Source organism: Mucilaginibacter sp. (assembly GCF_025359345.1).
GTDB lineage: Bacteria > Bacteroidota > Bacteroidia > Sphingobacteriales > Sphingobacteriaceae > Mucilaginibacter.
Map to the genome: position 1 here is coordinate 346,029 of NZ_JANYGQ010000022.1, position 41,519 is coordinate 387,547.

The following is a 41,519-nucleotide window of genomic DNA, read 5'->3' on the forward strand; positions in this document are numbered from 1 at the left end:
CGGGCAACTATCGGCAGCATTACCGGCAGTAAATTTCAGGGTGATGCGTTTTTTAGAAGATGCCGCTACCCCGCAGCAAAAAGCAGCCGGCTGGGATGTCGCCGATTATTTATAATGATGGGTCTGCATCGCGTGTATCGGTGTAATGAGCAAGGTGGTGATACAGTACAGTGCGTTCTACTCCCCCTGCGCGTCATTGCGAGGAACGAAGCAACCTCTGCACATGCAAATCAATGAAGTAAAATATTTATGGTGACCAAGCAGCCGGCTTATAGGTTCACACAAACAATCACGGTCCGTGATTGTCCTCCGTAGAGGTTGCTTCGTTCCTCGCAATGACGTGAAGGTGAGTACTTTCACCTCCCCTACATCCTCGTCAAACTAAAATCACCAGTCAAAGTGTAAGGTGTCTGTACGCCGGCATTATCCACATTGACTCCAGAGCCTGAAAAGGTTCCTCGCACCAGGAAGCCTTTAAGTGGCATAGCCGTTATGGTGATATTACCGCCGCTCAATATAAATGCAGGCACTTCGGGATAATTTGATATCATGATAGACAGGTGGGCAGAGTTATCGTCAAAAGTAAACGCCCGCTGTTCGGCAGCAGTGATTACGCCGCTTGCAGAGATGCGGTCGTCGCCTTTGTCGTTATCTGCGGCATAAAAAATAGTTAGTTTGCCATTGTTGTCAACCGGGTACAGCATGCCATCGTGGTTTTTATATTGGGTGGAGAAAAACTCTTTACGCCCCTTATATTCCACAACAACGTGAAACGTAGCGCCCGATACGATAGGGGCAGATTTCTTGCCGGCCCTTCGTTGAGCGACGGCGGCAACGGTAAATAACATCAACAGGATGGTAATAACTTTAGTTCTCATAATGCAGGCAGGTGATTTAAGTGTAAATGCATAGACAATGTTATGCCATTTGCATGCACTATTTACCTCCCTTTTTAGTCAGGTTTTTTGTATCACCCTGTTGCGCAATGTGTTGTTTGATTGGCGAACGGAACAGTGCGGTGCCTCCTCTCCAAGCGTCATTGCGAGGAACGAAGCAATCGCGAACTGTGCAAGACCACTTTGCGGGTTCTACACCATTCTATCCACTCTGCAAAGTTCGCGGTTGCCGCGCTATCGCTCGCAATGACAAAGTTTGTTATAGCCTAACATCTAATCAACTAATCTCCAACCTCTAATCTCTAACCAACTACTTCACCTTCCACTCATGTATCCCCGCCGAATTATCAACCGGCAGCACCACTTCCATTTTTAAAGCGGTAGTTTCCACCGGCTCAAAGGTTAAAGTGTTGTAGGCATCCTTGGCGATGGTGTAGGGCGTGGTTTCTTTTACTGGCAGCCACTCTTCGCCTTTTTTGTAGTACAGCTTGTAGGCTTTGGGGATAGCGCAGCCGCCGAAGGGTTTGTCATCGTACCAGTAAACTTGTGATTCGGAAACGGTATGCGACTTGTCGAAATCGTATTGCACGTATTCGGTGCTGTTTTGTTTGGGCCACCAGTGCAGGTAGGGCATGCTGTGGTCGTTCGAGTTTTGGGGGTCGTACTGGTCGTTAAGAGCTTTGAGCATGCGGCTGCTTTTTATCGAACCACTTAGCTTGCTGGTGCTGGCAATGGTTGGCGCCGGCTTCGGCATCGAGGCTGATGCCTCGTAAGGTATCCAAACGGTCATTTCACTTGGGCCACGGTTTGCCCAGGCATAGTACGGTATGGCGGTAACCGGCTGGTCGCTTTCAATCAGCTTGTCGGTATTGAGCTGGCGTTTGGTGCTTTTGCCTTCGGCGGTAATTACCTCAATGCCGTTCAGCATATCGGCTTTATAGCTGGCATTGGTAACCGCCATTTTATCAACGGTGATGTTTTGCACCGTGCTGTCGCGGTTGTCAGGACCTTCCAGGCAATAAACTATCGGGCCGCGTTGCAGGGCGAAACGGTTAACATCGGCCTTAACCAGTTTGTTGGCAATAACCTTTTCGGTTTCCATAGGCAGGTTCATGGTCACTACGTCGCCTTTCTTCCAATGGCGGGTTATTACGGCGTAGCCTTTTTCGGTAGTATAGGCAAGCGCTTTGCCATTTACGGTGATGGTAACCGGCTGCTGATTTTGGTTCATGTAAGTGTACAAACCGCCGGGGATAGGCTTGTTTAACGCCCAGCCGGGTATGCGCACACGCAGGTTAAAGGTCGTCGCTTTGGCCGGATTTACGGCTATGGCTACCTTGCCCTTCCATGGGTATTCTGTTGTTTGTACAATGTTTATTTTGCCGGCAGTAAGCGTAATATCGCTGCTGTTGCTCATAAACAGGTTTACGTAGAGGTCGTTTTTATCGTGCGCGTAAACATAGCCCGGAACCGATGGCAAAAAGCGCGTCATGTTGCTGATGCAGCAGGCGCAGCTAAACCAGGCGCTGCGCTGGTTGGTCCCCATTGACGACAGCACGTTGGGATAAAAGAACCGGTTACCGCTTAACGATACGCCCGAAAGCAGGCCGTTGTACAGCGTCCGCTCCAAAATATCAACATACTTGGCATCGCCATGCAGCAAAAACATGCGGCTGTTCCAGTACACGTTGGCAATGGCAGCACAAGTCTCCGCATAAGCCGACATGTTGGGCAAATCGTAAGCATCGCCAAAAGCCTCGCCGTTGCCGGTTGCGCCAATACCGCCGGTAATGTATATTTTCTTGTCAACGGCATCTTTCCAGATATCATCAATGGCATGCAGGTAATGCTGGTTTCCGGTTAACGCGGCTACATCCGCCATACCGGTATACATGTAGGCAGCACGAACGGCATGTCCCTCGGCTTCGTGCTGGTCGGTTACTTTTTTATCAGCCTGGTTGTAGCTTTCGCCTTTAGGGCCACGCACATCCAAAAAGAACTTAGCCAGGTCAAGGTATTTTTTGTTGCCGGTTACGCGGTACAGCTTGGTAAGGCCTGTCTCCACAATCTGGTGACCGGGGTATTCTTCAATCTTGCCCCAGCCAAACACGCGGGTAAGTAAGTCGGCATTTTTTAGGGCGATGTTAAGCAGCGTGCGTTTGCCGGTTGCCTGGTAATGTGCCACGGCAGCTTCGTACAGGTGACCAGCATTGTACAGCTCGTGGCTCAATACTTCTTCGTTCTGCCAGCGCTTCTCGCCTATCCACTCGTGCGGTTTTTTGGCATTGACGGTGCGGAAGGTATACAGGTAACCATCAGGCTCCTGTGCAGCGCCGATGATCTTGATGAGGGTATCAACATACATGTCGAGCTTTGGGTTCTTCTGTACCTGCATGGCGTACGATGCGCCTTCTATCACTTTGTAGATGTCGGTATCGTCAAAAGGATATTCGCTCATTTTGTCGCCTGGCTCCAGCTTGGCGGCGCGTAAAAAGTTATCAACCCGGCCGTTCAGTTTGCATTGCTCCAGCACGTAAGGGATGGTAACATTGGCGTTAACCTCCATTTTAGGCTGCCAGAATTTATCGTTTACATGCACCTTTGTAAAAGGCACGGGCTGTATAGGATAATCCTTCTGCTGTGCCGACAGGCTGCCCGCGCATACCATCGACCCCAAAAAACCTATTGCAACTATTTTATTAAAGCTGATTTTACTGCACATGCGCCGTTGAATTTATGTTGATGTAAGATACGTTAAAATTAGGCACCACACCGAAGGTTTACTAACGATAAATTAACAGATATTAACGGGATATTAACAGGGGTTGGTATAAAAGATAGATGGACGAGGTAATTTTGTGGAAGTGATGGGTATCAGAAGTTGATTTTTGTTTTTCGATATCGTTTATTGGAACTAACGCCAATTGTTTGTAAATTTGAATATGACAGTAACGGTAAACTTACAGACTGAAGAACAGGAAAAGGTTTTAATTGAGTTTTTGGAAAAGATGCATTTTGATTACCAAAGCGACCACACCAATTTTACCCTTACCGAAGCGCAGATGCAGGAAGTTATTAAACGTGATAATGACTTTATTAACGGCAAAACCACCGCCCGCGACTGGAACGATATAAAGCGCGATTTAAAAAGTGTATACTGTTAAGCAAAAATATCTATGAATGCAATTCACCCGCAATACATAACCGATATAGATGGAAAAAAGGTTTCTGTAATACTCCCACTCGCCGAGTTTGAGCAGATAATGGAAGAGTTGGATGAGCTGGAAGATATCCGCCTTTATGACGAAGCAAAAGCTGATAAAGAGCCGGCCATGTCGTTTGACGATTTTGTAAAGCAGCGTTTCTCAAAATAATGTCCGTCTATAAAATTACCATTTCGCGCCCTGCACAAAAACAACTTCAAAAGTTACCCGATAATATTGCCAGGCAATTGACGATCGCGATTTATAAACTTGCCGAAAACCCACGTCCTGTAGGTTAAAAAAAATTAAAAGGCAGGGACGGTTATCGTATAAAATCAGGCACTTACCGAATTATTTATGAAATATTTGATGAGGTTTTATTAATCGAAGTTGTAGCGCTGGGACATCGCAAAGATATTTATAACTAGCATTCAAATCCGTTTATCAGAGTAAATCTAGCCTATATTTACTCTTCATTGTTCGCGGGGGTACCGACACTAATGCAGGACGATATAAAATCACCAAAAAGCCTTAAAATAACATCTAAAGCACTTTTTCTTTAAACGAAAAGCCTATATTTACAATTAGTTAAATTGATGGCTATGAATACATTTCATCCACAGTACCTAAACGATTCACAAGGCAACACAATCTCGGTGGTAATCCCTCTCGCCGAGTATGAGCAGATAGTGAAACAACTGGACGAACTTGAGGGCATAAGGCTTCACGTAAACACCCACACCGGGAAGCGTCCGTCGATACCATTGGATGAGTTTGTACGGCAACGTATGGCCTTCAGCAAACCCATTCCGCCAGCTCATAACGGTGAACCTATCGGGTCTCCGCTGTTATAAAATAAAAAAGCCGGATGCCTTTAATAAGAAGCACCCGGCCCTAAACTCCCAAATCAACTATTAATGTAATGCCGTTTTACTGTATAAGTGATACTCACCAGGTGCCAGCGTCATGCTGTAACCCGGGGTAGTAACATTAATGGTTGTGCCTGTAAAGTTATCAACCCATGTACCTGTAGCCGGGAACGTTATGGTTGCGGTTTGCGGCACCACGGCAAAATTACCAACCACCTCAATACTGTTTGATGCATCAGTCATCTGGATGGTTTTAACTGCATCGCCCAGGCTATAAGTATAGGTTGTGCTGGTAAATACCGGGTTGGCTATTTTCCACTTTATCATTTGCGAATACACTTTAAATAAATGCCTGCGGTTGGCATCGTTCATAAACTCCCAGTGCGGTGGTTTATCGCTCAGCCTGTCAGGATTAATGCTTACATCGTAACCGCGCTCACCAAATTGCCAAAGCATTTTAGGCCCCGGCGATGAGAACATAAAGGCAGCGCCCATTTCGTCGCGCTTTAAGCCTGTGGCTAAATCTTTAACACTATAGCTGCCGCTTACATTACCATAGGCGCCGTTTTTAAATTGCAGGCGTTCCTCGTCATGGCTTTCAAAGTAGCTAACCAATGCGTAAGGATTTGTAAAGCTAAACCTGTCGTAAAACAAGCCCGAGATATCCCACGAACCGCCTGCATCGTTATAGCTCATTAAAGCCTGCTCGGCGTTGAAGCTCTGGTTATTCCAGGTCATCATGCCTTCGTTAGCCAGTTCATTTTCTTCCTGGTTGCTTGCAAAATCTTCTAATATCACATACAATTTAGGGTCGACACTCTTAATGTAGTTGTTATAATCCTTCCAGATGGCAACACGGCTGGCATCATAATTACCCCAGGCGGCCACGTCATTTCCGCTGTTGACTTGGGTAAACCCTTTAGCCAAATCGAAGCGGAACCCGTCGATGTGGTATTCCGTCATCCAAAACTTCACTACGTTTTTCACAAAGTATTTTGTTGCCGGGCTCTCATGGTTAAACTGGTACCCCACGTTAAACGGGTGTGTGGGGTTGGTATTGTACCATGGGTTATTAGCAGGCACCCCACCACTCGAATACAGCTGCACCATTGGCGACGAACCAAACGAGTGGTTTAATACGATATCCTGTATTACGGCAATGCCTTTAGCGTGGCAGGCATCAATCAGCGCCTTTAAATCATTCTTGGTACCGTAGTATTTATCGGGTGCAAAGTAATAGTTAGGGTTATATCCCCACGAGTCGTTGCCTTCAAACTCGTTTACCGGCATTAGCTCAAGTGCGTTAACACCAAGGCGTGCTATGTAATTCAGGGTATCTTTTATGGTTTTATAGCTGTGGGTTTGCACAAAATCGCGCACCAGCATTTCGTATATCACCAGGTTTTTAGGGTCGGGCCGGGTAAAGGTGGTGGTTGTCCAGCTATAAGCCGGCTGGTTTGCCTGCATTACGCTTACTATGCCGGTAGTTTTGCCGGTTGGGTAAGCCTTCAGGCTTGGGTAGGTACTTGCGTCGATATATTTATCATTATCGGGGTCAAGTACCTTTTCGCAATACGGGTCGCCTATTTTAAACGAGCCGTCAACATAGTATTGGTAGGCGTATTCAGTACTTGGGTCGATGTTGTCAATTTGAATCCACCAGCGGGTGCCGTCGGTAGAGTTGGTCATGTTATATTGCTTATCGGTCGACCAGCCGTTAAAGTCACCGGTAACGGTAACGGTTTTCTTGCCGGGGGCATACAAATTAAAAATAACGGACTTGCCATCGTTAATAAACGTGGTGCCGTCTTTAGCTCCTGCCGGTACATCTTTAGCTGCAGGGTTAGGATCGGGAACGTTCCCGGAACCTCCGCCAGAAGAAGGCGTTTTACTGCATGAAGTAACACCGATCAACAAAATGCCGACAAGCAAAAAGTACAAGTTCCTGAATTTCATATCTCTTTCGCGTTAAAATTGGTGCATAAAGGTAAGGCGATTTTTTGGAATTATTATTTTTTTGTTGGAAATGTGTAGAGGTTGTAGTTGTTGACGTAATTGTAACGTTTAATACATTTACAACTTTTACAACTTTTTAACTCCTCACATGCTTCTTCACTATCTCAACCAGTACATCCATATCAAAGGGCTTTTGAAGGTACGAATCGGCAAGGCCTTCTTCTGCAATTTGTTTAATGTTGCTTACTGCAGAGATAATTATTACCGGGATGTGCTGTGTTTTGGGGTTGGTTTTTAGTTGCTTGCTTAGCTGCTGGCCATTGGCATCGCTTTTCCATTCGGTAAGCCAATTGTCCATAAGGATTAGGTGCGGGTTATGCTCGGTTACATTTTTCAGGATTTTCGAATCGCCCGATGACAGAACATCGTATCCTTCTTCTTCCAGTATGTAAACAATTGTATCCCGTATATCTTTATCATCTTCAATAACCAATATTTTTTTGGCCATAGCGTTGTAAGCTCCTTTGTTACTATACAACAACTGAGGGTATGGGTTTTGTTTTAGGTTGATGCTTTTTATTTTTCAAAAAAGTGGCTTTAAACACGTCCGAAGGATATTATAGTTGGTTTTACATCTCATTTTTATTATTTTCGTGTATAATATTACGTCATGACACATCTGACAATTGATAAAAAAAAATATGTGCTTTTGTCTGAGGAAAGCTATCAGGAGCTGCAAAAAACTGCAGCCTTGAAATGGAAGCCAGAAAAAACATTAACCGTTGAGGAAGCAAGGGCTTATAGCAAAGAGCTAATAAGAAAATGGGCCTCAGAAAAATAACCATCAGGCAGTCAGCGGTTGAAAGTATTACTGCAATATCCAAAAGAATTTACTGGTAGCGTCAATTGCGAAAAAAATTCGATTTTGTATCACCCGTATCACTGTATCAGTCCCCACAGTGAAACAGAACAGCTTTACGCTTCGTTCGGCAGGTTATAGCATATCCGGCAACGCGGTTCATAGCTTTCCTTTTCGCCTAACAGGATGCGGCTTTCACTCGGCACCAGCCGGTACGAATACATGGCGGGGTTGCCGCATCTTACACAAACGGCATGCAGCTTGGTTACCGATTCGGCCATGGCCATAATAGCCGGCATGGGGCCAAAAGGGCGGCCCTTAAAATCCATATCTAACCCGGCCACAATTACACGGATCCCCCTGTTGGCTAGTACATTGCACACGTCGGGTAGTTCAGCATCAAAAAACTGGGCCTCGTCAATGCCTATCACATGCACATCGCTGCCCAATAATAATATAGATGAAGCATTCTCGACAGGCGTAGATGGAATTGAATTTGCATTATGCGATACCAGCGCATTTTCGTCATAACGGGTATCCGACTTGGGACTAAATATTTCAACCTTCAGCCTGGCTATCCGGGCGCGGTTAAGGCGGCGTATTAACTCTTCGGTTTTACCCGAAAACATAGAACCACATACTACCTCTATACTGCCACCCAGTTCATTTCTCCGCTTAAAAACATCTTCTGTAAACAAAACCGCTAAATTTTATAAGTTAGTCCGAAAGTCGGAAAAGTCCGGAAGTCCGAAAGAAAAGACAGCTTTTAGTCGCCAAATATTAGCGTCACTTCAAAGGCAGTTAACTAGTCTTTAACCCCTAATCACTAATCTCCAACCGCAAATATCAGAATTTAATCTTATTTTTGATTGGCATTTTCCCAACATCCATAATGAAGCAAAAGGAAGTATTTAAAAAGATAGGTGGCATTATACAAGAGCTAAGTGAGCAATACGACTACCTTCAAACGACAGTTGATAATTTAAACGACCTGGAACTTGAGCTGTTTGTTGCCAACGCTCATTTTTTAACCGACCACATAGAGATACTGTGTAAGCTTAACCTGCAAAACAGGCCCAGGCGCCCACTAATGGAAAAGCCGGAACCCGCTAACTACCAGCAAAAGTTTTTTGAGCCGGTGGTACAGCAAATGAAACCCGGGCCTGGTGTGAAGGATATTAAAGCGGTAAAAACCACACCAAAACTGATTGAAGTTGCCCCGGTAAACAAAGAACCGGAACCCGAAAAACAGGAGGAAGAAACAGTTGAACAACCGGTAGAAGTTGTTGTAGAAGTTCCGGCGGAGAAACCGGCAAAAAAAGAAAAACAGCCCGAGCCAGAAGAACAGGCCAGCACACCTGTATTTGATTTTACCTCACAGGCTCCCGAAGATTCCTATTCATTTATTCGCGAGGAACCCGAAACTATAAGGCACGAATTGATATTGGACGAAGCCGACACCTGGGACGAGGAGGTTGAACCCCTGGTTGAAGAATTAAAGACCGAAGATGAAAAGGTTGAGGAAATTGAAACGCCGCCAATAGCCGAAGAAGCGGTTGAAGAACCTATCGCAGAGGTAGTGACTAATGGGCCTGAAGAGGTGCCTGTAGCCGAAATTGAGGAAGAAAAACCTGAAGAAGCCCCCATTGTGGAACTGGCCGTTGAGAAACTTGATGACAAGGTACCTGCAAAGGACGAAGACGAAGTGATTACGCGCAATCAGAAAATATCAGCCCAGATGGGTGATAAAGCGGTTTCGAAAACCGACCAGGCAAGTATAAAGCCAATAAGCGATATTAAGCTGGCCATTACCCTAAATGATAAGCTGATGTACGTAAAAGACTTGTTTAACGGCTATAACCTGGCCTACAGCGAGGCTATTGAAATATTAAACCGCTTTAACACTTTCGAGGAAGCCCAACGCTTTTTGAAAACCAACTACGTAACCAAAAACAACTGGGAAGGCAAAGCAGCCACCACGGAGAAGTTTTATGCGTTACTGAGGAGGAGGTATGCTTAGTTTGAAACAGTTGCAGTTATTAAGTAGCAGTAAGTTACTGGTTGGCTAACTGTTTTTACTTGATTTTTTCATTATTTATGCCTGATAAAATAACACCTGGTCTCGGTAAATATATCGATCCATTAGTTGATTTTGCTTTTAAAAAGATATTTGGAAGCGAGCCCAACAAGGATTTGTTAATTGCATTTTTAAACGAAGTATTTCGGGGGCGTAAGCATATCATTGATCTGGCGTACGATAAAAATGAGCATCATGGTGATATAAAGGAAGAGGGTGCAGCTATTTTCGACTTACTTTGTACCGGCGACGACGGCGAAAAGTTTTTGATAGAAGTGCAGCGTGGCAGGCAGGGTTATTTTAAAGAACGGTCGTTATTTTATACTTCGAGGCTCATCAGTGACCAAGCCCCAAAAGGCAGGCGAACCGAATGGGCCTATAAATTGAGTGGAGTTTATCTTGTTGCTTTGCTGGAAGACTTCACATTACAAACAGAGAAAAGTACCGAATATCTGCATCATATTTGTTTATGCAATATTGAAACCGGTGAAGTTTTTTATGACAAGTTAGGTTACACTTACATAGAATTACGTAAATTTGTTAAAACAGAAGGTGATTTAGAGACTGATTTAGATAAGTGGCTTTATGTTTTAAAAAATATGAGCCATATGGATAAGATACCGGGATATCTGCGGAAGCCGATATTTGAAAAATTGTTTAATATCGCTGAATATACTAATTTGACTAAGGAGGAAAAAACTATGTATGATAGTAGTTTAAAGTACAAATGGGATAATAAAAATGTACTTGATTATGCTTTGAAGGAAGGATTCGAAAAAGGTATTGAAAAAGGTATTGAAAAAGGTATTGAAAAAGGGAAATTGGAAGAAGCCAAAGAAATTGCACGCGAAATGAAAAAAGATGGTCTGCCAATTGCCCAAATTTCAAAATTCACCAAATTATCTATTGAAGAAATAGAAAAATTGTAAACACCCTATCAGTTCTTTTTTAACTAATCGCCAGATACAACTCGCAGACTGCCTAAACAATCCCCATTCTATTCGAATCCAGTTTAAGCAGCACAAAAAGCAGTAGCGTAAAGCTTATCAGCGATGAACCGCCATAGCTGATAAAAGGCAGCGGGATACCTATTACGGGTACAATCCCTATCGTCATACCCACATTTATCATTACGTGGAAAAATATAATCGAGGCTACGCCATAGCCGTATATTCGTGAAAATGGCGATCGCTGTCGCTCCGCAAGCATAATTATGCGGAGCACTAAAAACAGGTACAGGCCGATTACGGTTACCGATCCGGCAAAGCCCCACTCCTCACCCACGGTACAGAAAATAAAATCGGTACTTTGTTCGGGCACAAACGAGTACTTGGTTTGGGTACCATGCAAATAGCCCTTGCCCCAAAGCTTGCCGGAACCTATTGCAATTTTTGATTGGTTTACGTTATAGCCTTTGCCTTTTAAATCGCTTTTTATACCCAATACAATATCAATACGCACTTTTTGGTGTGGCTTAAGCACACTGTTGTAAATAAACTTAACGCTTAAAACAAACACAACACAAATGGCCAGGCCGGCCAGCAAAGTTGTTACCAACCGTTTATTACGCCTGAACAGCAGGATAATTAGTGCCACAATCGCAATAATTACGCCGATGACCGCCAGCGGGCTAAACAATATTGCCGATACAAATAGTGCTATAAATAAAAACCCGATGATCAGAAAGTATGGCGACAGGCCTTCGCGGTACAACACAAAAACCAGCGAAATGAATACCAGTGTCGAGCCCATATCAGGCTGCAACAATATCAAAAACATGGGCACGCCAATAATAGCCAGTGCAATGGCAAACGACTTTATTTCGGAGACCTTTATGTTTGGGCCGCTTAAATAACGGGCTAAAATCAGGCAGGTCGAAAACTTGGCAAACTCCGCCGGTTGCAGCCTGAAACCGCCGCCAAGGTTTATCCAGGCCTGGTTGCCGCCCACCCTATGCCCAATAACCAATACCAGCATCAGCAACAGCAAGGTGCCTACATAAAAAATGGGAGCCAAAGCAGTAATAAACCTGCTCTCGAGCAGTAAGATAATACCACCTACTATTACCGATACAATAATAAAAGTAAATTGCTTGCCATAATTAGTGGCACCATCAATAATGCTTGGATGCCGCTCATCAAAAACAGCCGAGTGGATATTGAACCAGCCGATTACACAAAGCGCAAAGTAGATAAACACCGTTACCCAGTCCACGTTAAAAAAGAAACTGCGCTGGTTGTTCATCTCTTTTTAGTTTTTAATTGTGTTGCCTGGGATTTATTTTCCTTGCCCGATGCTGTTTTAAGGCCCTGAGTTTTTTGCAGGGAATCTTTTTTTTGTTTTTTAGCCGTATCGGCCGGCACTGGCTTTCTCCTGAACTTGTTGTAATACAAAGCAGAATCGGGCAAGCGGTTGGCATTGGCAAAATGCTCGACGGTAATACCCGATTCACGCTGGGAGATTGTGCCTCTTAAATACTTTTCTACAATAAAGCTGGCAATCGGCGCTGCCCAATGCGCACCCTCTCCAGAGTTTTCAACTATCACAGCTATGGCTATCTTGGGATTCTCGCGCGGAGCAAAAGCCACAAATACGGAGTGCGACTCGCCGCCGGTATTTTGTGCCGTACCTGTTTTTCCGCACATAATAATACCCGGTATTTTCGATCGAATAGCCGTGCCTCTTTCAACCACTGCCTCCATCCCATTTATTACCGGTTGAAAATATTGAGAGTCAATCCCCACGTAATTTCTTACGGTGTATTCCTTTTTGATAACATTATGAGTGCCGATTGCTTTTATCAAATGTGGTTTGTAATAAAATCCTTCGTTAGCAATGGTGCATTCGAGATTGGCCATTTGCAGCGGCGTTGCCAATAGCTCGCCCTGGCCAAAAGCCACGTTGATAACCGTACTTGAACGCCAACCGCCTTTGTGGTAAATATTATCGTAGTATAATGAGGTAGGCACATTGCCCCGGCTTTCGCTGGGCATATCAAGATCGAGCCGGGTACCTAAACCAAATTTTTTAACATTGTCACGCCATTTATTAAATTCTTCTTCGGTGGCCTTACCGCCGTACCGGTTTATTATTTTTTCGAACACCATCATAAAGTACCCGTTGCACGATTCAGCTACTGCACTGCTTAGGTTTACCAAACCATGCGATTCGCCGTTATTGCATTTTACCCTCCGGTTACCGGCCTGGTAGTAGCCAGGGCAGTAATAAGTAGTTTGCGGTGTAATAATGCCTTCCTGCAAGCCAATAAGCGCGCTCAACGGTTTAAACGACGATCCGGGGGGATACTTGGCCTGTATCGGCCTTATAAAAAAGGGATTGTAAACATCGTTATACATTTTGGCAGCGTTGTTGCCCCGCTCGCGGCCTACCATTAAATTAGGATCGTAAGTGGGGCCGCTTACATAACAAAGTATTTCACCGGTCGACGGCTCAATCGCCACGATGCTGCCCACCTTATTTTGCATCAATTTCTCACCCAGCTTTTGAATATTGATATCGAGAGATGATGTCAAACGTTCCCCTGCTACTGCTGCCGTATCGAACAAGCCATTTGCATATTTCCCTTTCGGACGACCGCGTGAATCGACCATTTGGTTGAGCACGCCCCGCTGACCGCGAAGCACAGTTTCGTATGATTTCTCTACTCCGGTTATACCAATAAAATCGCCCTGGTGGTAATAGCCGTTTGAGCGTTTGATATCCGGTTCTTTTACCTCGCCAATAAAACCCAGGAAATGAGCAGCTACCGAGTCGGGATAGGTGCGCAGGTACCTGGTTATGGAGCTAAAGCCAGGAAACTCAGATAATCTTTCCTGCACCGCAGCATATACTTCGGGGGTAAGTTGCTTCTCAAAAACAGATGCCGTTGTTTGACCAAATTTACAGGCCTTTATCCAGCGTTTATCAAATTCGGCCTTGTCAATCCCCAACAGTTTACAAAGGGCAAGGGTATCAAAGGGTTTCACTTTACGCGGTTCAACAACAATATCGTAAAAAGGCTCGTTTAATACCAGCACTTTGCCATTACGATCGAGGATGGGGCCACGGGCAGGGTATTGGATAGTTTGCCTTAAAACATTTTTACCGGCGTATATGGCGTACCGGTCATCAATCACCTGCATATAAAACAGCCTGGCAAGCAGTATGATGACGATGGTTATGAAAATTCCGGCAATAACGTAGCGCCGCTCAAAAAAACTATTCATTTACGCTCTTTCCTCTTGAAAAATAACAGCCCCGAAATTAACATTAAAAACACGGTAAATAATGAACTCAATAAAACACGGCTTATTGTAAATTCCAATTGCGAAAGGCTGAAAGCTTCAAGGTTGAAGAGAAAGAAATGATGAACAAGGGTTAAAACGGACGCATAGGTAATAAACCATCGGAGCCCCATAATTCCCAGGGTAGGCTCGGGCTCATTATCAAAGCCATCTTTTTGAACAGTAACGCTGATAAATATAATACGCACAAATGCCAATATCACACAGGCAGCTGCATGCAGGCCGGGCGTATCGTAAAAAGCATCAATGGTAAGGCCTAATATAAATGCCAGTGCGAAGAGCAATATGTTTGGTGTTTCAAACGGCAGCAGTAAAATAAAAAGGACATAAAAATATGGGGTCGAAAAGTTATACAGGTTTATATTCTTCAATAAAAAAACCTGTATAAAAACCAGTACCAAAAACCTGATAATGTTGATTATGATGTTCCTACTCATCCTTTTTTTGCTGGGCCTCCAATCCCTCCTGCTCAGTAGCAAATTTGTTATTTATAACATCAACATATTGCAGCTTGCTAAAGTCGACAGCCAGGGTAACTTCCATGTTAAGTGCGTAGCCGCCTGCCTTTGTATGCAGATTACTTATCTTCCCGATGGGTATACCAGTTGGAAAAAGCGAATATCCCGATGTTACCACCTCCTCGCCTACCTTCGGCACAGCGTTGTTGGATACATCCTTTAAAATGCCCTTACGGGGATTTAAATCATCGCCCCACTCAATGGTGCCGATCTCTTTATTGTTCGCCAGCATAGCACTAAACTGCGAATCTTTATGCAGCAGCGACTGTATTACCGAGAAGTGCTCCGAAACAATAATAACTTTACCTACAATGCCCAAATTGCACATCACCCCCATGCCTTTCGCAATACCTTGCTGGCTGCCTTTATTAATGGTAAGGTAGTTATTGGCATGGTTTGTCGAATTATTTATCACCCTTGCAACTATGTATTCGTACTGCCGTTTATAAATAGTGTCGGTTACCTTGTGTTTATTCACCGTATCCACATAAAACGACGACTTGAGCTGGTTTCGCAGCCCGGAGTTTTCGCGGGCAAGCTCATCATTTTCTTCCTTTAACTTCAGGTAGCTGTTAAACTCACTCATTTTGGCATAAAAGCCACCGGTAACCTCGTTGGACGAGTTAATAAAGCTGGCTTTCTGAAAAGAATTGTATTTGATATAAATTATCAGCGAAGCAACCTCGAAAATTATAAACAAAAAGAATGCGTTATACTTAGTGATAAATATCAGGAGATTACGCATGGTGGTGAGTGGTGACTGGAGAGTAGTGAGTGGTGAATAGTGAATCAGTCTTAAAAACCACTCACCGTTCACGACTCACCGCTAACCAAATTATTGCATTAGAAATTTAAAATTACCGATATTTTTAAGCGCTGTTCCGGTTCCGCGTACTACGGCGCGCAACGGGTCTTCGGCTACGTGCACCGGCAGTTTGGTTTTGGCGGCTATACGTTTGTCAAGTCCGCGCAGCAATGCACCGCCACCTGTTAAGTATATACCGGTTTGATAAATATCTGCCGAAAGCTCGGGCGGCGTAATTTCAAGCGCTTTTAAAATCGCTTCTTCAATCTTCGAAATCGACTTATCCAAACAATGCGCAATCTCAGAGTATGAAACCATTATCTGTTTTGGCACACCGGTCATTAAATCGCGGCCCTGTACAGCAAAGTCGGTTGGTGGGTCAGCAAGCTCTGGCAATGCAGCGCCAACTTCGATTTTTATCTTTTCTGCCGTACGGTCACCAATCATGATGTTGTGCTGACGGCGGATGTATTGAACAATATCAGAATCGAAGTTATCACCCGCTACACGGATAGATTGATCGCAAACAATACCCGATAACGCGATTACTGCGATCTCGGTAGTACCACCACCGATGTCTATAATCATGTTACCCATTGGTTCCTCCACGTCGATACCGATACCTACGGCTGCAGCCATTGGCTCGTGTATAAGGTAAACTTCCTTGGCACCGGCAATTTCTGCCGAGTCGCGTACGGCACGTTTTTCAACCTCCGTAATACCGGATGGGATACAGATAACCATACGCAACGACGGAAAAAACCATCCTTTGCCCTGGTTAATCATTTTTATCATGCCGCGTATCATGTGCTCGGCAGCGTTAAAGTCGGCAATTACACCATCTTTAAGCGGACGAACCGTGCGGATATTATCGTGAGTTTTGCCTTCCATTTGCATGGCCTGCCTGCCAATGGCAATAACTTTATTGGTGGTGCGGTCAAAAGCTACTATCGACGGTTCGTCGACAACAACTTTATCGTTATGTATAATGAGGGTATTTGCTGTACCTAAATCGATGGCGATTTCCTGTGTAAAAAAATTAAATAAACCCATTTAGTTTTATTTCAAAAATATGCTGCAAAATTAGTAATAAGAGCACGAATTTCACGAATGTAAACTAATTAAAACGAATTAAATGCACGTGCCCTTAACTAACGTCAATAATCCGTTCATCGTGTTTTTAATTCGCGTAATTCGAATAAATTCGTGCTATTCGTGTTTAAAAATTAGTGTTTAAAATGGCGTACGCCGGTAGTAACCATCGAAATGTTTTTTTGATTGCACATTTCAACAGAAAGCTTATCATTTATTGAGCCACCCGGTTGTAAAACAGCGGTAATCCCTGCCTCAGCGGCCAGTTCAACGCAATCAGGAAAAGGGAAAAAAGCATCAGATGCCATTACCGCCCCGTTCAAATCAAACCCAAAGCTGTTCGCTTTAATAACCGCCTGCTTTAATGAGTCGACCCTTGATGTTTGCCCTACCCCGCTTGCCATTAGCTGGCCGTTTTTTGCAAACACAATAGTGTTTGACTTGGTATGTTTAACAACCTTGTTGGCAAAAAACAAATCCCTTTGTTCGTGGTCAGTCGGCTTCCTGTCGGTAACCGGTGTCATTTGCTCCGGGCCTTCAATTACAGCGTCCTTATCCTGCTCAATAATCCCGTTCAACAGTGTTTTAAATTGCTTTACCGGCAATTCAACTACCTGGCGAATCAGTATTATACGGTTCTTTTTCTCTTTTAGTATAGCAACAGCTTCATCAGTAAAAGCCGGAGCTATCAGTACCTCGTAAAATATTTTACTTATTTCAGTAGCGGTTTCCGCATCAATTTCGTCGTTGGCAATTATTACACCACCAAATGCTGATACCGGATCACAGGCTAAGGCATCAATCCAGGCTTCTTTTATAAAATTGCGCGATGCTATACCGCATGCATTGGTATGTTTTAAGATGGCTATGGTTGGCTCAGTAAACTCGTCAATTAAATTTACCGCTGCATCAACGTCGACAAGGTTGTTGTATGATAATTCTTTACCGTGCAGTTTGGTAAACATACGGTCAAGCTCACCATAAAACACGCCGCCCTGGTGTGGGTTTTCGCCATAACGCAAAACCTGGCTGGTTTGTATACTTTCTTTAAATACCGGCAGGGGCTCTTCGCGGTTAAAGTATTTATAAATAGCGGTATCGTAATTTGACGAAATATTGAACGCCTTGTGGGCAAACGAACGACGCTGGTCGATGGTGGTTGTTCCCCCCTGCGTTTTCAATAAATCTTCCAATACTGAGTAATCTTTTTTCGACGCAACGATCACCACATCTTTAAAGTTTTTAGCTGCTGCACGGATCAATGAAATGCCGCCAATATCGATTTTTTCGATAATCTCGTCCTCTTCAGCGTTCGACATTACGGTTTCCTCAAAAGGATATAAATCAACAATCACCAAATCAATTTCCGGTATTTCATACTGCGCCAGATGTTGCTCGTCGGGTGCAAAATTTCTTCGGGCTAAAATGCCGCCGAAAATCTTGGGGTGCAGTGTTTTAACGCGACCACCAAGTATAGATGGGTATGATGTAAGGTCTTCGACCGGTATTACGTTTACGCCTAAATTGCGGATAAAAGTTTCTGTTCCGCCGGTTGAATATATGTTGACGCCGAGGCGGTTTAACTCGTGGATTATCGGCTCTAAATTGTCTTTATAATAAACTGATATTAAAGCATTTTTTATTTGCACTGACTCGCTCATTTACAGGATGTTTTTTGAGCCGCAAAGGTAGGGATTAGTGATTAGAGATCGGGGGTAAAATGGTAGTTTTTTTTATTTTTTTCAACGATGAAAAAACTCGTGGTTATCCTTGAGTTTTTCCCGTTTATCGTCTCCCAAATTAATGGGGCAATGTTGTAGCATTCAATCCTGCTTTATATGTTATTAAAAGCACAGGCGGATAAAGTTTGTTTATATTTGGCCAAACCTTACTCATTAAACAAGTATGAAATCTGCCCTATTTGCATTTTGTTTCGCTTTAGTTTCATTGTTGGCAAAGGCTCAATCTGCCGACTCATTGGTTACCAAGCCGGCGCCACCAATAATTTTCCAACAAAGCATTGGCAAACAAGTACCCAAAGACTTTTATAAAGGCAAAATTTTAGTACTTGATTTTTGGGCAACCTGGTGTGCCCCCTGCATTGCCAACTTTCCTCATTTTAACAAGTTGGCAGATACTTATCAGCGTAAGGAAGTCGTTTTTGCAATTATTACCGATGAGCCGTTAAAAACAGCACAACGATTTTTCGACCGTACAAAAAAACAAGTTCACGGTTTAAATTTAATGGATACAAGCAAAACCACCATGACCACATTTAAGGTAGATTTCATACCATATAGTGTTGTTATTGATAAAAATAATGTGGTTAAGTGGGCAGGCCCCGGACAGGATTTGACCGACGATATCCTTACAAAAATCATAAACAATCAGCCACTTACAGTACATGTTAACGATGTGGCCAAACCATCGACTGTTATAAAGAAAAAAGCTAAAGTAAAAACCATATTCTCTTTTACAGCTACACTTGCCGATACAAGTGTTAAAAGCTTTCCCGGCGGAGGCTCATCAAACTATGATGGTGATTATATAAGCGTTTCAAAAACCAACGATAAATTGGGAGATGTGTTGGAGGATATTACGGGTTTTGGCAAAAGGGCAAGGATAGTGGCGAACGATACAGCCAAACTCAATCAGCTTATAAACCTAAATTTCTACAGCCGGTTTGATACAACACAGTTTAGAAAATACAGTAACACCCTATTATTAAATAAGCCCCGCAGAAATCTCATTGTCTCCTTACTGGGCGATGCATTTAAATTCAATGTAAAAATTAACAAGGTAACAAAAACGTATTATGAACTTACAATAACCGATACTTCGAAACTCCGCAGCTTTTTATCATTACAGAATGGTCACAGTAGTTTTGACGCGGATACCTTCCCCAGGTTTGAGATCGTTGGCTATTCGCTTAAAAATATAGCTAAAGAGCTTGAAGGCAGTGCTCACTTTATAGTCGCAACTCAAATTAAAGATAGCAACAGGTACGATTTATCGCTTGATTTGAGCAACATGAAAACAATTCAACAAACCCTGAATTTTCATGGATTGGGTTTAAAAGAAGTAACCGGCGAAGTTGAAATGCTAGGCATTGATTTTTATTGATGAATGGTACCGCCGCAAAAGCCTAATCTCTATTGTCAAGTTAACTAATCAACTAACCTCAACTCTTCATTTTCTTCAGCAAACTCTCAATCACCCTTGGGAAATGTTGGTGCTCGAGTTGCTGGCCCTTAAATTTAATAACCTCCAGGTTATCACCTGGCTCAACTTTAAAGCGCGATTGGTGGATTATTTCACCTTCATCAAATTGGTCACTCACAAAATGGATGGTGATGCCCGATTCGTCATCGCCTTCGGCAAGTACTGCTTTGTGCACGTGATCGCCATACATACCCTTGCCGCCGTGTTTTGGTAGCAGTGCAGGATGCAGGTTAATTATTTTATTAGGAAAAGCATTCAATAATGACACCGGTACCAGCCAAAGGAAGCCTGCCAGCACAATTAAATCAACCTGCAGGTTTTTTAGCAGCCTGATAACGTCGTCGGTATCATAAAACTCGTGCCTGGTAAAAATATGTGAGGGAATTTCAAAATTATCGGCCCTTTGCAAAACGTAGGCCTGCGGATTGTTAGTTAATATCAAAACTACTTCGGCCTCCGGATTACGCTTAAAATGCTCCATTATTTTTTGAGCATTTGAACCCGATCCTGAAGCAAAAATTGCAATTCTTCTTTTCATCAAAACTTATCCTAATTAATTGTAATGGGTTCTATATGTACATAAACACCAACAATTGATTTTTGAAGGTAACATTTTGGTTACATACAGCAGTTACAATATGTCAAATATATGGTTTTCCTTGCAATAATTGTTTCCTAAACAGTATTTAGGCCGTTTTTTAATTATTAATTACGCAGGATTTCCTTACATGAAAACAAGCGGTGATTATTAGTTGGTACTAACACTAGTTTGCCGTACAAACCCGTATACTACAATTCTGCGGTGCTGTGTTAGTGAGTAGTTGGGTGCGATATCGCCAGTGTTTAAAACCATTGAATACTGCCCGAGGGTTTGAATCTGGGTATTAATAAAGGGCTGCGAACTCCCGCTTTTGGAAGTATCCTTCAAAGTTACATCTGCATTCAAAAAAAGCTGGTTTTGTGTAAGCGACCAATTGCCTTTTACAGTTTGAGTCATGCAGTTGAAGTTGGTATACGTACAGGTTTTATCAAGATTAAATGTAAAGTATTGCGAACAGGTATCGTTCATGGTAGTGTCTTTAACACCCTGGTTGCCAACAAACTCTTTTACTTCTATCGAGGCCAGTTTCCAGGTACCGCCGGTAAATAAAGTTGCGATGGGGGTTTGCCCTGTTTTTTTACAGGAGTTAATAATCAATCCCAGTATAATTAAAGCAGCTAAAAACGGATATCTTTTCTTCATCAGGCGTATATCGGCAAAAATAAAAATTTGGCCGCAGATTATTTGGATTAAACAGATTTAGTAGATTATTATTGTTGGGAAGTCCGAATGTCGGGGAAGTCCGGAAGACCGAAAGAAAAGTTTGTTAGTTTTATTTGTCTTTCCCAAATTAGCGAATTCTAACCCAATCAACTTAATCAAACCCAATCAAACCAAATCTAACTCAATCAACTCAAAAATGCGCATTCCATTTGAAACCCTGCAAGCCGAATTTAAACGGGTATTGCTTTCATTAGATTTTCCCGAAGAGAAGGCAAACCTTTGTGCCACCATTTTTGCGGAGAACAGTCGGGATGGTGTATACACGCATGGCTTAAACCGTTTCCCTGTTTTTGTTGAGTTTGTAAAAGAGGGATTGGTTATACCCGATGCGGAACCGACGCAAGACGCTGCATTTGGCTCGCTGGAGCAATGGAATGGTAATCTGGGGCCCGGAATTTTGAACGCACGTTTTTGCATGGACAGGGCCATGGAATTGGCTAATATAAACGGCATCGGGTGCGTAGCGCTGAAAAACACCAACCACTGGATGCGCGCCGGGGCTTACGGCTGGCAAGCTGCTGAAGCCGGACTGATCGGTATTTGCTTCACCAATACCATCGCCAACCTGCCGCCCTGGGGTGGCGTTGACCCGCGACTTGGTAACAATCCTTTGGTAATAGCAATACCTCGCAAAGGCGGGCATGTAGTGCTTGATATGGCTATTTCCCAATATTCGGTGGGTAAACTAAACCAATATAAAAACAATAATGAAGAGCTGCCCCTGCCCGGTGGATACAATGTTGACGGAAATTTAAGCACCAATGCCGCCGAAATACTGGAATCAAAAAGGCTGCTGCCTGTTGGGTTCTGGAAAGGTTCCGGGTTATCATTAGTGTTGGATTTGCTCGCAACCGTGCTTAGCCAGGGAAAATCGACAGCAAAAATCACTGAAAGCGAAAGTGAGTCGGGCGTATCGCAGGTATTTATCTGCATACAGCCGGAAGACAGTTCATACACCCAACAGGCCGTCGAAGAAATAATTGCCTATACCAAAACCAGCCGACCTGAACATGAGGGTGGAGCTATCTCCTATCCCGGTGAAAATACGTTACGAACAAGGGAGAAGAGTTTGAAAGAAGGCGTACTGGTGGATGAAAGGATTTGGGTGAAGGTGCTGGGGTTGTGATGAGGAATGGTTTGCGAAGTTTTCTACATTTGTATTAATAAATGCCGAAGCAGCTTAGAAAGGAGATAATTAATGAAATCCGACGTTCCAACCAATAACGAAACATATAAGTTTAAGACGCATAAATCCTATTCGGTAGAGGAAGTTTTAGCCGCTGGAGGTGCAACGGCATTTGGTTTAAAAACCGGCAAAACCGGGCAAAAGCTTATTGAGGCTCTAAAAAATACTCCCAAAATTGACCCATTTACTGATGAAGAATGGGAAGACCTACAAAGACAAGTTGCTAACGATAGATAGCACGGTAAGATTTGTCAACTTTTGAAAAGTTGACAAATCTAATCAAAGCCGATTGAGCATTCTCCCCAATCCATTAAAAATAATCTCCACCCTATTTAAATAGTTTCGCCCCTTTAAAAAACATCCGGTATTTAGTTTGAAATAAAACTGACCCGGATGAAAAGAATCACTAAACTATTTACCCCAGCGTTACTTCTTGCTGTTTTTATAAACACCAATACCAAAGCCATTACTATCTCCGCCGATACCAATAAGTATTGGGCCGAAGTAAAAGCTTTCGCCCCCGGTGAGATTCCAGGCGTGGCTAACAGGGCTGCTGCACCCGCGTTTTCGCCCGATGGTAAGGCTGTTTACTTTGGCACATCGCCTGTCAAGGATATTACCATTATGGTTTCCTATTATAAGGATAACAAATGGACTGAGCCTGTTATTGCACCGTTTAGTGGTGGCTTCCATAACCTTGAACCTGCATTTGCGCCAAATGGCAAATACTTAGTGTTCGCATCCAATCGCCCGGCTTCGGCAAGCGGCGAGATAATTGACGGTTATTGGGGTAAAAAAAACTACCCTGGCAATGGCGGCAACCTGTGGAAGGTTGACCTTACAAAAAAAGGCTGGGGCAAACCACAGCGCTTACCAGATGTGATTAACCAAAACAATTCGATCTTCAGCCCGGCCATTACTGCTGATGGCAGCGTTTATTTTATGCTGCCCGATACCTCTGGCCGGTTCCACATCCGCCGCTCGCAATATAAAAACGGGGAATACCAAACGCCTGTGCGCCCCTCGTTCAGCGTTGATGCTTATGGCGATGTTGACCCCGTAGTTGCTCCCGATGAGTCGTTCCTTATTTTTTCATCAGGCAGGCCACCTGCGTTACCTCATACTGCCGACTTGTTTATTGTTTTCCGCACCCCAAAGGGTTGGAGCGAACCCCTTGATTTACGCCAACTGATTTCAGACAAAGTATTCGGAGTGGAGGCCCGCCTGTCTCCCGATTTAAAAACGCTTTATTTCAGCAATCAGCGCAATGCAGCCGGGGTAACTGTTAATACCGACCAGTACATTTGGCAGGTAGATATAAGTAAGGTATTAAAGGCACATGGCTTGTAGTAAACGTATCTCAACTATCACTTTTTAAGGTGACAACTATCATATTTTAAAGCCCGTTACCGGTGCATCTTTGTTTTATCATCACTTATAATCAAAAGATAAAATTATGGAAGCATTAATTGAGGAAGCGGTTGCAGATAAAGTACAACCCGAGGCAAAATTACTGGCAAATGGCTCGGTTAAAACCATGAAGGCGCTGGTGTATCATGGGCCCGGCAAAAAGGCATGGGAAGACAAGCCAATGCCCACAATAACGAAAGCTACCGATGCTATTGTAAAAATTTATAAAACCACTATTTGCGGCACCGACCTGCACATAATGAAAGGCGATGTACCGACCGTTACAGACGGCAGGATAATCGGACACGAAGGTGTTGGCGTGGTTGAAGAAGTTGGTACAGCTGTGAGTACCTTTAAAAAAGGTGACCATGTGCTTATATCGTGCATAACATCGTGCGGTAAATGCAGTTTTTGTAAAAAAGGCATGTATTCGCATTGCGAAGATGGCGGCTGGATACTGGGAAACATGATTGATGGCACACAGGCCGAATACGTGCGGATACCACACGCAGATAATAGCCTCTACCCTATCCCGGCAGGTGCTGACGAAGAAGCTTTGGTTATGTTGAGTGATATTTTACCAACCGGCTTTGAGTGCGGCGTATTAAACGGGCAGGTAAAACCCGGCGATACCGTAGCCATAGTAGGCTCGGGGCCTATAGGTATAGCGGCTTTGCTTACTGCACAGTTTTACTCACCAGCCGAGATTATTATGATTGACCCCGACCAAAACCGGCTCGACGTTGCCAAAACATTCGGTGCAACGCAAACCATTAACGGTTCGCAGGAAAATGTACTTGAAAAACTGATGAGCCGTACAGGCGGCAAAGGTGTTGATGTGGCTATAGAGGCCGTTGGCATACCCGAAACTTTTGAGCTTTGCACTGAAATAATTGCACCTGGCGGTCACGTTGCCAACATAGGTGTTCACGGCAAAAGCGCTACGCTGCACCTGGAAACTTTATGGGCAAAAAATATAACCATAACCACCAGGTTGGTTGATACTGTTACTACGCCAATGTTGTTAAAAACGGTACAATCAAACAAATTGCAGCCAAGCAGGCTTATCACGCATCATTTCAAATTAAGCGATGTGATGGCTGCTTATGACACCTTTGGCAATGCAGCTAAGGAGAGAGCGTTGAAGGTTATTTTAACGAACGAGTAAATTTTAGTCCAAAGTCTATAGTCGAAAGCCTTGAGTCGATAGCTGTTTAGCTGTTGGCTCAGGACTTTTTAATTTGCTGACTGCAACTGCCAACTCCAAACTGTCAACTGATTACCCCCCTACCATCATCCCTTCAAACCGTTCCCAAAAGCCATCCTTAGGCACCGGTGCAATAATTACAATAGGTTCTTTTTTTATAGGATGAATAAACTCCAGCCGCCGGGCATGCAGGCTGATGCTTTTGCGCAAGCTGCCACGGGGATAGCCGTATTTGTTATCGCCAACAATAGGACAGCCCAGGGTTGATAGCTGTACGCGTATCTGGTGCGGACGGCCGGTTATAGGATCAACCTCTATTAAATAGTAGCCGCCAAGTTCAGCAACCAATTTGTAGTTCAACTCAGCACGCTGGCTGCCCTGTACTTCTTTATCATGCGCTTTGGTAACGTTTTTCTGCGGATTTTTTACCAACCAGTGTACCAGGTTACCTGCTGGTGGTTGCGGTCGGTTGCGCACCACTGCATAATAGGTTTTGTGCATTTCGCGGCCCTTAAACATGGCGTTTATACGCTCGAGGGCCTTGCTGGTTTTGGCGAAGAGTATAACCCCGCTAACCGGCCTGTCCAACCTGTGCACCACGCCTAAAAATGCGCCGTTGGGTTTGTTATACTTTTTGGCGATATACTTTTTTACCTTATCATCCAATGATTCATCCCCGGTATCGTCAACCTGCACAATATCGCCTGCCCGTTTATTAACCGCAATTAGGTGATTATCCTCGTAAAGGATATCATCGTCGGTGATGTCGTGGTTAATATATTTTATGTTGACTTTGGGGTGGTTCATAGTTCATAGTTCATAGTTCATAGCAGAATGGGTAGCTGATAGCTAAGTTGCAAGTTGCAGCGGCTATGAACCATCAACCATGAACTTCCTCCTAATATTCCTCCTTCTCGTTGGGGAAGGTTTTGGCTTTTACTTCAGTAACATAATTCTGGATAGCATCGTTCATTACCTGGTGCAAATCGGCATACTTACGCAAAAAACGGGGCGAAAACCCTTTATTGATGCCCAGCATATCGTGTATCACCAGCACCTGCCCATCGCAATGCTGACCGGCGCCTATGCCTATTGTTGGTATGTTCAGGCTTTCACTAACCTGCTTTGCCAGTAACGCCGGTATTTTTTCCAATACTATCGAGAAGCAACCCAGTTCCTGTAGTTTTAATGCATCCTCGCGCAGTTTTTGCGCCTCTGCCTCCTGTTTAGCCCTAACCGTGTAAGTGCCAAATTTATAGATAGATTGCGGCGTAAGCCCCAAATGCCCCATCACCGGGATGCCTGCAGTAAGTATACGGGTAACCGATTCTGCAATTTCAACACCGCCCTCCATTTTTACACCGTGCGCACCCGACTCCTTCATTATGCGGATAGCCGAATTAAGCGCCTCTTTTGAATTACCCTGGTACGAACCAAAAGGTAAATCGACAATAACCAGGGCCCTTTTTGCCGCCCGCACCACTGATGATGCGTGGTAAATCATTTGGTCGAGGGTTATAGGTAACGTAGTTTCGTGCCCGGCCATAACGTTTGACGCCGAATCGCCCACCAGTATAATGTCGGTACCGGCTTCGTCGACAATGGCCGCCATCGAAAAGTCGTACGCAGTAAGCATGGCGATCTTTTCGCCACGGTTTTTCATCTCCTGCAAAATATGCGTGGTAATTCTTTTAACCTCTTTATGAACAGACATGGGTTATGGTTTTGTGCGGTACAAAGGTAATGTTATTTCGGATTTCGGAATTATTCTTTTTTTGGCCTGGATGGAATTATATATTCACCAAACCATTCCGCAATCGGCATTCCGATTTCCGCATTCAAAAAAATCCGACATCGGACATCCGACTTCCGAAATCTTTTTCTACCTTTGCACCCGTGAATCCAGAAGTAACGCACTTCAATATTTCAGTCTGTTTTCACGGAGCGCCGCACCAGGCAAACCGGGTTTTTAATCATTCAATTTTTTTATATAATGACTTATTTCACCAAATTACCTGCAGTATTACTACTGGCTGACGGAACTATGTTTTATGGTAAAGCTGCCGGAAAAATGGGAACTACCACCGGCGAAATTTGCTTTAATACCGGCATGACCGGCTACCAGGAGATTTTTACCGATCCTTCTTACTTCGGGCAAATTATGGTTACCACCAATGCGCATATTGGCAACTATGGTATAGCTGACGAAGAAGTTGAATCGGGCCAGATCCAGATTGCCGGACTTGTTTGTAAAAATTACAACATTGCCTATAGCCGCAAACAAGCCAATGAATCGATACAGGATTATTTCCAGGAGCAAAATATAGTTGGTATATCTGATATTGATACCCGCCAGCTGGTGAGGCATATCCGCGATAAAGGCGCAATGAACGCCATTATATCCTCAGAGATTTTAGACATCGATGAGTTGAAAGCAAAACTCGACGAAGTACCATCAATGGATGGCTTAGAATTATCATCAAAAGTATCAACCACTGAAACGTATACCTTCGGCGACGAAAGCGCCACCTACCGCGTAGCAGTGCTCGACCTTGGCGTAAAGAAAAACATCCTGCGTAATTTTGATGACCGTGATGTTTATGCAAAAGTTTTCCCGGCCAAAACGTCGTTTGAGGAAATGGAAAAGGACTTTGCCCCTACCGGTTACTTTATTTCTAACGGCCCTGGTGATCCATCGGCTATGCCTTACGCAATAGATACGGTTAAAAAGGTTTTGGCATCGGAGAAACCGATGTTTGGTATTTGCCTTGGTCACCAGTTGCTGGCTTTGGCAAATGATATCCCAACCATAAAAATGTTTAACGGTCACCGTGGCTTAAACCACCCGGTAAAAAACGTTATCATCAACCATTGTGAAGTAACCTCGCAAAACCATGGTTTCGGTGTGGTACCTGAGGCCGTAAGGGCATCTGACAAGGTAGAGATTACCCACATTAACCTTAACGACCAATCTATTGAAGGTATCCGCGTAAAAGGCAAAAAAGCATTCTCGGTACAATATCACCCCGAATCATCTCCCGGCCCGCATGATAGCAGGTATTTGTTTGATGATTTCATCAATTTGATGAAGAACTAAAAGCATAAATAAAGCGGTTGATGAGTTAACCGCTTTTTTGTTTCACCCTGTTTCAGGGTGTGCGGTACAAAAAGAGAACGGAACAGTGCTTATCACCTTTTCAGGAATTCTTGTCTATCTGTAATTAAATTATATTAAAATACTCCTCCTTGCATCCCAATAAATACTGCATCATCAGTAATTACTATTGAGTTATATACCTATCATTAATATAATATATTTTATATTGATATAATTTATTTGATAGATAACCTGACGTAGCGTTTCGTTAGCTTTGTGTTCGGCACACTCCGAATCAGCGTGAAACAGTATATTTCAATTGATATAACTTACTGAAAGCATTCACCTGCTATAAGTGTTCCGTTCGCTTTGTGTTCGGCACACTCCGAATCAGGGTGAAACAATATATTTTCAATTGATATGATTTTACGTCGACAGCAATATTAGCCGCCGTGCTGTTTCACGATGTTGCACGTTGTGCGGTTCAATACCCGAACGAAACAGCACGGGCGTTTACTTTGATGGTTAGGGAATAAATTTACTTCTTCAAATAATAATCCGGCACCTTAAGCGTGGGTTTCTCCACATCCCAGATAATGCTTGATACCCTCCACCCTTTCGGCGTTTTAATTAATTGGAAGCTGTTTACGCCTCGCTCTGCCGGTTTATCGCGGGTATTTAAATAGGTAACATAGGTGCTTATGCGGTGTGCTACTTTGCCAAATTGTTCGGTACGGCCAAATGCTTCTTCCTCATAAAACATATGCGTTTGTGTTTGTTGCAGAAAGCTTTTAAACAGATCTTCAAACTGTTTCATATTGAATATCTGCGCAGTATCGGTGCGGAAATTTATGAATTGCACCTCGGGAATAAAATAGTTTGGTATCTCGCTGTACCGGGGCTGCTCACCTTCTTTAAAACTAATGGCCATATAGGCATCCTGTACGGCTTTTGTTATGGCGCTGTCTTCAGGCACGGTGTATGTTTTGGTTATGGATGTGTCGGCATCGCCAATGGTTTTCTTAACCGAAACATGGCAGGATGATAGAATAACTGCACAGGCAAGCAGGATAAATAAGGCTTTCATGATGATTTTTTTAATTGCGATTAACTTTATGGGTTGATACTCATCTAAAGATATAAATTCCACCGATAATCCGGGGGATACCCACCGATAATTTCCATCATATTCGGCGACAGGGGTATTATATTCACCGACATTTTACCGCATTTCGCCTAATACCACTATGCAAAAAAGCGTTTTCACAGCAATTTTGTGCCGCAAATCAAATCATTGTTATGAAAACTTTACTCGCAATTCAATTGGTACACCTGGTAGTTAAAGCTGCCGAACACTTACATTCAATATTACATTCTATCGGGCATTTAATAAGCTAATTACTATAATTAAGCCCTATCCCACTCTTTTAGTCTCCCCTCAGGGGGAGATTAAAATGAGAAACCAGTAATTTTTATGCCATTTAACTTAAACCTCATTGATAATTCACTAATCCGTTGCACTTTTACACCATGGCAGACAAACCCATTATAACTGTAAAAAACCTGGTAAAAAACTATGGCGATTTTGCCGCTGTAAAAGGCATAAGCTTTGAAGTTTACGAGGGAGAAATATTCGGCCTGCTTGGCCCCAACGGCGCCGGCAAAACCACCACCCTCGAAGTTATAGAAACCCTGCGCAATAAAACCAGCGGCGAAATAACCGTCGACGGCTTTGACATCGAAACCGGTGCCGACAGTATTAAGCAGATAATAGGTGTACAGCTGCAGGCTGCCGGGTATTACCCAAACTTAAACCTGAGCGAACTGATCAATCTTTTCTGCGGCTTATATGGCATCAATAAGACTCCGCTGGAAATGCTGGAAAAGGTTGCCCTTACCGATAAAGCCAAAGCAAAATACAAGGACCTGTCGGGCGGGCAAAAGCAACGCTTCTCGATAGCTACCACACTAATAAATAATCCGCGCATTATATTTTTAGATGAGCCCACCACAGGCCTCGACCCACAGGCACGCCGCAACCTTTGGGATTTGATACGCGAAATAAGGGACGCCGGCACCACCGTGGTAATTACCACCCACTACATGGATGAAGCTGAAGAACTCTGCGACCGTGTGGCATTTGTGGATGGCGGCCATATCATCGGCATCGATACCCCCAATAACTTTATAGATAAATTGGTAGCAGGCGGTTTCGAACGCAAAAAGCAAGTAAAACTGGCTAACCTGGAAGACGTATTTATAAACATGACCGGCAAAGAATGGCGGGAAGGTTGAGAAGGAGTTAGCAGTTTTGAGTGGGCAGTTGGCAGTGGATTTTGCACCAATTACTACTTACCAGCCAACCTTCGGCCATGAACTATGAACCATTAATTATGAACTAATCGAATGAACACCCCAAAAAGATACAGCAATTTTAATGCAACCATGGCTATTGCCAAGGCCAGCTTCCGTTCTATTACCCGCAGTCCATCGGCAGTAGTGTTTAGTTTGGCTTTCCCGTTAATATTTATTGTGGTGTTTGCCAATATAGGCGGCAGCGGCGTATCGGTTGATGTGGCTGTAGCAAAAACCTGCGATACAACCGGCCCGGTTTATAGCGCATTGAAAAAAAATCCGCTGGTGCATTTTATAACCAACAAGACAACTGCCGAAATGGCCACCAGCCTGTCGAGGGGCGATATTGCGGCTATCATTAACATACAAAAAAACAATACCCTGCCGCTTTATACCATTAATGTGCAGTATTCAAACGCATCGGCACAAAAAGGCGGTGTTTTTAAGTCGGAACTTACTAACTTATATTTCCGGATCAACAGCAGCACAAATAACGCCCCCCCAACCGTTGCCGAAGTACGTTCGACCACTATAAAAGGCAGGGAATATAAATATATCGACTTCCTGCTACCGGGTATGCTGGGCTTCTCGCTGTTAAGCAGCGGGGTATTTGGTACTGCCTTTGTGTTTTTAAGCCTGCGGCTTACACTGGTAATTAAACGTTTTTTTGCCACCCCTGTAAAAAAATACAGCATTGTTTTGGGCGAGGCATTGGCAAGGCTGGTATTCTCGTTGCTGGGCGCCGTGTTTATTATTCTGGTCGGGCATTACTGGTTTGGGTTTACGCTGATACACGGTGTGGTAACGGTGCTGAATATGCTGGTGCTGGCATCAATAGGGTTGATCATATTTATGGGCTTCGGCTTTGTAATATCGGGCATTGCCAAAAACGAAAGCAGTGTGCCCCCTATCTCCAACATCATCACTATGCCGCAGTTTTTGCTGTCGGGTACATTTTTCTCAGTAACAGCGTTCCCGGTTTGGCTGCAAACCATCAGCAAAATTCTACCATTAACCTACCTTAACGACGCCATGCGTGAGGTTGCCTTTGAAGGAGCCGGCTTAGGCGATGTTACTCACCAGTTATTGATATTGGGCGCGTGGTTTATCGGGATTTATGCAGTGGCGGTTAAGACGTTTAAGTGGGAGTAGATTTGGGATTTCACCGATTGGGGAATGATTTCACCGATTAATTTTTTTTATTGTTAATTTTGGTTAAACCGCCCTATCCAATTACGCGCCGATGGAAATATTTCTCCTAAAGATTCTGTATATCCTACTCTTCTGTTCAATCGATGTTTTGGTTTATTTCAGGGTGGTTAAGAAAATGACTGGGCTAAACAAATTCCTTATCTCTGTCGGTATTGTTTGGTTTATCATGTTTTTATTACACCTGCCATGGATTAACGTACCTCACCTGATACCATTTAAAGACTTTTGCAGCTTTTCTTTTATGGTAGTACTACAGCTTTTGGTCTATTTTTGGAGCTTTTATAGTATCAGAAGGATAGCGCGATCAGAAATGAGAGAAGATTTAAAGCAACATGCTTACAAGTTCGCGCCATTACTTTTTCAAAAATCAATTCTTGTGTTTTTTCTGATTGTTCATTTTCTTTTTATCATATCGTGGCCGGGATAAACAAATAATAATCGGTGTAATCAATAATCCCAAATCGGTGAAATCCCAATAAATCATATTAAATTCATGTTACCAATCAGTGAAATCATTCTCAAATCGGTGAAATCATTAATAATCTTTCGTCGAATTTATTTGAAAGTGTATATTTGGAAGCTAATACATAGTTGTGTACTTATTACACTATGTGGTTTTATTAACTAATTACCCTTCAAATGAGCTTAATAATTGATGTCCATGCCCGCCAGATACTCGACTCACGCGGCAATCCTACTATAGAAGTAGATGTTTTAACCGAAAATGGCGCCCTTGGTCGTGCTGCAGTACCATCAGGTGCTTCAACAGGCGTACATGAGGCCGTTGAGTTGCGCGATAACGACAAAGCGGTATACATGGGCAAAGGCGTATTGAAAGCCGTTGCTAACGTAAATGATGTAATTGCCAAAGAACTTCAGGGTGTTGATGTGTTCGACCAGAATGGTATCGACGCATTAATGATTGAACTTGACGGTACCGAAAATAAAGGAAAATTAGGCGCTAACGCCATTTTAGGTGTTTCGTTAGCAGTAGCAAAAGCAGCAGCGCAGGAAAGCCGTCAGCCTTTATACCGCTACATTGGTGGCGTAAATGCTAACACGTTGCCGATCCCGATGATGAACATCGTTAACGGTGGCTCGCACTCTGACGCGCCGATAGCTTTCCAGGAATTTATGATTATGCCAATTGGTGCTTCATCTTTTTCGCAGGCATTGCAATGGGGAACTGAAGTTTTCCATAACCTTAAAAAGATATTGCACGACCGCGGCCTTACCACTACTGTTGGTGACGAAGGCGGTTTTGCCCCAACCTTTGAAGGTACCGAAGATGGTGTTGAAACCATTTTAAAAGCTATTGAAAAAGCCGGTTACAAACCGGGAGTTGATATTTGCCTGGCATTTGATTGTGCCGCTTCCGAGTTTTACAAAGACGGTAAATACGACTATACCAAATTTGAAGGCGAGAAAGGTGCTATCCGCACCAGCGCTGAACAAGCCGATTACCTTGCTTCGTTAACTGAAAAATACCCTATTATCTCTGTAGAAGACGGTATGGCCGAAGACGATTGGGAAGGTTGGAAAATGTTGACCGAGAAAATCGGCGGTAAAGTTCAGCTGGTAGGCGATGATTTGTTTGTTACCAATGTAAAACGTTTACAGCGCGGTATTAACGAAGATATTGCAAACTCTATACTGGTAAAAGTTAACCAGATCGGTACCTTAACCGAAACCATCAACGCGGTAACTTTAGCACAAACCAACGGTTACACCTCGGTAATGAGCCACCGTTCGGGCGAGACTGAAGACTCAACCATTGCTGATTTGGCTGTTGCTTTAAATTGCGGCCAGATAAAAACAGGTTCGTTGTCCCGTTCAGACAGGATTTCAAAATACAACCAGTTACTTCGTATTGAAGAAGAATTAGGGGATAGCGCTAAGTTTATCGGTAAGAATTTCAAATACGCTAAGAAATAATTAAACACTAATTCGCTCGAATTTATTCGAATTTCACGAATTTTTAAAAGCCCGGTAAATAATACTGGGCTTTTTTCGTTTATGCTTTAAAATATTAATTTTACATCTGTTAAAATCGTTTAAATCTGTTAATCCCGGTTCCGGTTCAATGAAAGTTCAAGGCGCGTTACGAATCCTGCTTATACTGCTTATGCTTAGCATCAATATTGGCTGCGACCAGGTTTCAAAAACAATAGTTAGGCATAAGCTGGAGTATTACGAACAGGTTAGGTTTTTGGATAACCACTTCACCCTGGTAAAGGTTGAAAATACCGGCGCGTTTTTGAGTGTAGGCAATTCACTTTCGGGTCCGTTGCGGTTTATCCTGCTAAACCTGCTGCCGCTAATGGCTGTTGCCGCCGGGCTGGTATTCATGCTTACGCGCGAACTTACCCGGACGACCCTCTTTAGCGTAATACTGATTGTTGGCGGCGGTTTCGGCAATATTTACGACAGGATACGCTACGGCTCGGTAACCGATTTTATGCATATCAAATTCGGCTCACTGCAAACCGGGATATTTAACGTGGCGGATGTATCGATCATGCTGGGTATGCTCATTTTGATAGTGCATGCGCTTTTTAAGAAGCAGGAGGTGGTTACTGAAGAATCTGCTGCTGAAGAGCCACAAGTCTAAACGGCGTATCCGTCACTCCAAAATCCTATAATCTACAAATCCGATAAATCTAAGTTTAAATTGCGTATCTTTGCGCCTAATTACCCGTTAGCTTACGGTTTTGATTTATCAGACGACTCTTCAGACCCGCTTATGCAATCGCGTTAGCAACATATTTTAAAAACATTACATGTTATTTCAAGATTTAAATATCATTGAGCCTATTTTACGGGCTTTAAAAACAGAGGGATATACTACCCCTACCCCTATACAGGAACAAGCGATACCCATTTTATTACAACAAAAAGATTTACTGGGTTGCGCACAAACCGGCACGGGCAAAACCGCCGCCTTCGCCATCCCTATTTTGCAATTACTTTACCAGGACAGACTGCAACACAAAGAGCAAAAAACAATAAAAGCCCTTATACTAACCCCAACCCGCGAGCTGGCCATACAAATTGACGAAAGTTTTGCAGCCTATGGTAAACATACCGGCTTAAAACACCTGGTTATTTTCGGTGGTGTTAACCAAAACCCACAAACCGATGCTTTACGCCGCGGCGTTGACATTTTGGTGGCTACCCCTGGTCGTTTATTGGATTTAATGAACCAGCGCTTTGTACACCTCGACCATATAAAAATGCTGGTGCTTGATGAAGCCGACCGCATGCTGGATATGGGTTTTGTGCACGATGTTAAAAAAATCATAGCGAAAGTGCCCGCTAAAAGGCAAACGCTTTTCTTTTCGGCCACCATGCCAAAGGAAATTCAACAACTGGCCGATACTATACTTAACAAACCAGAAAAAGTAGAAGTTACCCCGGTATCATCAACTGCCGACACCATACAGCAGGCGCTTTACTATGTTGAGAAAAACGACAAGCGTGCTTTGCTTGCCCATATATTAAAAGATAAGGAAATTAAGACCGCCCTGGTATTTACCCGCACCAAACACGGCGCCGATAAGGTGGTGAAAGATTTGGTTCGCGTTGGCATTACCGCCGAGGCTATCCACGGCAATAAATCGCAGAATGCGCGCCAAAGGGCCTTAACCAACTTTAAAAACCGTACTACCCGTGTGCTTATAGCAACCGATATAGCTGCCCGTGGTATTGATATCGACGAGCTTACCCACGTTATCAATTACGAGTTGCCTAACATACCCGAAACCTATGTGCACCGTATTGGTCGTACAGGTCGCGCAGGATTAAATGGCATAGCCCTTTCGTTTTGCGACCAGGAAGAAATTGAATTTTTAAAAGATATACACAAGCTGATTTCGAAAGAGATACCTGTTGAAGAAGCGCACCCCTACCCTATGAGCCCCCAAAGCATTGTTGCCAAACATGCCGAAGGCCAGAAAAAAGGTGGCGGTGGTGGTGGCCAAAGAGGCCGTAGCTTCGGTCGTGCCGACCGTGGTCGTGGTGGCAGTGGCGGTAACAAACCTGCAGGCGGCAGCGGCATGAGCGGCGCAAGCCGTGGCGGTAACCGCGGAGGAAGAAGAGATTAATTTTAGTTGAATGAGTTGATTAGGTTAGATTGAGTTGATTAAGTTCGGCTTTTATAACCTAATCAACCACTCACCTAATCAACCACACCATGTTGAAAAGTTTAAAACCATATTTGTATACCCAGCGCATTATGAATAGCTTTAACTCAAATTTTACTGGTATGGCATTTCGCAGATTGATAAACCTGTTCAGGAACAAATATTTTTTGGTTTCGCTGGCGTTTGTGGTGTGGATGATATTTTTTGATAAGAACGATTTATTCTCGCAATATCAGTACCACCAGGAGGTTAACAAACTGAAACAGGAGCGCGATTTCTACCAAAAAGAAACCGAAAAGGTAGCCAAAGACCTTAAAGAACTTACCTCAAATCCCCAGCAACTCGAGAAATTCGCCCGCGAAAAGTATTTGATGAAGAAGGATAACGAGGATGTTTTTGTGATAGTTGCTCCAAAAAAGGAAGAATAGTTTTTAAGTTAAGATTGCATTCAAAATTATCCTTAAACAAAAAAGCAATGGCCCTTGTGCGATTCCCGCCTCGGGGCGGGGAAGGGTGGGGTTTCTCAAACTATCCATTCCGAATATACATATCAGGGGTAATTGATATATTATAAGCCTGGCAATATATGCCCAAAATCATTCCATACAATAAAAATCTAAAAGCCTTAGCCCGCAAACTCCGAAAAGACATGACTTTTGGTGAAGTACTGTTGTGGAATGAACTAAAAGAAGATAAGCTTTGGGGATTTGATTTCGACAGGCAACGGTGCATCGACAATTACATCGTCGATTTTTACTGCAAAAGCTTGAGGTTAGCCATAGAAGTTGATGGTATGTATCATTATCGCGAAGAAGTTTCTCTAAAAGATGATGTCAGGCAACAAAAATTAGAAAGTTTGGGTGTACGGTTTTTAAGGTTCACCGAAAGCGAAATGAAAAACGATATGCAAAATGTGATCAGGGCTATAGAAGGTAACATTCGTGAAATCATTGCGCTTGAAAAGGATATCAAGCTACCGAAAGGATTTGACCATGCATCGCTTGAATAAATAGTCCATTAACCCCACCCTTCCCCGCCCCAAGGCGGGAATCGCACGGGCCACTGCTTTTTGCCCCTCGTTATTATCTTATCTCAGCCTAGTCAATACGCGGTTCCTTAACCTCAACGCAGGCCTCTCCACCAAATACCGCATTAATAACGCCGCCAATACCACTGCGATAAAACAGCAAACCATCATCAACCCGCTATCCTTATTCATCCCGAGATTACCCAGCTGCACCTGTGTTACATGGATAACAATTTTGTGAACCAAATAAATGGAGTACGACAATGCTGCCAGTTGCGAAGTAACCCTCGATTTAAACTTATAAAGCACACAACCAGGACAAACCGCTGCCGCTACAATTAAACCATAAGCAACCGATATTACCGGGAAGCCATAAGTTCCTGCAATAAAGCTCTCCTTTTCCAGGCAAACAAAATAGCCCCCAACAAGTCCGGCGATGCCTGCAAGAATTAGCAGGTTGCTGTATTGGTTTACCCATGCTTTTACTTTTGGATAAAAGGTAAACAGGCCGGCAATGCTTACGCCAACAAGCAGTCCATCCAGCCGGTTATATGTGGGGTAATAAACATACAGGTTCCAGAGCGGGCGTATATTGTCTGATGGTAATTGAGGGACGATAAAATGGGTCCAGCAGTAAATACGCGTCGCAAAACCTCCGATAAACAACGCAGCAAGCAATATCCAGGCTTTTTTCCCGGCCTTAAACCGGGTAAACAGCCAAAAGCACAGCGGCAATATCAAATAGAACTGCTCTTCCACACACAACGACCATGAATGGGTGAAGGTTCCATATTTTGATAAGTCGAGGCCAAAGTTTAGCGTGAAGGTGAAGTACCGCCATGCGGGCGAAAGATGCCCCCACTCGCTTAAAGCGGGGAAGGAGAAATAGAGTATCAGCACCAGGAAATACGGCGGGATTATCCTAAAGAAACGTTTGATAAAAAACTCATGCGCGGCAATCGGTTTACCTTTGGCAACGCCGGCAAACAGCTGCCCGGCTATTAAAAATCCGCTTAAAACAAAAAACAGGTCAACACCAGTCCATCCGAATACGCCTATTGGAACCTCCCACGCCGGGTGACCGAAAAACTTGTAGTGAAACAGCAGTACATAAACTATGGCAAATGCCCGCAGATGGTCGAGGCCCAATAGTTTGTGTCTATCGTCTATGGCGGCGGTGTCGGAGGAAATGGGTTGAGGCATTATACTTCTCCTTCCCGCTTCCGTAAAAACCACTCAAGCCCAAGCAGCGCCAGTATGATCGCAAACACCCATTTTACATCTATAATATCGTTGTAACGCTTGTCTTCATACACCACAGTCTTGATATTTTCATTTTTACGTATAAGAGCTGCAAGCTGGCTAACCTCCGAAGGCATCAGCATTTTGCCGCCGCTTTGTTTGGCGATGGTATTCAATAGTTGGTGATTGGCAGCGCTCTGGCGCGATTCAAGATTTAACGGTTTAACAGTTAGCTGACCGGCAGCGGTAAACGATTTATCACCATTTTTTGTAGTGGCAGTATAGTTGTATTCGCCAACCGGCAGGGTGCCTGCATCCAACTGGTAGCTTTTATCATCACGGCTAAAAAGAAAGCTGTAGTCCTTTCCTGCATCGTTTTTAAGTTCGATACGTACATCGGGTGTATTGATCAGCTCGAGGGCATCGTTGTACAGTTCCGCATTTATCAGCACATTTTCGCCTTCGTCGAATACATGTTTGGCGGTATAAACTATAAAGCGCTGGCGGTTGGCATTGGCGGTAAGGTATTGCACACCCTGTCCAAACAGTTCTTCCATAGCGTGGTGATTGCCGTATGTTTGAAACTCGGCCAGTTGCCAGCGCCAAAGGCCCTCGCCGTTTAACACGCCTGTACGTTGCCCGCCTTCATCAGCGAATGACAGCAACGGAAAAGCAGTTTCCACACTGCCAATACGTTGCTTTAGCAATACATCGCCAGGCGGTGGCAAGGTGTAGCTGCCATAAGGCGCCAGCAAAGGCGGCAGAGCGGCTATTTTTTTGCGGGATGAATCGGATAATGTAAATGCCGTAAAATCGTTAACAGGCTGGGCAAATACCTCCTGCATCTCCAACCTGCCCGAATTGATGCGGGTTACCTTTTGCTGGCTGTTAAAGTTGCCCAAATCTGTTTGTCCGCCAACTATGTACCACAGCGGCAGCTTGCTTTTTATAATACTTTGAACGATGCCGTTACTTGCCGGTGTTAGCTGGTAAAGTATGACCAGGTTATAATCAGCAGGCTTAACATTTGCCAGATCGCTCACCAGGCTGGCTTTAAGCTCGTAGTTCTTGTTGTTCTCTATCGACTGTTTTATAACACTGATATCCGGGTGCGGTGCTTCGTACAACAGTAATATCTTTTGTTTGGCGTCCAGCACATCGATATAAACTGTTTCCGAGTTATTTTGGGTAGATATTTCGTTTTTAACCGACGCTATGCTGATGTTAAATTTTCGCAAGCCCTTTTTATCCGCATTGAGTTTAACCGTAACCTGCTTTTGAAAGCTGTTTGAAGTTACGGGTAGATTTTGTGAGTTAACCTGCCGGCCATCTTCGGTAATGTTCAGCCGGATGTTTTCGCCTTTGCTTTGGTACGCTTCTGTTAAAATCTCAATCTCGAAATCGTTGCCTAAAAATGCAGTTCTGTTGTAGTTTACATTACCGATCAACAAATCGCGTTTGGCGACGGTATCACCAAGGGCAACGGTGTAAATGCTGTTTTTAAAATTTTTGGCTTCGTATTGCGGGTCGGTGCCCTGGTTGTAGAGGCCATCGGTGGCCAGTACGATGGCGCCTATATTCTGGTTTACAAACTTGTCGTTTAACTGGTGAAGCGCTTGCGAAATATTGGTTTGCTTGCCATTAAAGCCTCTATCAAAGCCGTTGCTTAAATCTTTATCAAAATGAAACTCCTGAACATTGTATCCGTCACCCAATTGCTGTTTTAAGCCTGACAGTCCATCTATTACAACTACCGGCGCCGTTTGTCCCGGCGATTTAAACATATTCACCGATTCCGAATTATCCTGCAAAACCAAAACCAGCGGCTTCTGCGGGTTATAGCTTACCGATTTTACCAGCGGCGATACCAGCAAAAGCGCAATAAACGTTACCACAATAGCCCTTACTGCAAAAAGGATATAGCGAAACTTATCCGCCAGTTGTACCGGTTGCCGGTACAGTAACCATGCATAAAGCAAGCCAAGCACAAGGCAGGCAGGTACCCACCATCCCGAAATTGTTCCCCAGGTAATTGAAAATAAAAGGTGCATATATTCGCGTATCACTAATACGCTTTACGTTGACTTGCAAAATGCAAAAATATTGTGATATGATTCAGAATAAGTTATTATTCGCCAACATCTATTGTTACCGGCAACGTGTATAAAAACGGAACAGCCTTTCCATTGCGCTTAGCCGGTTTCCATTTTATCGATTTAACGACTTCGAAAATCTGTTTGCTAAAAATTTGTTTATCTCCGGACGGCTCCCGGATAACTCTTTCACCATCAATTTTGCCGTTGGGTTCTATTACAAAGGCGACAATTACCCTGCCTTCATATTCAGCCTCTCCTGCCGGAAATCTTATGGTTTTTGAAAGCTGTTTAATAAGCGTTTCGAGACCGCTCTTGGGCCTTGGCAATTGGTCGGCAGATGTGTAAATAAATTTATGTAACAGGGTATCTTGGAACCCTGTGAGCTTTCTATTCTGGGCTTCTGCACTACTACAAACAAAACATGACAGGCAAATCGCAAATAATATAAGTTGAATAAACTTGCGACCGACTGTCATGTCTCTTTTATTAAATCCGAAATCGAAATTCCGAAATCCGAAATTCCTCCCTATAACATTCCCCCATCCACAGGTATTACCTGCCCGGTGATATATGATGCCATATCAGATGCCAGGAAAACACAGCAGTTTGCCACATCTTCAGTTCCCCCGCCACGTTTTAGCGGGATGGCCTGTGCCCAGCCTTCAACAACTTTTGGATCCAGCACTTCGGTCATTTCGGTCTTTATAAAGCCGGGGGCCACCACGTTGGTACGAATATTACGCGAGCCCAGTTCTTTTGCTATCGATTTGGAGAAACCAATAATACCCGCTTTTGAAGCGGCATAATTGGCCTGGCCGGCATTACCCTGCACACCCACCACCGAGCTCATGTTAATAAACACACCGTTGCGGTTTTTCATCATAATTTTTGATGCCGCTTTAGTGATATTGAATACAGATTTTAAGTTAACCTCTAAAACGTCGTCCCATTGTTCTTCGGTCATACGCATCAGCAAACCGTCTTTGGTGATACCGGCGTTGTTTACCACAATATGCAGGGTGCCAAAATCGGCCAGGATATCGTTGATCAGCTTATCAGCCTGGTCAAATTTTGAAGCGTCAGACTGGTAGCCTTTTATTTTGGTACCAAAACTTTGCAGTTCCTGCTCTAAAGCCAGTCCTTTTTCAACAGACGATAAATAAGTAAAAGCCACATTAGCGCCATGTTCAGCAAACTTTTCGGCAATCTTGCGTCCAATTCCTTTTGACGCTCCGGTTATTAACGCGGTTTTTCCTTCTAATAATTTCATAAACTTTTAAACAATCCGTTTCGGGCAGCGAAGATAAGAAATTAGGATGAAAAGTTCATGAAAGCGCGTAAGTGTATTGCGCACAAGGAGATATCAATAAAAAGCCCCCTACTGTGAGGGGGCTTTTAAAATCTTTAGCTTAAGTAAGCC

Annotated in this window: 40 protein-coding genes and 1 pseudogene (1 of these 41 only partly in view); 21 read left to right on the forward strand and 20 right to left on the reverse strand. The window is 43.6% G+C overall.

The features are described from left to right. Positions 1-115, forward strand: the final stretch of a protein-coding gene (locus Q0R52_RS14660; protein ID WP_295795565.1) for a DUF6371 domain-containing protein. Its footprint begins 866 nt before the window's first position; only the last 115 of its 981 coding nucleotides appear in the window; the start codon falls outside the window, past its left edge; the stop codon is at positions 113-115. A gap of 250 nt (positions 116-365) precedes the next feature. On the opposite strand, the gene Q0R52_RS14665 is transcribed toward Q0R52_RS14660, so the two are convergent. Further along, complete coding sequence (locus Q0R52_RS14665) at positions 366-878, reverse strand: hypothetical protein (RefSeq protein ID WP_295795567.1); 513 nt, start codon at positions 876-878, stop codon at positions 366-368. A 328-nt stretch (positions 879-1,206) separates the two neighbouring features. Continuing rightward, the gene (locus Q0R52_RS14670; protein WP_295795568.1) at positions 1,207-3,618 is read right to left on the reverse strand and encodes a glycoside hydrolase family 127 protein; all 2,412 of its coding nucleotides are present in this window, start codon (positions 3,616-3,618) and stop codon (positions 1,207-1,209) included. A gap of 220 nt (positions 3,619-3,838) precedes the next feature. On the opposite strand from Q0R52_RS14670, the gene Q0R52_RS14675 reads away from it, so the two are divergent. From Q0R52_RS14675 to Q0R52_RS14685, 4 genes and pseudogenes are all read left to right on the forward strand, one after another. Next, the gene (locus tag Q0R52_RS14675) at positions 3,839-4,060 is read left to right on the forward strand and encodes a hypothetical protein (RefSeq protein WP_295795570.1); all 222 of its coding nucleotides are present in this window, start codon (positions 3,839-3,841) and stop codon (positions 4,058-4,060) included. Between the two features lie 12 nt (positions 4,061-4,072). After that, the gene (locus Q0R52_RS14680; protein WP_295795571.1) at positions 4,073-4,270 is read left to right on the forward strand and encodes a hypothetical protein; all 198 of its coding nucleotides are present in this window, start codon (positions 4,073-4,075) and stop codon (positions 4,268-4,270) included. A 152-nt stretch (positions 4,271-4,422) separates the two neighbouring features. Further along, positions 4,423-4,527 (forward strand): annotated as a pseudogene (locus Q0R52_RS29355) (type II toxin-antitoxin system RelE/ParE family toxin); the annotation flags it as partial. 174 nt (positions 4,528-4,701) lie between these two features. Further along, positions 4,702-4,953, forward strand: a complete 252-nt coding sequence (locus Q0R52_RS14685) for a hypothetical protein (RefSeq protein WP_295795572.1) — start codon at positions 4,702-4,704, stop codon at positions 4,951-4,953. A 60-nt stretch (positions 4,954-5,013) separates the two neighbouring features. Here the strand turns inward: Q0R52_RS14685 and Q0R52_RS14690 are convergent, their stop codons facing one another. Next, entirely contained in the window at positions 5,014-6,924 is a 1,911-nt protein-coding gene (locus Q0R52_RS14690) for an alpha-amylase family glycosyl hydrolase (protein ID WP_295795573.1), read from the reverse strand. A 136-nt stretch (positions 6,925-7,060) separates the two neighbouring features. Continuing rightward, entirely contained in the window at positions 7,061-7,432 is a 372-nt protein-coding gene (locus Q0R52_RS14695) for a response regulator (protein WP_295795576.1), read from the reverse strand. A gap of 162 nt (positions 7,433-7,594) precedes the next feature. On the opposite strand from Q0R52_RS14695, the gene Q0R52_RS14700 reads away from it, so the two are divergent. After that, positions 7,595-7,765 (forward strand): hypothetical protein, encoded by a 171-nt coding sequence (locus Q0R52_RS14700; RefSeq protein ID WP_295795578.1) that lies wholly within the window; start codon positions 7,595-7,597, stop codon positions 7,763-7,765. 134 nt (positions 7,766-7,899) lie between these two features. On the opposite strand, the gene Q0R52_RS14705 is transcribed toward Q0R52_RS14700, so the two are convergent. Further along, on the reverse strand, positions 7,900-8,481 hold the full coding sequence (locus Q0R52_RS14705; RefSeq protein WP_256484423.1) for a thymidine kinase: 582 nt from the start codon (positions 8,479-8,481) through the stop codon (positions 7,900-7,902). A gap of 194 nt (positions 8,482-8,675) precedes the next feature. Between Q0R52_RS14705 and Q0R52_RS14710 the strand changes: the two genes are divergently transcribed. Together Q0R52_RS14710 and Q0R52_RS14715 are read left to right on the forward strand one after the other, a co-directional pair. Then, a complete protein-coding gene (locus tag Q0R52_RS14710; protein WP_295795581.1) occupies positions 8,676-9,803 on the forward strand; it encodes a hypothetical protein in 1,128 nt (375 codons plus the stop codon). Between the two features lie 77 nt (positions 9,804-9,880). Beyond that, entirely contained in the window at positions 9,881-10,789 is a 909-nt protein-coding gene (locus tag Q0R52_RS14715) for an Rpn family recombination-promoting nuclease/putative transposase (RefSeq protein WP_295795582.1), read from the forward strand. 52 nt (positions 10,790-10,841) lie between these two features. On the opposite strand, the gene rodA is transcribed toward Q0R52_RS14715, so the two are convergent. The 6 genes from rodA to purH all read right to left on the reverse strand — a co-directional run bounded on the left by rodA (position 10,842) and on the right by purH (position 18,240). Next, entirely contained in the window at positions 10,842-12,104 is a 1,263-nt protein-coding gene (gene rodA / locus Q0R52_RS14720) for a rod shape-determining protein RodA (protein WP_295795584.1), read from the reverse strand. Then, positions 12,101-14,086, reverse strand: a complete 1,986-nt coding sequence (gene mrdA, locus Q0R52_RS14725; RefSeq protein ID WP_295795586.1) for a penicillin-binding protein 2 — start codon at positions 14,084-14,086, stop codon at positions 12,101-12,103. Before mrdA ends, rodA begins: the two co-directional genes overlap by 4 nt. Next, positions 14,083-14,601 carry a rod shape-determining protein MreD gene (gene mreD / locus Q0R52_RS14730; RefSeq protein WP_295795588.1) on the reverse strand — a complete coding sequence of 173 codons (519 nt, stop codon included), beginning with the start codon at positions 14,599-14,601 and terminating at the stop codon, positions 14,083-14,085. Before mreD ends, mrdA begins: the two co-directional genes overlap by 4 nt. Continuing rightward, a complete protein-coding gene (gene mreC / locus Q0R52_RS14735; protein ID WP_295795590.1) occupies positions 14,594-15,427 on the reverse strand; it encodes a rod shape-determining protein MreC in 834 nt (277 codons plus the stop codon). Before mreC ends, mreD begins: the two co-directional genes overlap by 8 nt. Positions 15,428-15,517: 90 nt before the next feature. Then, positions 15,518-16,540 carry a rod shape-determining protein gene (locus Q0R52_RS14740; RefSeq protein WP_073405201.1) on the reverse strand — a complete coding sequence of 341 codons (1,023 nt, stop codon included), beginning with the start codon at positions 16,538-16,540 and terminating at the stop codon, positions 15,518-15,520. A gap of 173 nt (positions 16,541-16,713) precedes the next feature. Next, positions 16,714-18,240 (reverse strand): bifunctional phosphoribosylaminoimidazolecarboxamide formyltransferase/IMP cyclohydrolase, encoded by a 1,527-nt coding sequence (purH, locus tag Q0R52_RS14745; protein WP_295795593.1) that lies wholly within the window; start codon positions 18,238-18,240, stop codon positions 16,714-16,716. A gap of 244 nt (positions 18,241-18,484) precedes the next feature. Here purH and Q0R52_RS14750 point away from each other — a divergent pair, with 244 nt between their 5' ends. Continuing rightward, entirely contained in the window at positions 18,485-19,702 is a 1,218-nt protein-coding gene (locus tag Q0R52_RS14750; protein ID WP_295795595.1) for a TlpA family protein disulfide reductase, read from the forward strand. Positions 19,703-19,760: 58 nt separating this feature from the next. Here the strand turns inward: Q0R52_RS14750 and purN are convergent, their stop codons facing one another. Continuing rightward, positions 19,761-20,339 carry a phosphoribosylglycinamide formyltransferase gene (gene purN, locus Q0R52_RS14755; protein WP_252792589.1) on the reverse strand — a complete coding sequence of 193 codons (579 nt, stop codon included), beginning with the start codon at positions 20,337-20,339 and terminating at the stop codon, positions 19,761-19,763. A gap of 210 nt (positions 20,340-20,549) precedes the next feature. Beyond that, entirely contained in the window at positions 20,550-21,044 is a 495-nt protein-coding gene (locus Q0R52_RS14760) for a hypothetical protein (protein ID WP_252792590.1), read from the reverse strand. Positions 21,045-21,261: 217 nt separating this feature from the next. Here Q0R52_RS14760 and yiaK point away from each other — a divergent pair, with 217 nt between their 5' ends. From yiaK to Q0R52_RS14780, 4 genes are all read left to right on the forward strand, one after another. Next, positions 21,262-22,251: a 3-dehydro-L-gulonate 2-dehydrogenase gene (gene yiaK, locus Q0R52_RS14765; RefSeq protein WP_295795601.1), complete on the forward strand. Its 990-nt coding sequence runs from the start codon at positions 21,262-21,264 to the stop codon at positions 22,249-22,251. A gap of 72 nt (positions 22,252-22,323) precedes the next feature. After that, positions 22,324-22,548 (forward strand): hypothetical protein, encoded by a 225-nt coding sequence (locus tag Q0R52_RS14770; RefSeq protein WP_295795603.1) that lies wholly within the window; start codon positions 22,324-22,326, stop codon positions 22,546-22,548. Positions 22,549-22,704: 156 nt separating this feature from the next. Next, positions 22,705-23,661, forward strand: a complete 957-nt coding sequence (locus tag Q0R52_RS14775) for a hypothetical protein (RefSeq protein ID WP_295795606.1) — start codon at positions 22,705-22,707, stop codon at positions 23,659-23,661. A 106-nt stretch (positions 23,662-23,767) separates the two neighbouring features. Next, a complete protein-coding gene (locus Q0R52_RS14780; RefSeq protein ID WP_295795607.1) occupies positions 23,768-24,889 on the forward strand; it encodes a zinc-dependent alcohol dehydrogenase family protein in 1,122 nt (373 codons plus the stop codon). A gap of 111 nt (positions 24,890-25,000) precedes the next feature. On the opposite strand, the gene Q0R52_RS14785 is transcribed toward Q0R52_RS14780, so the two are convergent. Further along, positions 25,001-25,735, reverse strand: coding sequence for an RluA family pseudouridine synthase (locus tag Q0R52_RS14785; protein WP_295795610.1), 735 nt, complete (start codon positions 25,733-25,735; stop codon positions 25,001-25,003). 91 nt (positions 25,736-25,826) lie between these two features. Beyond that, positions 25,827-26,642, reverse strand: a complete 816-nt coding sequence (panB, locus tag Q0R52_RS14790) for a 3-methyl-2-oxobutanoate hydroxymethyltransferase (protein WP_295795613.1) — start codon at positions 26,640-26,642, stop codon at positions 25,827-25,829. Positions 26,643-26,921: 279 nt separating this feature from the next. Here panB and carA point away from each other — a divergent pair, with 279 nt between their 5' ends. Next, positions 26,922-28,025: a glutamine-hydrolyzing carbamoyl-phosphate synthase small subunit gene (carA, locus tag Q0R52_RS14795; RefSeq protein WP_295795614.1), complete on the forward strand. Its 1,104-nt coding sequence runs from the start codon at positions 26,922-26,924 to the stop codon at positions 28,023-28,025. Positions 28,026-28,563: 538 nt separating this feature from the next. Here carA and Q0R52_RS14800 read toward each other — a convergent pair. After that, entirely contained in the window at positions 28,564-29,112 is a 549-nt protein-coding gene (locus Q0R52_RS14800; protein WP_295795615.1) for a hypothetical protein, read from the reverse strand. Between the two features lie 443 nt (positions 29,113-29,555). On the opposite strand from Q0R52_RS14800, the gene Q0R52_RS14805 reads away from it, so the two are divergent. The 7 genes from Q0R52_RS14805 (at position 29,556) to Q0R52_RS14835 (ending at position 36,743) form a co-directional block, all read left to right on the forward strand. After that, positions 29,556-30,320, forward strand: a complete 765-nt coding sequence (locus Q0R52_RS14805; RefSeq protein ID WP_295795616.1) for an ABC transporter ATP-binding protein — start codon at positions 29,556-29,558, stop codon at positions 30,318-30,320. 111 nt (positions 30,321-30,431) lie between these two features. Next, positions 30,432-31,532 carry an ABC transporter permease gene (locus Q0R52_RS14810; protein ID WP_295795617.1) on the forward strand — a complete coding sequence of 367 codons (1,101 nt, stop codon included), beginning with the start codon at positions 30,432-30,434 and terminating at the stop codon, positions 31,530-31,532. 699 nt (positions 31,533-32,231) lie between these two features. After that, the gene (eno, locus tag Q0R52_RS14815) at positions 32,232-33,527 is read left to right on the forward strand and encodes a phosphopyruvate hydratase (RefSeq protein WP_295795618.1); all 1,296 of its coding nucleotides are present in this window, start codon (positions 32,232-32,234) and stop codon (positions 33,525-33,527) included. Between the two features lie 148 nt (positions 33,528-33,675). Next, the gene (gene lspA, locus Q0R52_RS14820) at positions 33,676-34,203 is read left to right on the forward strand and encodes a signal peptidase II (RefSeq protein ID WP_295795620.1); all 528 of its coding nucleotides are present in this window, start codon (positions 33,676-33,678) and stop codon (positions 34,201-34,203) included. A 169-nt stretch (positions 34,204-34,372) separates the two neighbouring features. Further along, complete coding sequence (locus tag Q0R52_RS14825) at positions 34,373-35,695, forward strand: DEAD/DEAH box helicase (protein ID WP_295795621.1); 1,323 nt, start codon at positions 34,373-34,375, stop codon at positions 35,693-35,695. A 161-nt stretch (positions 35,696-35,856) separates the two neighbouring features. Next, complete coding sequence (locus Q0R52_RS14830) at positions 35,857-36,162, forward strand: septum formation initiator family protein (protein WP_252792605.1); 306 nt, start codon at positions 35,857-35,859, stop codon at positions 36,160-36,162. 158 nt (positions 36,163-36,320) lie between these two features. Next, on the forward strand, positions 36,321-36,743 hold the full coding sequence (locus tag Q0R52_RS14835; RefSeq protein WP_295795623.1) for an endonuclease domain-containing protein: 423 nt from the start codon (positions 36,321-36,323) through the stop codon (positions 36,741-36,743). Positions 36,744-36,821: 78 nt separating this feature from the next. Here Q0R52_RS14835 and Q0R52_RS14840 read toward each other — a convergent pair whose 3' ends face one another. From Q0R52_RS14840 to fabG, 4 genes are all read right to left on the reverse strand, one after another. After that, positions 36,822-37,964: an acyltransferase gene (locus Q0R52_RS14840; protein ID WP_295795624.1), complete on the reverse strand. Its 1,143-nt coding sequence runs from the start codon at positions 37,962-37,964 to the stop codon at positions 36,822-36,824. Beyond that, positions 37,964-40,054, reverse strand: coding sequence for a hypothetical protein (locus Q0R52_RS14845; protein WP_295795626.1), 2,091 nt, complete (start codon positions 40,052-40,054; stop codon positions 37,964-37,966). The genes Q0R52_RS14840 and Q0R52_RS14845 overlap by 1 nt, the downstream gene beginning before the upstream one ends. Before the next feature lie 77 nt (positions 40,055-40,131). After that, positions 40,132-40,425 carry an energy transducer TonB gene (locus Q0R52_RS14850; RefSeq protein ID WP_295795628.1) on the reverse strand — a complete coding sequence of 98 codons (294 nt, stop codon included), beginning with the start codon at positions 40,423-40,425 and terminating at the stop codon, positions 40,132-40,134. Between the two features lie 200 nt (positions 40,426-40,625). Continuing rightward, positions 40,626-41,369 (reverse strand): 3-oxoacyl-[acyl-carrier-protein] reductase, encoded by a 744-nt coding sequence (gene fabG, locus Q0R52_RS14855; protein WP_295795630.1) that lies wholly within the window; start codon positions 41,367-41,369, stop codon positions 40,626-40,628. Positions 41,370-41,519: the final 150 nt, after the last annotated feature.

Coding starts and splice junctions, on each gene's coding strand:
- Q0R52_RS14740 (WP_073405201.1), bottom strand. CDS start 16,540: ATGGGTTTATTTAATTTTTTTACACAGGAAATCGCCATCGATTTAGGT.
- Q0R52_RS14690 (WP_295795573.1), bottom strand. CDS start 6,924: ATGAAATTCAGGAACTTGTACTTTTTGCTTGTCGGCATTTTGTTGATC.
- mreD (WP_295795588.1), bottom strand. CDS start 14,601: ATGAGTAGGAACATCATAATCAACATTATCAGGTTTTTGGTACTGGTT.
- Q0R52_RS14760 (WP_252792590.1), bottom strand. CDS start 21,044: ATGAAGAAAAGATATCCGTTTTTAGCTGCTTTAATTATACTGGGATTG.
- Q0R52_RS14775 (WP_295795606.1), top strand. CDS start 22,705: ATGAAAAGAATCACTAAACTATTTACCCCAGCGTTACTTCTTGCTGTT.
- Q0R52_RS14770 (WP_295795603.1), top strand. CDS start 22,324: ATGAAATCCGACGTTCCAACCAATAACGAAACATATAAGTTTAAGACG.
- Q0R52_RS14845 (WP_295795626.1), bottom strand. CDS start 40,054: ATGCACCTTTTATTTTCAATTACCTGGGGAACAATTTCGGGATGGTGG.
- carA (WP_295795614.1), top strand. CDS start 26,922: ATGACTTATTTCACCAAATTACCTGCAGTATTACTACTGGCTGACGGA.
- rodA (WP_295795584.1), bottom strand. CDS start 12,104: ATGAACAACCAGCGCAGTTTCTTTTTTAACGTGGACTGGGTAACGGTG.
- Q0R52_RS14685 (WP_295795572.1), top strand. CDS start 4,702: ATGAATACATTTCATCCACAGTACCTAAACGATTCACAAGGCAACACA.
- Q0R52_RS14840 (WP_295795624.1), bottom strand. CDS start 37,964: ATGCCTCAACCCATTTCCTCCGACACCGCCGCCATAGACGATAGACAC.
- yiaK (WP_295795601.1), top strand. CDS start 21,262: ATGCGCATTCCATTTGAAACCCTGCAAGCCGAATTTAAACGGGTATTG.
- Q0R52_RS14835 (WP_295795623.1), top strand. CDS start 36,321: ATGCCCAAAATCATTCCATACAATAAAAATCTAAAAGCCTTAGCCCGC.
- mreC (WP_295795590.1), bottom strand. CDS start 15,427: ATGCGTAATCTCCTGATATTTATCACTAAGTATAACGCATTCTTTTTG.
- Q0R52_RS14805 (WP_295795616.1), top strand. CDS start 29,556: ATGGCAGACAAACCCATTATAACTGTAAAAAACCTGGTAAAAAACTAT.
- Q0R52_RS14825 (WP_295795621.1), top strand. CDS start 34,373: ATGTTATTTCAAGATTTAAATATCATTGAGCCTATTTTACGGGCTTTA.
- panB (WP_295795613.1), bottom strand. CDS start 26,642: ATGTCTGTTCATAAAGAGGTTAAAAGAATTACCACGCATATTTTGCAG.
- Q0R52_RS14715 (WP_295795582.1), top strand. CDS start 9,881: ATGCCTGATAAAATAACACCTGGTCTCGGTAAATATATCGATCCATTA.
- mrdA (WP_295795586.1), bottom strand. CDS start 14,086: ATGAATAGTTTTTTTGAGCGGCGCTACGTTATTGCCGGAATTTTCATA.
- Q0R52_RS14700 (WP_295795578.1), top strand. CDS start 7,595: ATGACACATCTGACAATTGATAAAAAAAAATATGTGCTTTTGTCTGAG.
- Q0R52_RS14750 (WP_295795595.1), top strand. CDS start 18,485: ATGAAATCTGCCCTATTTGCATTTTGTTTCGCTTTAGTTTCATTGTTG.
- Q0R52_RS14780 (WP_295795607.1), top strand. CDS start 23,768: ATGGAAGCATTAATTGAGGAAGCGGTTGCAGATAAAGTACAACCCGAG.
- fabG (WP_295795630.1), bottom strand. CDS start 41,369: ATGAAATTATTAGAAGGAAAAACCGCGTTAATAACCGGAGCGTCAAAA.
- Q0R52_RS14830 (WP_252792605.1), top strand. CDS start 35,857: ATGGCATTTCGCAGATTGATAAACCTGTTCAGGAACAAATATTTTTTG.
- Q0R52_RS14670 (WP_295795568.1), bottom strand. CDS start 3,618: ATGTGCAGTAAAATCAGCTTTAATAAAATAGTTGCAATAGGTTTTTTG.
- Q0R52_RS14665 (WP_295795567.1), bottom strand. CDS start 878: ATGAGAACTAAAGTTATTACCATCCTGTTGATGTTATTTACCGTTGCC.
- Q0R52_RS14785 (WP_295795610.1), bottom strand. CDS start 25,735: ATGAACCACCCCAAAGTCAACATAAAATATATTAACCACGACATCACC.
- purH (WP_295795593.1), bottom strand. CDS start 18,240: ATGAGCGAGTCAGTGCAAATAAAAAATGCTTTAATATCAGTTTATTAT.
- Q0R52_RS14800 (WP_295795615.1), bottom strand. CDS start 29,112: ATGAAAGCCTTATTTATCCTGCTTGCCTGTGCAGTTATTCTATCATCC.
- Q0R52_RS14810 (WP_295795617.1), top strand. CDS start 30,432: ATGAACACCCCAAAAAGATACAGCAATTTTAATGCAACCATGGCTATT.
- Q0R52_RS14680 (WP_295795571.1), top strand. CDS start 4,073: ATGAATGCAATTCACCCGCAATACATAACCGATATAGATGGAAAAAAG.
- Q0R52_RS14710 (WP_295795581.1), top strand. CDS start 8,676: ATGAAGCAAAAGGAAGTATTTAAAAAGATAGGTGGCATTATACAAGAG.
- purN (WP_252792589.1), bottom strand. CDS start 20,339: ATGAAAAGAAGAATTGCAATTTTTGCTTCAGGATCGGGTTCAAATGCT.
- Q0R52_RS14695 (WP_295795576.1), bottom strand. CDS start 7,432: ATGGCCAAAAAAATATTGGTTATTGAAGATGATAAAGATATACGGGAT.
- Q0R52_RS14675 (WP_295795570.1), top strand. CDS start 3,839: ATGACAGTAACGGTAAACTTACAGACTGAAGAACAGGAAAAGGTTTTA.
- eno (WP_295795618.1), top strand. CDS start 32,232: ATGAGCTTAATAATTGATGTCCATGCCCGCCAGATACTCGACTCACGC.
- lspA (WP_295795620.1), top strand. CDS start 33,676: ATGAAAGTTCAAGGCGCGTTACGAATCCTGCTTATACTGCTTATGCTT.